The 57,441-nt window shown below is 49.1% G+C and carries 59 protein-coding genes and 1 pseudogene (1 of these 60 only partly in view); 22 read left to right on the top strand and 38 right to left on the bottom strand.

Annotated elements, in window-relative coordinates; genetic code table 11:
- The 12 genes in view from rseP to secG are tightly spaced (at most 42 nt apart) and all read right to left on the bottom strand, a layout consistent with a single transcriptional unit that may run on beyond the window.
- A protein-coding gene (rseP, locus tag AOG36_RS05495; protein WP_015107127.1) for an RIP metalloprotease RseP crosses the window boundary here: on the bottom strand, positions 1-80 show its 5' portion. 946 nt of this gene lie to the left of the window's left edge; the window shows 80 of its 1,026 coding nt (coding positions 1-80); its start codon is at positions 78-80; the stop codon falls past the left edge of the window.
- Positions 67-636 carry a CDP-diacylglycerol--glycerol-3-phosphate 3-phosphatidyltransferase gene (gene pgsA, locus AOG36_RS05490; protein WP_015107128.1) on the bottom strand — a complete coding sequence of 190 codons (570 nt, stop codon included), beginning with the start codon at positions 634-636 and terminating at the stop codon, positions 67-69. The genes rseP and pgsA overlap by 14 nt, the downstream gene beginning before the upstream one ends.
- Positions 633-1,244, bottom strand: a complete 612-nt coding sequence (locus AOG36_RS05485; protein WP_015107129.1) for a hypothetical protein — start codon at positions 1,242-1,244, stop codon at positions 633-635. Before AOG36_RS05485 ends, pgsA begins: the two co-directional genes overlap by 4 nt.
- Positions 1,245-1,250: 6 nt before the next feature.
- On the bottom strand, positions 1,251-2,021 hold the full coding sequence (locus tag AOG36_RS05480) for an enoyl-ACP reductase (protein WP_053825723.1): 771 nt from the start codon (positions 2,019-2,021) through the stop codon (positions 1,251-1,253).
- A gap of 2 nt (positions 2,022-2,023) precedes the next feature.
- On the bottom strand, positions 2,024-2,902 hold the full coding sequence (gene dapA / locus AOG36_RS05475; RefSeq protein WP_053825655.1) for a 4-hydroxy-tetrahydrodipicolinate synthase: 879 nt from the start codon (positions 2,900-2,902) through the stop codon (positions 2,024-2,026).
- A gap of 3 nt (positions 2,903-2,905) precedes the next feature.
- Positions 2,906-4,240, bottom strand: coding sequence for a M16 family metallopeptidase (locus AOG36_RS05470; protein ID WP_015107132.1), 1,335 nt, complete (start codon positions 4,238-4,240; stop codon positions 2,906-2,908).
- Positions 4,237-5,262: a dihydroorotate dehydrogenase (quinone) gene (pyrD, locus tag AOG36_RS05465; protein WP_015107133.1), complete on the bottom strand. Its 1,026-nt coding sequence runs from the start codon at positions 5,260-5,262 to the stop codon at positions 4,237-4,239. Before pyrD ends, AOG36_RS05470 begins: the two co-directional genes overlap by 4 nt.
- On the bottom strand, positions 5,252-7,261 hold the full coding sequence (gene ppk1, locus AOG36_RS05460) for a polyphosphate kinase 1 (RefSeq protein WP_015107134.1): 2,010 nt from the start codon (positions 7,259-7,261) through the stop codon (positions 5,252-5,254). Before ppk1 ends, pyrD begins: the two co-directional genes overlap by 11 nt.
- A 42-nt stretch (positions 7,262-7,303) precedes the next feature.
- Positions 7,304-7,717: an RDD family protein gene (locus tag AOG36_RS05455; protein WP_015107135.1), complete on the bottom strand. Its 414-nt coding sequence runs from the start codon at positions 7,715-7,717 to the stop codon at positions 7,304-7,306.
- A 5-nt stretch (positions 7,718-7,722) separates the two neighbouring features.
- Complete coding sequence (pyrE, locus tag AOG36_RS05450) at positions 7,723-8,322, bottom strand: orotate phosphoribosyltransferase (RefSeq protein ID WP_053825654.1); 600 nt, start codon at positions 8,320-8,322, stop codon at positions 7,723-7,725.
- 1 nt (position 8,323) lies between these two features.
- Positions 8,324-8,881, bottom strand: a complete 558-nt coding sequence (gene frr / locus AOG36_RS05445) for a ribosome recycling factor (protein WP_015107137.1) — start codon at positions 8,879-8,881, stop codon at positions 8,324-8,326.
- The gene (secG, locus tag AOG36_RS05440; RefSeq protein ID WP_082333479.1) at positions 8,871-9,347 is read right to left on the bottom strand and encodes a preprotein translocase subunit SecG; all 477 of its coding nucleotides are present in this window, start codon (positions 9,345-9,347) and stop codon (positions 8,871-8,873) included. Before secG ends, frr begins: the two co-directional genes overlap by 11 nt.
- 84 nt (positions 9,348-9,431) lie before the next feature.
- Here secG and AOG36_RS05435 point away from each other — a divergent pair, with 84 nt between their 5' ends.
- From AOG36_RS05435 to AOG36_RS05350, 18 genes are all read left to right on the top strand, one after another.
- On the top strand, positions 9,432-10,130 hold the full coding sequence (locus AOG36_RS05435; protein ID WP_015107139.1) for a methyltransferase domain-containing protein: 699 nt from the start codon (positions 9,432-9,434) through the stop codon (positions 10,128-10,130).
- A complete protein-coding gene (trpS, locus tag AOG36_RS05430) occupies positions 10,127-11,107 on the top strand; it encodes a tryptophan--tRNA ligase (protein ID WP_053825653.1) in 981 nt (326 codons plus the stop codon). The genes AOG36_RS05435 and trpS overlap by 4 nt, the downstream gene beginning before the upstream one ends.
- Positions 11,104-12,888 carry an extracellular solute-binding protein gene (locus tag AOG36_RS05425; protein ID WP_202903437.1) on the top strand — a complete coding sequence of 595 codons (1,785 nt, stop codon included), beginning with the start codon at positions 11,104-11,106 and terminating at the stop codon, positions 12,886-12,888. The genes trpS and AOG36_RS05425 overlap by 4 nt, the downstream gene beginning before the upstream one ends.
- A complete protein-coding gene (locus AOG36_RS05420; protein WP_015107142.1) occupies positions 12,888-13,952 on the top strand; it encodes a microcin C ABC transporter permease YejB in 1,065 nt (354 codons plus the stop codon). Before AOG36_RS05425 ends, AOG36_RS05420 begins: the two co-directional genes overlap by 1 nt.
- The gene (gene purM / locus AOG36_RS05415; protein ID WP_015107143.1) at positions 13,952-14,917 is read left to right on the top strand and encodes a phosphoribosylformylglycinamidine cyclo-ligase; all 966 of its coding nucleotides are present in this window, start codon (positions 13,952-13,954) and stop codon (positions 14,915-14,917) included. Before AOG36_RS05420 ends, purM begins: the two co-directional genes overlap by 1 nt.
- Positions 14,918-14,919: 2 nt before the next feature.
- Positions 14,920-15,492 (top strand): SH3 domain-containing protein, encoded by a 573-nt coding sequence (locus tag AOG36_RS05410; RefSeq protein WP_015107144.1) that lies wholly within the window; start codon positions 14,920-14,922, stop codon positions 15,490-15,492.
- Entirely contained in the window at positions 15,492-16,283 is a 792-nt protein-coding gene (locus AOG36_RS05405; protein WP_015107145.1) for a shikimate dehydrogenase, read from the top strand. The genes AOG36_RS05410 and AOG36_RS05405 overlap by 1 nt, the downstream gene beginning before the upstream one ends.
- Positions 16,280-17,353 carry a DNA methyltransferase family protein gene (locus AOG36_RS05400; RefSeq protein ID WP_015107146.1) on the top strand — a complete coding sequence of 358 codons (1,074 nt, stop codon included), beginning with the start codon at positions 16,280-16,282 and terminating at the stop codon, positions 17,351-17,353. Before AOG36_RS05405 ends, AOG36_RS05400 begins: the two co-directional genes overlap by 4 nt.
- 18 nt (positions 17,354-17,371) lie before the next feature.
- The gene (locus AOG36_RS05395) at positions 17,372-17,962 is read left to right on the top strand and encodes a R.Pab1 family restriction endonuclease (RefSeq protein ID WP_015107147.1); all 591 of its coding nucleotides are present in this window, start codon (positions 17,372-17,374) and stop codon (positions 17,960-17,962) included.
- A 20-nt stretch (positions 17,963-17,982) separates the two neighbouring features.
- Positions 17,983-18,927, top strand: coding sequence for a DNA polymerase III subunit delta (holA, locus tag AOG36_RS05390; protein WP_015107148.1), 945 nt, complete (start codon positions 17,983-17,985; stop codon positions 18,925-18,927).
- A gap of 62 nt (positions 18,928-18,989) precedes the next feature.
- Entirely contained in the window at positions 18,990-19,412 is a 423-nt protein-coding gene (gene rpsF / locus AOG36_RS05385) for a 30S ribosomal protein S6 (RefSeq protein ID WP_015107149.1), read from the top strand.
- Complete coding sequence (ssb, locus tag AOG36_RS05380; protein ID WP_015107150.1) at positions 19,405-19,887, top strand: single-stranded DNA-binding protein; 483 nt, start codon at positions 19,405-19,407, stop codon at positions 19,885-19,887. Before rpsF ends, ssb begins: the two co-directional genes overlap by 8 nt.
- A 19-nt stretch (positions 19,888-19,906) precedes the next feature.
- Positions 19,907-20,164: a 30S ribosomal protein S18 gene (rpsR, locus tag AOG36_RS05375; RefSeq protein WP_015107151.1), complete on the top strand. Its 258-nt coding sequence runs from the start codon at positions 19,907-19,909 to the stop codon at positions 20,162-20,164.
- Positions 20,165-20,187: 23 nt separating this feature from the next.
- Entirely contained in the window at positions 20,188-20,772 is a 585-nt protein-coding gene (locus AOG36_RS05370; protein ID WP_015107152.1) for a hypothetical protein, read from the top strand.
- A 56-nt stretch (positions 20,773-20,828) separates the two neighbouring features.
- Complete coding sequence (locus AOG36_RS05365) at positions 20,829-21,344, top strand: LPP20 family lipoprotein (RefSeq protein ID WP_015107153.1); 516 nt, start codon at positions 20,829-20,831, stop codon at positions 21,342-21,344.
- A gap of 6 nt (positions 21,345-21,350) precedes the next feature.
- Positions 21,351-22,022: a hypothetical protein gene (locus AOG36_RS05360; protein WP_015107154.1), complete on the top strand. Its 672-nt coding sequence runs from the start codon at positions 21,351-21,353 to the stop codon at positions 22,020-22,022.
- A 28-nt stretch (positions 22,023-22,050) separates the two neighbouring features.
- Entirely contained in the window at positions 22,051-22,683 is a 633-nt protein-coding gene (lpoB, locus tag AOG36_RS05355; protein WP_015107155.1) for a penicillin-binding protein activator LpoB, read from the top strand.
- Entirely contained in the window at positions 22,677-23,237 is a 561-nt protein-coding gene (locus AOG36_RS05350) for an LpoB-related protein (protein WP_053825650.1), read from the top strand. The genes lpoB and AOG36_RS05350 overlap by 7 nt, the downstream gene beginning before the upstream one ends.
- A gap of 79 nt (positions 23,238-23,316) precedes the next feature.
- Here the strand turns inward: AOG36_RS05350 and AOG36_RS05345 are convergent, their stop codons facing one another.
- Both AOG36_RS05345 and AOG36_RS09250 read right to left on the bottom strand, forming a co-directional pair.
- Positions 23,317-24,045 carry a uracil-DNA glycosylase gene (locus AOG36_RS05345; RefSeq protein ID WP_015107157.1) on the bottom strand — a complete coding sequence of 243 codons (729 nt, stop codon included), beginning with the start codon at positions 24,043-24,045 and terminating at the stop codon, positions 23,317-23,319.
- Positions 24,045-25,640 (bottom strand): methyl-accepting chemotaxis protein, encoded by a 1,596-nt coding sequence (locus tag AOG36_RS09250; RefSeq protein WP_015107158.1) that lies wholly within the window; start codon positions 25,638-25,640, stop codon positions 24,045-24,047. Before AOG36_RS09250 ends, AOG36_RS05345 begins: the two co-directional genes overlap by 1 nt.
- Before the next feature lie 73 nt (positions 25,641-25,713).
- Between AOG36_RS09250 and waaF the strand changes: the two genes are divergently transcribed.
- Positions 25,714-26,688, top strand: coding sequence for a lipopolysaccharide heptosyltransferase II (gene waaF, locus AOG36_RS05335; protein ID WP_015107159.1), 975 nt, complete (start codon positions 25,714-25,716; stop codon positions 26,686-26,688).
- Here the strand turns inward: waaF and mfd are convergent.
- From mfd to AOG36_RS05270, 13 genes are read right to left on the bottom strand one after another with little or no spacing between them, the layout of a single operon-like run.
- A complete protein-coding gene (mfd, locus tag AOG36_RS05330) occupies positions 26,660-29,635 on the bottom strand; it encodes a transcription-repair coupling factor (RefSeq protein WP_015107160.1) in 2,976 nt (991 codons plus the stop codon). The genes waaF and mfd overlap by 29 nt on opposite strands.
- Positions 29,632-30,027, bottom strand: coding sequence for a bactofilin family protein (locus tag AOG36_RS05325; RefSeq protein WP_053825649.1), 396 nt, complete (start codon positions 30,025-30,027; stop codon positions 29,632-29,634). Before AOG36_RS05325 ends, mfd begins: the two co-directional genes overlap by 4 nt.
- On the bottom strand, positions 29,940-30,881 hold the full coding sequence (locus AOG36_RS05320) for a M23 family metallopeptidase (protein ID WP_015107162.1): 942 nt from the start codon (positions 30,879-30,881) through the stop codon (positions 29,940-29,942). The genes AOG36_RS05325 and AOG36_RS05320 overlap by 88 nt, the downstream gene beginning before the upstream one ends.
- Positions 30,868-31,767, bottom strand: coding sequence for a M23 family metallopeptidase (locus AOG36_RS05315; protein ID WP_015107163.1), 900 nt, complete (start codon positions 31,765-31,767; stop codon positions 30,868-30,870). The genes AOG36_RS05320 and AOG36_RS05315 overlap by 14 nt, the downstream gene beginning before the upstream one ends.
- Positions 31,757-32,896 (bottom strand): Mur ligase family protein, encoded by a 1,140-nt coding sequence (locus AOG36_RS05310; protein ID WP_015107164.1) that lies wholly within the window; start codon positions 32,894-32,896, stop codon positions 31,757-31,759. The genes AOG36_RS05315 and AOG36_RS05310 overlap by 11 nt, the downstream gene beginning before the upstream one ends.
- The gene (lptE, locus tag AOG36_RS05305; RefSeq protein WP_015107165.1) at positions 32,893-33,393 is read right to left on the bottom strand and encodes an LPS assembly lipoprotein LptE; all 501 of its coding nucleotides are present in this window, start codon (positions 33,391-33,393) and stop codon (positions 32,893-32,895) included. Before lptE ends, AOG36_RS05310 begins: the two co-directional genes overlap by 4 nt.
- 3 nt (positions 33,394-33,396) lie before the next feature.
- Positions 33,397-35,835 (bottom strand): leucine--tRNA ligase, encoded by a 2,439-nt coding sequence (gene leuS / locus AOG36_RS05300; protein ID WP_053825648.1) that lies wholly within the window; start codon positions 35,833-35,835, stop codon positions 33,397-33,399.
- Complete coding sequence (locus tag AOG36_RS05295) at positions 35,835-36,176, bottom strand: DUF6394 family protein (RefSeq protein WP_015107166.1); 342 nt, start codon at positions 36,174-36,176, stop codon at positions 35,835-35,837. The genes leuS and AOG36_RS05295 overlap by 1 nt, the downstream gene beginning before the upstream one ends.
- Before the next feature lie 15 nt (positions 36,177-36,191).
- Entirely contained in the window at positions 36,192-37,154 is a 963-nt protein-coding gene (gene secF, locus AOG36_RS05290; RefSeq protein ID WP_015107167.1) for a protein translocase subunit SecF, read from the bottom strand.
- The gene (gene secD / locus AOG36_RS05285; protein WP_015107168.1) at positions 37,141-38,757 is read right to left on the bottom strand and encodes a protein translocase subunit SecD; all 1,617 of its coding nucleotides are present in this window, start codon (positions 38,755-38,757) and stop codon (positions 37,141-37,143) included. The genes secF and secD overlap by 14 nt, the downstream gene beginning before the upstream one ends.
- Before the next feature lie 3 nt (positions 38,758-38,760).
- Positions 38,761-39,054 carry a preprotein translocase subunit YajC gene (gene yajC / locus AOG36_RS05280; RefSeq protein WP_015107169.1) on the bottom strand — a complete coding sequence of 98 codons (294 nt, stop codon included), beginning with the start codon at positions 39,052-39,054 and terminating at the stop codon, positions 38,761-38,763.
- Between the two features lie 43 nt (positions 39,055-39,097).
- The gene (gene nhaA / locus AOG36_RS05275; protein ID WP_015107170.1) at positions 39,098-40,396 is read right to left on the bottom strand and encodes a sodium/proton antiporter NhaA; all 1,299 of its coding nucleotides are present in this window, start codon (positions 40,394-40,396) and stop codon (positions 39,098-39,100) included.
- A gap of 11 nt (positions 40,397-40,407) precedes the next feature.
- Positions 40,408-43,167: a RecB-like helicase gene (locus AOG36_RS05270; protein WP_162200203.1), complete on the bottom strand. Its 2,760-nt coding sequence runs from the start codon at positions 43,165-43,167 to the stop codon at positions 40,408-40,410.
- Positions 43,168-43,278: 111 nt separating this feature from the next.
- Here AOG36_RS05270 and ppsA point away from each other — a divergent pair, with 111 nt between their 5' ends.
- Positions 43,279-45,690 (top strand): pyruvate, water dikinase, encoded by a 2,412-nt coding sequence (gene ppsA, locus AOG36_RS05265; RefSeq protein WP_053825645.1) that lies wholly within the window; start codon positions 43,279-43,281, stop codon positions 45,688-45,690.
- Positions 45,691-45,923: 233 nt separating this feature from the next.
- Complete coding sequence (locus tag AOG36_RS05260; RefSeq protein WP_015107173.1) at positions 45,924-46,184, top strand: Type 1 glutamine amidotransferase-like domain-containing protein; 261 nt, start codon at positions 45,924-45,926, stop codon at positions 46,182-46,184.
- A 161-nt stretch (positions 46,185-46,345) separates the two neighbouring features.
- Here AOG36_RS05260 and AOG36_RS08580 read toward each other — a convergent pair whose 3' ends face one another.
- The 11 genes and pseudogenes from AOG36_RS08580 to AOG36_RS05210 form a co-directional block, all read right to left on the bottom strand.
- Positions 46,346-46,534, bottom strand: a complete 189-nt coding sequence (locus tag AOG36_RS08580) for a type 2 periplasmic-binding domain-containing protein (protein WP_015107174.1) — start codon at positions 46,532-46,534, stop codon at positions 46,346-46,348.
- A 179-nt stretch (positions 46,535-46,713) separates the two neighbouring features.
- Positions 46,714-46,980: pseudogene (locus tag AOG36_RS05255) on the bottom strand (transporter substrate-binding domain-containing protein); the annotation flags it as partial.
- A gap of 121 nt (positions 46,981-47,101) precedes the next feature.
- The gene (gene alr, locus AOG36_RS05250; RefSeq protein WP_053825643.1) at positions 47,102-48,241 is read right to left on the bottom strand and encodes an alanine racemase; all 1,140 of its coding nucleotides are present in this window, start codon (positions 48,239-48,241) and stop codon (positions 47,102-47,104) included.
- The gene (locus AOG36_RS05245) at positions 48,213-49,580 is read right to left on the bottom strand and encodes an alanine/glycine:cation symporter family protein (protein ID WP_053825642.1); all 1,368 of its coding nucleotides are present in this window, start codon (positions 49,578-49,580) and stop codon (positions 48,213-48,215) included. Before AOG36_RS05245 ends, alr begins: the two co-directional genes overlap by 29 nt.
- 23 nt (positions 49,581-49,603) lie before the next feature.
- Positions 49,604-50,848, bottom strand: a complete 1,245-nt coding sequence (locus tag AOG36_RS05240; RefSeq protein WP_015107180.1) for an NAD(P)/FAD-dependent oxidoreductase — start codon at positions 50,846-50,848, stop codon at positions 49,604-49,606.
- A 12-nt stretch (positions 50,849-50,860) separates the two neighbouring features.
- The gene (locus AOG36_RS05235; protein WP_015107181.1) at positions 50,861-51,235 is read right to left on the bottom strand and encodes a RidA family protein; all 375 of its coding nucleotides are present in this window, start codon (positions 51,233-51,235) and stop codon (positions 50,861-50,863) included.
- Between the two features lie 79 nt (positions 51,236-51,314).
- Positions 51,315-52,250, bottom strand: coding sequence for an SPOR domain-containing protein (locus tag AOG36_RS05230; protein WP_015107182.1), 936 nt, complete (start codon positions 52,248-52,250; stop codon positions 51,315-51,317).
- Between the two features lie 13 nt (positions 52,251-52,263).
- Positions 52,264-52,806 carry a DUF1882 domain-containing protein gene (locus tag AOG36_RS05225; protein ID WP_015107183.1) on the bottom strand — a complete coding sequence of 181 codons (543 nt, stop codon included), beginning with the start codon at positions 52,804-52,806 and terminating at the stop codon, positions 52,264-52,266.
- An 8-nt stretch (positions 52,807-52,814) separates the two neighbouring features.
- On the bottom strand, positions 52,815-54,056 hold the full coding sequence (locus tag AOG36_RS05220) for a serine hydroxymethyltransferase (protein ID WP_053825641.1): 1,242 nt from the start codon (positions 54,054-54,056) through the stop codon (positions 52,815-52,817).
- Positions 54,049-55,545: a lysine--tRNA ligase gene (gene lysS, locus AOG36_RS05215; protein WP_053825640.1), complete on the bottom strand. Its 1,497-nt coding sequence runs from the start codon at positions 55,543-55,545 to the stop codon at positions 54,049-54,051. The genes AOG36_RS05220 and lysS overlap by 8 nt, the downstream gene beginning before the upstream one ends.
- A 13-nt stretch (positions 55,546-55,558) precedes the next feature.
- A complete protein-coding gene (locus AOG36_RS05210; protein WP_015107185.1) occupies positions 55,559-56,143 on the bottom strand; it encodes a CvpA family protein in 585 nt (194 codons plus the stop codon).
- Positions 56,144-56,246: 103 nt separating this feature from the next.
- On the opposite strand from AOG36_RS05210, the gene lnt reads away from it, so the two are divergent.
- Positions 56,247-57,441, top strand: a 1,195-nt coding sequence (gene lnt / locus AOG36_RS05205) for an apolipoprotein N-acyltransferase (protein WP_053825639.1), incomplete at its 3' end; no start/stop codon positions are given.

The following is a 57,441-nucleotide window of genomic DNA, read 5'->3' as shown; positions in this document are numbered from 1 at the left end:
GCCCGCGCCGCAAGAAAATGCCCAAACTCGTGAAAAAGCACCACAAAGCCCAACGCCAACAGGGCTTCAAATGTTCCCATTTTGCACCATTTTATAATACTTCAGGGTGTAATCTAAGCCCGAATACAAAGTCGCAAACACTGCCAATGCCATTAAATAATCCCCAAAAGCCACTCCGCCTAAATGCAGGTTTAAGAGCAACACGATGATGGCGCACATTTGCAAAAAGGTTTTATACTTGCCCCATTGGCTCACGGCGATGTGTTGCCCGTGGCTAGACACCGACACCCTAAGCCCGGCGATAAAAAACTCCCGCCCCAAGATCACAAACACCATCCACGCGTTGATGCGCCCCAAAGCCAAGAGCCCCAAAAACGCCGCAAGGATGAGGATTTTATCGGCGAGCGGGTCAAAGATTTCGCCAAAGAGGGTTTTAAGCTGATAGTTGCGGGCGATGTAGCCGTCTAAGAAGTCGGTGCAACCTGCAAAGGCGAACACGCATGCGCTGGTATAGTTTAGTCCTGTGGGCGAGATTTTAAACCACTGGCTGGCGTGCAAAATCAAAAAGAGTAGGCATACAGAGAGCAGAATGCGTAAAACCGTTAAGGTGTTGGGGATTTGTTTTATCCATTTCATGGGGTGTTGATGTGCTTGAGTCTAAAGAAACCCGTAAAAATCATGCCCCACCCCACAAGCATGCCCACCAAGAACAGAAAACTAAAGAGGATCAAAGCCCCCCGCCCGATCCCCAAAATGAAGAGCAGGAGAGTTAAACAAAAACCTAAGAGCAAAATGCCCTGTCTAAAGTAGTTGTCCTCAGTAACACGGCTGAGCTCATAAAAGAGCTTATAAGAGTAGTAAGCGTAGAGAAAGAAGGTGATGATTTTGAAGTTAAAGATTTGGGTGATGCTCGCCTTTGGCATGGCAAGCAAGAGAAACAAAGAGAGCAGGGCATCCACAATGTAGGGGAAGGCGACACAGCGGAAAATCAATAAATTGCGCCCCACTTTGGCGAGCTTGTAATAGCCAAAAATTTGGCACACAAACATGCCAAGCCATAAGAGAAAATAAAACCCTACAGCGCTAGGGCTTAGGGTTTTAAAATCGGGGGCACCGCCCTTTTGCAACAAGGTCATCGCCCCAAAGGCGGTCAGTCCCAAGAGCAAGACTAAAAGGACATTGGCGGACAAAATGGCTTTGCGTGCCACCTGCAATTCAGCATTTTTGTGCAAATAAATAGTCATTAGACTTCATTTAAAGGTGGTGCCCCCATCCACCACGATGGTTTGCCCGGTGAGCCACGCGCTTTGCTCAGGGTCGCATAAGAAATACACCGCCCCGGCTAGGTCGGTGGGATTGCCCATGCGTTTTAAAGGGGATTGTTCTTCCACTTTAGCTTTGATCTCGGCGTAGTCGGGAAAGGCTTTAAGCGCATCTGTGTCGATGGGCCCGCCACTCACGGCATTCACCCGAATGCCAAATTCGCCCAAATCCACCGCGGCGTATTTCACCATGGTTTCCACGGCATTTTTGGAGTTGCCATGCCCGGCGTAGTTTGGCATATAGACTAAATTGCCTGTAGAGCTTAAGGACACGATCGCCCCCCCGCCCACAAGCTTCATGCGTTTGGCCGCTTCTTGGGCCCCCACCACGAAGGCTAAAACCGTGGCGGTGTAGATGTTATTAAGCCCCTTGGGTTTTAAGCGCATAAAGGGGGCAAAGCCGCCCACCACAGAGCGCCCGTAGATGATCGCGTTAGATACGAAGCAATCCACCCGCTCAAAGTCGGCATCGATTTGTTTAAATAGCTCAATGTATTGTTCGGGTTCTAAGATGTCTAGGCGGTAGTACTTGGCTTTCACATGGCAATTGGCCTCTAAGTCGGCGACGATTTTGGCGGCTTCTTCCTCGTTCTTGTTGTAGGTGAAAGCCACATTGACCCCATTTTGGGCGAATCGGTACAAAATGGCCTTGCCAATGCCCCGTGTCGCTCCGCTGATGACTAAAGTCTTGCCCTGCATACTCATTTCAATACCTCATATTTCTCTAAGATCGTTTCTAAAAAGCGCATGTGCTCACGGCTCGGGGACACTAGGGGCAGGCGATAGATCAAATGCTCTAGCAAGCCTGCCATATGCATGCATGCTTTGATGGGGATGGGGTTGCTCTCGCAAAAGAGAGCCTTGTTGATTTCATACAGCCCGTTGTGGATTTGTTGCGCGGCAACAAAGTCGCCCTTTAAATTGGCCTGCACCATGCGCGCGATCTTGTCTGGGAGCAAGTTGCCCGTAACCGAGATCACGCCCAGCCCTCCACTTGCCATGATGATGTGGTTGAGTTTGTCCTCTCCGCTGTAAATCTGCATATCGGGGGCGAAGTGGGCGAAATCCACCAGCCGCCCCGCTTGTCCGGAGGCTTCTTTAATGCCGACAATGTTAGGCACTTCGTTAAAGAGTTTCACGGCTGTTTCTGTGGCAATTTGCGTGCCCGTGCGGCTGGGGACATCGTATAGGATTAAAGGAATTTCTACAGAGTTGGCGATCGCCTTGTAGTGCTCGAATAGGCCTTGTTGGGTTGGGCGGTTGTAATAGGGGCTCACGCAAAGAAGTGCATTTGCACCCGCTTTTTGGGCGAACTTGGCGAGCATGATCGACTCGCTTGTCGCGTTGCTGCCCACACCCGCCAAGACTTTCGCACCCTTAGGCCTACACACCTCTAGGGCGATTTCAATGCAGCGCATGTGCTCTTCATGGCTTAAAGTCGCCGACTCACCAGTCGTGCCTGCGGGCACACAAGCGTCCATGCCGTGCCGAATCTGCCTTTCAATTAAAGCAGCGTAGGCATTTTCATCCACGCTCAAATCGAGCTTAAAGGGGGTGATTAATGCGCTTAGAGCGTGCATGGCTTAGGGCTTTAGTGTTACAACGCTGTAGGCTTCGTCCCTAAAATACTCATTTGCCACCCGCACTATGTCTTTCACCTCCAGGGCTTCAAACTCCTCCTCATAGCGGGCAATATCCTCAATCCTGTCTTGGGTCAAATACTCAGCAAACATTTCAGCAACATCTGAGGAATCCTCTAACCCTGCAATGAAGTCCACGCGGTTGTTGATCTTTACCTTATCTAGTTGCTGTTGGGTCACTCCGCCATGCTTAATGTTGTCTAAAATCGCTAGGATTTCCTTTTTGATTTGGGCGGCCTCTACATTCTGGTTTGCCCCCGCAATGAATAAAAACACGCTCTCGTCCTTGAGTTCCATGTTTTGGGCGAAGACTTGGGAGGCTAAGCGTTTTTGATCCACTAAGGTTTTACGCAACAAACTGCTATCGCCTTCGGCCAACAGCTTAGCAAGGGCATTTAAGGCGACTTGGTCCTTATGGGCGAAAGGGGGGACTTTCCACCCAATAGCCAGCCACTCTAAGGACAAATCTTTTTTGTGGATCACGGTTTCTCTCAGCCCGTTTTGGATCGGCTCTTGCATATACACTTCGGGGATGGGGTTGTTGTTTTTATTGGGGATATTGGCAAAATGCTTTTTGGCCTGTTCAAAGACCTTCTTAGGGTCAATGTCGCCCACGACTAATAAAATGGCATTACTGGGTTGGTAGTAGGTGTCGTGGAACTCCCTAATGTCATCGATCGTCCAGTGCTGTATGTCTTGCATAAAGCCAATGGGAGTCCAATGGTAAGGGTGATACACAAAGGCGGTGTTGAAAAAGCGGAAATATAAATAACCTAGTGGGGAGTTGTCCGTGCGCCATAGTCTTTCTTCTGCCACCACTTGGCGCTCGGGCAGAAACTCGTCCTCTTTGAGTTGCAAAGAGCCCAACATTTCGGCAAACAAGTCTAAAGATTTGTCTAAATTTGCATTGCTTGCCTTGATAAAATAGCGGGTGCTGTCAAAGCTTGTAGAGGCGTTGCTGACCCCTCCAAAGCTTTTTACAACGGTGTCAAATTCGCCATCTTTTAAGTGTTTGGTGCTTTTAAAACTCATGTGCTCGAGCATGTGGGCGATCCCGCTCTTACCCATACGCTCGTTTCTTGAGCCGACCTTATAGAGCAAATCCACCTCAATCACCCCGCTTTTATTCGCTAAAGGTACAGCAACCACCTGCAATCCATTCTCTAAAGTAGTGCTTTCATAGTGGGGCAAATATGTGCGCACATCCAGCTTGTTCATTGCTTGCATAAAACCACCTAGTGTTAAAATTAAAACAAGAAAACGACCCGCGCGTTTCATCTTTTTCGTCCAATCCCAACAGCCTCATGGATTGAGCTCAACCCATCTTGTTGGAGCAATTTTACTATATCTTGGTTTATTTGTCTACAGATTGAAGGGCCTTGGTAAATAAAAGCGGTGAATATTTGCACGAAATGCGCTCCCATTTTGATCCGCTCATAGGCTTCTTGTCCATTGCTAATCCCCCCCACTGCCACCAAAATGACCTTACCAAAAAACGCCTCTGCCACCTCTGCAAACACCGCTTTCGCCTTATCATGCAACACCCGCCCGCTAAGCCCGCCCCTTGTGCGCGCCCCGGGCAATAAAGAATAATCGATCGTGGTGTTGGTGGCAATAAGCCCCCTTGCCCCCGCCTTAATCGCCCGCTCACACACCGCCAAGAGCGCATCTGTGGGCATGTCAGGGGCGACCTTCAAAAACAAGGGCTTGTGGGTGCGCTCAAGTGCCATAGAAAACAATTCGCTCACAAAGTCCTCATTTTGCAAGTCCCTTAAATTCGGGGTGTTGGGCGAGGAGAGATTAAAGACATAATAATCCCCCACGCCAAGGCTTGCCTCTAACGCCTTTTCATAATCGCTTAGAGCCTCAGCTAGGGGCGTGTCCTTGTTTTTGCCCAAATTCACCCCGATAAGACAGGGCAGGGGGGGTAAATTCTCTAGCCTTTGGACGGCTTTTTTAATCCCTGCATTGTTAAAGCCCATGCTGTTTTGTAGGCTTTGCTTGTCAATGTAGCGGAAAACTCTAGGCTTGGGATTGCCCGGCTGCGCTTTGGATGTGAGCGTGCCCACCTCTATTGCGCCAAAGCCCAAATGGCTAAGCCCTACGACCATCGTGGCGTTTTTATCAAAGCCCGCAGCCAGCCCGATCGGATTAGGCAGGCTTAAGCCCAAAATCTCTTGGGCTAGGGCGGGGTTTGGCAGCCTAAAGCCGTGGGGCAACTTGCCCCAAATTTTTAAACCACATTCCACGAGGGCGTGCGCCCTCTCAGCTTCTAAGGCAAATAACCACTTAGGTGTCATCAGCCGCGCTCACAATCTTTTCATACAGCAGTTGGGCATTTAGAGGGGGCTTTGTGGAGCTTAGGCGCACATACTCGCCGCTAGCCTGCAGGGCGTAGGTTTGGGCGTTGTCTTTGAGTTGCAAATGCAAGATATGCAACATTTTGCGCTGGATCGCCTTAGAAGTGGCAGGGATTAAGAGCTCCACGCGCTTTTGTAAATTGCGTGGCATCATGTCCGCACTGGAAAAATACAGCTTGTGCGTGTCGTGGGCAAAGTAATAAATGCGGGCGTGCTCTAAATATTTACCCACAATGGAGAAAACCCGAATGTTTTCACTCACCCCTTTAACCTGTGGGCGCAAACAACAAATCCCCCTAACTAATAAATCAATCCTTACCCCCGCCTGCGAGGCTTTGTATAAGCAATCGATGATGTCCTTATCCACAAGCGCGTTCGCCTTAAAAATGATCCGCCCCTTGCGCTTCAAGCCCATTTCATGGGTGATTAAAGAGAGGATTTTGTTTTTAATTTGTTTGGGGGCCATGTAAAGCGTGCTTAAATGCGTCTTAGCACTCACGCCCGTGCCTAGCGAGTGGAAGAGCTTTAGGGTGTCGTGCGCGATTTTAGGGTTGGCACTAAGCAGGCTCAAATCCGTATAGACTTTCGCCGAAAGCGTGTTGTAATTGCCCGTGCTGACATGGACATATTCTTTTAAGGCATCACCCACTTGGCGCACCACTAATGCCACCTTGGCATGCACCTTTAAATTAGACACCCCATAGATCACATGCGCACCGGCATTTTCTAGAGCCCTTGCCCAATGCAGGTTATTTTCCTCATCAAAGCGGGCTTTAAGCTCCACGAGCACGCTCACCTGCTTGTAGGGTGCAGCCTCTGTGAGGGCTTTAACGATGGGCGACTCTTTACCCACTCTGTATAAAGTCATGCGGATAGACACGACATCCTTATCTTCAGCGGCGTTTTGGATAAAATGCACGATGGGATCAAAGCTCTCATAGGGGTGGAACAATAAAATGTCTTGTTGATCGAGCAGCTCAAAGAACGCCCGGCTGTCTAAAAAGTCAATGCCGCTTAAGGGGGGCAGAATCTTAGGCACGAACACGGGGGCTTTTAAATGGGTGTAGCCTTTGAACCCCACCAACTCCCACAAGCGCCCCAAGTCCAGCAAAATGCGACTAGGGTATAAAGTAACGCCGGGCATTTGGGTGCTTAAAATTTGGCGCAAATGCACGCTCCCCCCACCCACCTCCAAGCGCACCGCCTCCCCCCGATCTCTCGTCCTTAGTCCCTCGCTGATGCGATCCACCAAGTCATGCCCCTCATCTTCAATGATCTCCATGTCGGCATCGCAAGTGATTCGAAACACCATGCTCTCTAAAATCGTGTAGCCCTCAAAGAGCAAGGGGGCACATTTTTGCACGATCTCCTCCACCGCCACAAACACGCCCGTGTCGATCTGCACAAAGCGTTTAAGCAAAGAGGGGATTTTCACCGCTCCATAGACGATCTCTCCGTCCTTGCGCTCCAACTCAAAGACAAGCCCAAAGCTCAAGTTACGCACAAAGGGGAAGGGGCGGTTGAGGTCGAGTAAGGTCGGCACAACGATGGGGTATAGGTGTTTGTGGAAATAGGCTTGCAATTTAGAGTGGTATTTGACCGGTAGGCTTGCCACACTTTTAAGGCTTAGGCCATGCTTATTTAAAGACTCTTTTAAACCCAAAAACTGCTTTTGCACGATTTTTTGTTCAGCAGCGGCGTAGGCGTGTATGCGCTCAAGCTGTTCTCTTGGGCTTAAATCATCTAAGCTTGTGGTGGTCATGTTGTTGTCGGCTAGGTGCTTTAGCCCAGCCACGCGGATCATATAAAACTCGTCTAAATTCGTCCCATAAATGGCTAGGAATTTCAAACGCTCCAACAAGGGTAGGCGGGTGTCGCAGGCTTGGTCTAAAACCCGCGTGTTGAAGCGCAGCCACGAAAGTTCTCGGTTAAAATACACTTTTTATCTCCACACCTAAAGGGCGCATTGTAGCCAAAAGAATTAAACCTTCTGCATGGCGGTGTTGCACAACGCATCGTGCAAGAGCCGCATATTGGGGCGCATTAAGGGCAAGAGCAGACCTATGAGCGTGCTCGCCACCGCAAGCCACACAAAAAAGCGCAGCAATGCACGCAAAAAGCCCACCTTATTTTGTGTTTTTGTGCAGACTAATTTAAGCCCAACATAGCGCAGCCCCGGGGTCTGTCCGCTCACACACAAGAACAAGCTAGAGAGCACGCCAAAGCCCGCTACGCACGCAAACACCGCCATTTGATTTTCTCTAAACGCTTGAGCCGAGCCTAAAATAACATAGGTAACAAAATACAAAAGAGGGGTGTAGAGCATGAACATGTCCGTAACAAAGGCTTTCAGTCTGTCTAGCCCATGTAAGGCTTTGAAGTTTTGCGCACACACGCCTTTTAATTGCCCCGGCTGCCCGGCTTGATGGCTTGGCTAAGTGCGCACAGCGGGCAGTTATCAGGGGGGTACATGTCAAAGTGAAAATCTGCTAAAGCAAAGAAGGGCAGGGCTGGCAACTTGCACGCCTCCTTATGCGCGGGGTTTAAACCCCTTTTACAAATGCCCCGATTGGCTAGGCTGGCAAAGGCCACCACCTGCGCGCCTAAATTTTCCACACACGCGGCCGCCTCCACAGCTGAACCGCCCGTGGTGATAATGTCTTCACAGATCAAAATTCTCTCGCCCTTTTGCACGCTAAAGCCCCGCCTTAAAGCCATCGCCCCTTGCACCCTTTCGGTGAAGATAAAGCGCACGCCAAGAGCCCTTGCCAACTCATAACCAGCTAAAATCCCCCCCAAGGCGGGCGAGCAAATGGTGGCAATTTCTAAGTGAGCTTTTTGGATTTCTTTAGCGAGCACTTCGGCTAACTTGGCGGCAATTTGGGGGTCTTCAAGGACTTTAGCTGATTGTAAATAAAAACTAGAGTGGTTACCACTAGAGAGCAGAAAATGTCCCTCTAAGAGCGCGCCGCAATCGGTGTAGATTTTGCGAATATCCATGTTAAACCTTCAGGACTTCTTCTTCTTTGGCCTTGGTGTGCTCGTCTATTTTTGTGATAAAGTCATCGGTGTATTTTTGCACCTCAGCTAGTGCCCGTTTGTTTTCATCCTCGCTGATCGCCTTGTCTTTCTCTAGCTTTTTAATTTGGTTGTTCGCGTCTTGGCGGACATTGCGGATCGCCACCTTCGCCTTTTCGCCCATTGCCCGCGCGTCTTTAGCGATCTCTTTGCGCTGCTCCATGGTCATAGGCGGGAAGAAGAGTTTGACATTTTCGCCGTCATTGCTGGGATTAACCCCAATATTGGCCTCTTGCAGTGCCCGCTCAATTTCTTTTAAAAGCCCCCTCTCCCACGGGGTAATGGTAATCGTAGAAGCATCTGTGGCGATCACGGAGGCGACTTGGTTTAAGGGTGTGGGGGTGTTGTAATACTCCACACGGACATGATCGACCAAACTAATAGAGACCCGCCCACTCCTCAAGGTCGTGAAGTCCTTGCTTAATGCCTGCAAACTCTTTTGCATTTGCTCCTTGGTGTGCTTGTAAATGTCATTTAACATGGCTGTCCTTTTTGTCTTGTTTGGTTTCTTGGGTTTCTTTCTTGCTTTCTGTATGTGTCTTGTGCTCGGGCAAGGGAATGGCATTGTGCTTTTCGTGCTTGTAGGGTACGGCTAGGGGGTGCTTCTCGGTTTTAGGCAAGAGTAGGGGGTTACTTAAAGGGTTGTTTTGCGTGGGGTTTTTAGGCACAAGGGGCACGAGCGGGGTGGCCTTGGGTGCGCTGTCGATCAGGCTAATGTTGTACTCTTTATTGTAGAGGTAGCCTAGGGCGATGGTGTTTGCTAAGAACAAGAAGCCCAGCACCATAGTCGCCTTAGCCATGAAACTTGCCGGGCCCTTTGCCCCAAAGAGCGACTCGTTGCTCCCGCTATACGCGCCTAGCCCAATACTTGAGCTTTTTTGCAACAACACCACAATGACAATCAACACAGCCAGCACAATCTGCAAGACCAAGAACAGACTACTCAACACACGCTCCAAAGTGCAAGGATTAAATGGCGATTTTAGCAAAATTTTATTAAAATTAGGGCTTTTAGCAAAGGGGGCTAGAGCGTGCGCCACTCTTTTGACAAGAGAGCCAAGACTTACGCAGAGTTTTCAAGCGTGCAAGAGGACATTGTCCAACGCCTGCTTGCCCCGCTAGCGCGCGGGTGCTATGAACGGGTTCTAGACTTGGGCTGTGGGAGCGGGCATGTGCTTAAGGCCTTGCCGGCTTTGGGGCTCAAGGTAGGCGTATTTGTGGGGCTAGATATTTCTAAACAAATGCTCTGCTTGCACCCCACCTCTAGCCCCAATGCGCGGAGTGTGCGCCTAGAGTGGGGCGACTTTGAGAAATTAGAGTTTGCCCCAAGCGATTTAGCCATCGGCGCGTCTTCCTTGCAGTGGGCGCAGGATTTAGCCAAGGTGTGTGGCCGTTTGGCGCAAAGTTGCCAGCAGGTGGCTTTAGCCATCCATACCGCTGCCAGTTTGCGCGAGTTGCATGCCTTTTTAAACACCCGCTCGCCTTTAAGGGGGGCTAAAGAGGTGTGTAGCATTTTAGAGCAAAGTTTTAAGGGGTTTAGGCAAAACATGTGGGTTGAAACATTTAAACAAGAGTTTAACGATAGAGAGAGTTTTTTACAACAACTCAAAGGGAGCGGACTACTTGGGGGCGGGGCTTTGCCCTTTAGCAAGGCAAAAGCGTTAAAACACCACGCCCCCTACAGCACCCTAAGCTATGAAGCCATTTTCTTTATCGGGGAGCTTGTATGAAGGCTAGAGTTTTTTCAGGCATCCAGCCCACCGGGGGGGTGCACTTGGGCAACTATCTAGGGGCGATCAAGCAATGGGTGCAGGCGCAAGACAACTATGAGAATATTTTTTGTATTGTCAATTCTCATGCGATCACGATTCCCAAAGACCCTAAAGAGTTGCACCGGCAGAGCCTAGAAATGGCAACGCTGTTATTAGCCTGTGGGATCGACCCGCAAAAATCCAGCCTCTTTATCCAAAGCCAAATAGACGAGCACGGGGCGTTGGCGTGGCTGTTAAACTGTGTGGCGAGCATGGGCGAGCTTAATCGCATGACCCAGTTTAAAGACAAGAGCGCGAAACAAGGGCAGGTGAGTGCGGGGCTGTTTGCCTACCCTGTGTTAATGGCAGCCGACATTTTGCTTTACCAAACCAACGCCGTGCCCGTGGGCGAAGACCAAAAGCAACATTTAGAACTGGCACGCAATTTAGCCCAAAGGTTCAACCGCGACTTTGGCAAGTGCTTTGTGGTGCCTGAGCCTTTAATTGCCACCAGTGGGGCTAGGGTGATGGGGCTAGATGATCCCAGCATAAAAATGAGTAAATCGCATAAAGCCCCCTTACACGCGCTCTTCTTGCTGGATACGCCCGAGTTAATCGCCAAGAAAATCAAAAAAGCCACCACCGACTCGCTAGGCGTTGTTGCCTTTGACCCCGCCCGCCCCGGGCTCTTTAATTTACTTGGCATTTATGAGAATTTAAGCGGGCAAAGCCCGGAGCAAATCGAAAATGAATTTCAAGACAAGGGTTACGGGCATTTTAAAACGGCTTTAATCGAGCTTTTAGTTACCACGCTAAAACCCATACAAGAGAATTACCAACGCCTGCACGCCAACCCGGATTATGTTACACAGGTGTTAAATGAGGGGTGTGCGCGCGTGCGTCCCCTAGCGCAGGCGACCTATGCCAAAGCTAAAGAGCTGATGGGCTTGGTGTGAAACTTTTAGCGTGGGTGCTGTGCGGGGTGTGGCTAAATGCCGCGCCCTTTATCGCGTTGGGCGAAAAAGCCAAATACCAGCACAACTTCACACATTTTAACTATGCCAACCCCAATGCCCCTAAAGGGGGACTGCTCAAAAACTACGCGCTAGGCACTTTTGATAGCCTCAATCCCTTTTTACTTAAAGGTACGAAAGCCAGCGGGTTAGAGCTAGTGTATGACACGCTTTTAGCCCAAAGTTTGGATGAGCCTTACGCCGAATACGCTTTAATTGCCAACGATATAGAAGTGGCTAAGGACAATTCTTATGTGATTTTTGGGATCGATAAACGGGCGCGCTTTAGCGATGGCGTGCCGATTTTAGCCAGCGATGTAAAATTCAGCTTTGACATTCTCATGCAAAAGGGTAGCCCCGTTTTCAAGCAATATTACAGCGACATTAAGGACGCTGTGGTGCTAGACAAATGGCATGTCAAATTCACCTTTAAAAACACCCATAACCGCGAATTGCCTTTAATCTTAGGGCAATTACAAGTTTTGCCTAAGCACTTCTTTGACACCCACGACTTTAACAACCCCCTTTTAGTGCCCGTTTCTAGTGGCCCTTATACCATTCAATCCTTTGCCATAGGCAAACAAATCACCTATGAGCGCAACAAAAACTATTGGGCACAGGATTTACCCGTGCAAAAGGGCTCGTACAACTTTGATTTGGTGCGTTTTGACTACTACAAGGACGATTCGGTTGCCCTGCAAGCTTTTTTAAGTGGGGCTTACGACTGGCGTTTTGAGAGCACGGCGAAGGTGTGGGCGCGGGGGTATGTGGGTAAGGGTATCAAGAGTGGGCGTATCCATAAGGTGCTTTTAAAGCACGCCCTACCCGCTGGCATGCAGGGCTTTTTTATGAACACCAGAAGAGAGCTTTTTAAAGACATACGGGTAAGAGAAGCCCTCTTTTACGCTTTTGACTTTGAATGGGCAAATCAAAATCTCTTCTTCTCACAATACAAACGCACCAAGAGTTATTTTAGTAATTCGGTGTTTGCCTCTAGGGGTTTGCCTAGCGGGCAGGAATTGCAAGATTTAGAGAAGTTTAAGCCTGAATTAGAAAAATACAACCCGCGCATTTTCACCACACCCTACCTCGTGCCCCGCACAGATGGGGCGGTTAAACTCGGGCAAAATCGGCGCGAAAATCTCAAACACGCCCAAGCCCTTTTAAAGCAAGCCGGCTATGTCGTTGAAGATAACCAGCTTCTTAACGCCAAAACCCATAAGCCTTTTGTTTTTACGATGTTGCTTAACAACGAAGCCTTTGAGCGCTTAGCCCTAGCTTATGCCAAGAATTTAAAGGTGTTGGGGATCACTATGCAAATCCAAAGGGTGGATTTGAGTCAATACATGGGGCGGGTGAAGAAGTTTGAGTATGACATGGTGGTGGGCAGCATTGGGCAATCCTTATTTCCGGGCAATGAGCAGCGCTACTTTTGGGGCAGCAAGAGCGCGACACAGCCGGGCAGCCAAAACTATGCGGGCATTGCCAACCCCGCCATTGACGGCTTGATCGACTTGGTGATTAAGGCTAAAGATCGCCCTGGCCAAATTGCCGCCGTGCGTGCCCTAGATCGCGTACTCTTATGGGGCTTTTATGTGATCCCCCACTTCCATGCCCCCTTTTGGCGTGTCGCTTATTGGGACAAGATCGCCATGCTCAAAAACCCCCCCTATGGCTTTTCGCCCTATTTGTGGTGGGATAAAAACCTAGAAAGAAAGCCCTAATGCTCTTTTACACCCTAAAACGGCTCTTGCTTTTAATCCCCACCCTCTTTGGAATCATCACTTTAAATTTTTTCATTATCCAAAGCGCGCCGGGCGGGCCTGTGGAACAAATGATGGCAAAGCTCACCAACGCGACCAACCAAGAAAGCAAAACCCTGAGCCTCAAAGAAGCGCAATTGAGTGAAAGCCGTTACAAGGGGGCGCAGGGTATGGATAGCGCGCTTTACAAAGAGCTGACTAAACTCTATGGCTTTGACAAACCCCTTTGGCAACGCTATGTCCTCATGCTCAAAAAATACCTATGCTTTGACTTCGGGCAGAGTTTTTACCGCCAAATCAGCGTGGTGGATTTGATTAAAGAAAAACTGCCCGTATCGATCTCTCTAGGCTTTTTTAGCACGCTTTTAATCTACCTCATCTCTATCCCGCTTGGCATTCTCAAGGCGCGGCACAACAATTCGGGCTTTGACATTACTAGCAGTGTGGCGGTGGTGGTGGCAAATGCCATCCCCTCCTTTATCTTTGCGCTTTTATTGATCGTTCTCTTTGCTTCAGGCACTTACTGGCATATTTTCCCCCTAAAGGGGTTGGTGAGCGACAATTTTGAAGCCCTAAGCACCTTTGGCAAGATCAAGGACTATCTATGGCACATTGCCCTGCCCGTGCTGTGCATGAGCATCGGGGGCTTTGCCAGCTTGACCCTGCTTGTGAAAAATTCTTTTCTAGATGAAATGGGTAAATTGTATTTAATCACCGCGCGGGCAAAGGGAGCTGGGGAGAACCGCATTTTTTACGGGCATGTCTTTAGAAACGCCATGCTCTTAGTCATTGCGGGTTTTCCCAGCGCGTTTTTGGGGGTGTTTTTCAGTGGGAGTTTGTTGATTGAGATCATTTTTAGTCTAGACGGGCTAGGACTGCTTAGCTTTGACAGCTTGATTAATAGAGATTACCCCGTGGTCTTTGGCTCGCTGTATATCTTCACCTTGCTAGGGCTGCTCGTCAATCTCATCAGCGACTTGACCTATGCCCTTGTCGATCCGCGCATTGACTTTGAAAGGCGTTGATGGTTAGGACTTACCAGCAAAGCGGGGTGGATTTAGACAGGGCACAAGCCCTAATCCAAGCCATTGCCCCTTTAGCCAGCCAAACCTACAACGAGGGCGTGTTGCAGGGCGTGGGCGGGTTTTTTGGCGCATATGCCATGCCTGTGGACTATCAAGAACCGGTGCTGATCTCTTGTACCGATGGCGTGGGGACAAAGTTAAAACTGGCTAAAGAGGCGCACCAGCTGCATAACCTAGGGCTAGACTTGGTGGCGATGAATGTCAATGATTTACTTTGCGCCTTTGCTAAACCTCTGTTTTTCTTGGATTACTTTGCCACAAGCAAGCTAGAGAGCGCGCAAACTTTAGCCTTGATTAAGGGCATGGCAAAGGGGTGCAAAGAGTCGGGCTGTGCGCTCATTGGCGGGGAGAGCGCGCAAATGCCAGGGGTGTATCAAGCGGGGGAGTTTGATTTGGCGGGCTTTTGCGTAGGCGTGGCGGAGAAAAGCGACTTAAACAAGAAAGAGCGCATGCAAGCGGGGGATATTTTAGTGGGCTTTAAAAGCAGTGGCCTGCATAGCAATGGCTTTTCTTTAGTAAGAGAAATTTTAAAAAGCAAGCCCAAGAGCGCGCCCAGCTTAGACACCCTGCTAACCCCCACAAGGCTTTACACCTCCCTACTTGCTCTTAAAGACAAAATCCACGCCCTAGCCCATATCACCGGGGGCGGGCTTAGGGGCAATTTAACGCGCATTTTGCCCGCCCATCTTAGCGCATATATTGAGCTTAAAGCCCTGCCCCGCCTGCCCGTTTTTGACTGGCTCTTAGAGCATTTGGACTTTGTGGAGTGCTTAAGGGTGTTTAACATGGGCGTGGGGATGGTGGCGGTGGCTGCTCGCGAGAACTTAGGGGCTTTAGAAAGGGCGGGGGGGTTTTATGTGGGCGCGCTTGAAAGCGGGGCGCAAGAAATCACATTTGTGGAGTGAATATGGCATTGAAATTTTTTAAACTCTATGGATACGGCTTTGTGGTGGTGTTGTTGTGTTTGGGTGTGTATGTGGGGGCGTTTATTGTTGAGGTGAAACACAAAAGTACCGAGCAGGCACAAATAGAGCCCCAAAAAGCACAAGAGCAAGAGAAAAACACAGAGCAAGCTAAAGAAGCCCAAAAAGCTCTAGCCCCTATAAAGGGCGTAGAGAGCAAAGAAGAGGTAGTTCCCAAAAGCGAAACACGAGCCCTAGAGAACAAAGAGGCAAGCAAAGAAGTTAAAGAAACCAAAGCCACAGAAAACAAAGAGGTGCAAGAAACCCCCGTCAAAGAGGCGCAAAAGCCCGCAGAGCAGAGCACTAAGGAGCAATCCACATCAGGCCAAGAGCCCCCCTACACGCTCTATCAAGTTGGGGTGAGTGCCATCAATGTCCGCAGCAAGCCCAGCACCCACGCCCCCGTGGTGGCAAAAATCCTAAGAGGACAAGAGGTGCGCGTGTTGAAAGTTAAAGAGGGCTGGGGGCGAGTGGAAAAAGGCTGGGTGTATTTGCCCCTGCTTAAAAAGGAGCCTTAATGCGCCCTTATGCCGTCTTTGGCAACCCCATCGCCCATTCCAAATCCCCCTTGTTGCATAACGCCGTTTTTAGGCGTTATGAAAAAGAATTGGGCTTTAAGGGGGAGTATCGTGCCCTTTTACTAGAAAAACCCGGCATGTTGAAGCAACGCTTTTTAGAGCTGGGTTTATATGGGGCGAACATCACCACGCCTTTTAAGGAAGAGGCATTTGCTTTAAGCGATAAGGTGGAGGGGCTGGCACAAGAGATTAAAGCCGTGAATACTTGGGTGCTAAGAGAGGGGCAAATTGTGGGTTACAACACCGACATAGAGGGCTTTTTAGCCCCCCTAGAGGGGCTTGACATTTCTAGGGCTTTGATCTTAGGGGCTGGGGGGAGCGCGCGGGCTGTGCTGTGCGCCTTAAAATCAAGGGGCATCGAGGTCGTGGTGTGCAATAGAAGTGGCGAAAAACTCGCCTATTTTCAAGCCCAAAATGTCCCCAGCTTTTTAAGCCAAGATTGCCCCCTAGACGCTTACGATTTAATCATCAACACCACCACCGCAGGGCTACAAGAGCCAAATTTGCCATGCGACAAAAACAAGCTCACAGCCCTGTTTCAACAAGCCAACTATGCCTACGATCTCATTTACCACAACACCCCCTTTTTAAGCCTAGCTAGAGAGTGCCGCTTAAAGACCTTTGATGGCAAGGCCATGCTCATCGCCCAAGCGGTGCTCAGTTTCGCCCAGTTTGCCCCCCATTTAAACAGCTCCTTAGTGCAAGCAACCATGCAAGAAGTGCTAAATTGAGCCACCTAAGCCCCCTTGAAAAGATCAATCTCGGCAGTTTCTACACCCCCCCTTTCTTGGTGCAAAGGGCGTTTTCTTTACTGAGTGCCCATTTAGAGCCTAAAGAATATTGCCTCCTAGATAGCGCTTGTGGGGCGGGGGCGTTTCTTTCTCAAGGGGGGTTTAAAAAGGTGGTGGGCGTGGATAGGGATTTAATGGCTTTGAAGCAAGCTAAAACCCATGCCCCCACCGCCCATTTAATCCATGCAAACGCCTTAAAGGGGTGTAGCCGTGCAAGTTTGAGACTAATAGAGAGCGATAAACTCGCCATTGTGGGTAACCCCCCCTACAACGACACCACTTCACAGGTGCGCCAACGCCTAAAAAACGCCCCCATAGACACAGACCCCCTTCTAAAGGCAAGGGATTTGGGTTTGAGCTTTTTGCGCTCTTATGACTTACTCAGGGCGGACTTTGTCTGTGTCTTGCACCCCTTGTCCTATCTCATCAAAAGGGCAAACTTCCAAGCCTTAAAAAACTTCAGGCAAAATTACCGCCTACTAGATGCCCTCGTTCTTAGCTCTAAAATCTTCTGCCCCAAATCAATCGCTCCCTTCCCCATTATCTTGGCACTTTATCAAAGGGACAAACAGGGCATGGATTTTGAGTTTATCGCTAACTTCACTTTCAACACCCTAGAGGGCAAGCGTTTTAAACTTAAAAGTTTAGAGCCCATCACCCCCCACATAGACAAATACCCCAATGCTAAAAAGGTCAAAGAAGCTCAAGCATTTTTTTACCCCCTAAGAGACATCAACGCTCTATCGCGCTCAAAAACCTTTATGGCCACACAAAAGGCGCACAGCGTACTGGTGAGTCCGCAAAAATACAGCCTGTATTGCTACATTGACATTTTTAAAACCCAAATCCCCCACATCCCTTACTACCTAAGAAATTGCGACATTTTCTTTAACCTTGAGGGCTTTAAAGCCCTAGAGAGCGAGTTTGTCCAAGCAAGCCAAAGCAAGCACATCAGCCCCAAAATCAAGGCTTATTTTAAAGACTTGCTAGGGGAGCATTATGAGGATTGACAAGGACAAAACAGAACTTTGCGTAAAACAGATAAAGAAAAGTTAAGTCTAAGCACCTTGCCCACAACAGAATTTATAGGAGCAAATGGCAAAGCAAAAGCCCTTTATGAGTTGAGCGAGTTTCTTTATTATTTTGTGCAATGGGGACTGATTAGCCCAATAGAGATTAAGGCTTTAAAAGATTCCTTGCAAAACATGCCTAACAATGTGTTTTTGAGCGCACAACCTGACTTGCAAATTGTGCGTAACCGCTCCAAATCTAAGAAAATTTTAGACTTAACCTTTCAACATCTAATGGTGCAATATCCACTCTTGGTATATTCTTTTGATTCTTTAGGTATCTTGGTGGAGATTGTGATCAGAGAAAAGCAAAGGGCAATGGGGGTACAACCCATGCTCTATGTCTGCATCCCCATTACACATTTAAACACACCAACCCCACTTTTGGGGAGAAGGGCGGGATTAAAAGAGTGTGGCAGCTTTATTTTAAGGGCAAAACACAAAGATTTTTTATTAGAACTCTTTAAAATTTTTGCCATCCTAAGCCCCAACCACCACCACGACATTCTGCAAATTTTGGAAGTGATAATATGTACCAAAAAGACCTAGAAAACTATTTAAGGACCCGGGTGCCTAGGGCGGTATTGCTCTATGGGGAGTGGGAGTTTTATATGGAGCATTACGGGCGTAAAATCGCCAATCTCTACCCACAAGCCCAGATCAACCGGGCGTATTTTAGCGAATTTGATTTACAAGAAACTCTAGAGTGGCTCGGGCAATCCAGCTTATTCGCACAGGGCAATGTCGCGTGGCTTAAACTGGATAAGAAGCTCAGTGCCAAAGACATCCAAAAACTCTTAGACGCTTTGGCTAAAAACCCCCAAAACGCCCTCATCATTGAGTTTTACCGCGCCAAGAGCCAAAGCGAATACGCCCAAGATTTTAGGCAATTTAGCGCAAATTTCAAGCATTCAGGGCTCCAAGACGCGGTGCTAGAAGTGCGCTTTTTCACCCCCCCTTATGCCACGCTTTTAGAGTTAGCACAAGAGAAAATCCACGCATTGCAACTAAAAATCAGCCAAGAGGCACTGCATCTGCTCTTAGAGGGGCATCAGTTTGATTTACGCTTGGTGTATAGGGATTTAGAAAAATTAGCCCTGCTCGGGTCAGACATCGGTCCAAAAGAGGTGCAGGACTTGGTACAGGGCATGGGGGTGGTGGAGGTGAGCGGGTTTATCAACGCCTTGTTTGCCAAAAGGGGGGTGTTGGAGCTGTGGGGGCGGCTGCAAAATGAGGGGGCAGATGAGGGCGAGTGGCTTAGGGCGTTGTGGCGTTACTTTTACCAGCTCTTTGGATTTTTTGCCTACAGCCAAAAGGGGCAGCCCCAAGCTAAAGAGGTTTTGGGCTACACCCCACCTCCTGCCATCATCAAGGAGCTCAAAGAGCGTTGTTTGCAGGTTGCCGACTATGCCACACTCTTTAGTTTGTTACAAAGCTGGCACAGCGCACATTTGCGGGGGCAAAGAGAGAAGAGTTGGCATTTTTTAATCAAAATACAAGATTGTATCCGCTAGAATACCAAGCCTAACCTTGCTCTTTTCGTACGGCAAAAGGGCGCAAACCAAAAGGAGAATTTTTGAAGCATTACGAAACAATGTTTATCCTCAAACCCACCTTGGTGGAAGAGGAACTAAAAAGCAAAATCGCTTTTTACCAAGAAGTGATCACCAATCAGGGGGGCGTGATTGCCAACACTTTGGACATGGGTGCGCGCCACTTGGCCTATGAGATTCAAAAGCACAAAAGGGGCTACTATTTTGTCATTTACTTTCAGGCCGAGCCTGCAGCGGTCTTAGAGTTGGAGAGGCTGTATCGGATTAACGAAGATGTGTTGCGCTTCATCATTTTGAAATACGAGAACAAAAAAGAGCAAAAAGCATGGCACACTTTGATAGATCGAGCCAGCAAGAAAATCTTACACGCTGCGCCCGAAAAGCCCCACAAAGAAGCCCCCGCTAAAGAAACCCCCACAGAGGGGCAAGAAGGTCAGGGTGTATAATAAAATCACCCTAGTCGGGCATTTTACACGAGATATAGAAGTGCGCCACTTGCCTAGTGGGTCTGTGGTGGGGAGTGGGGGGATTGCCACAAACCACACTTATAAAAAGCAAGATGGGAGCAAAGAACAAGAAACTTGTTTTGTGGACATCACCCTTTTTGGGCGCACGGCAGAGATCGCCCAACAATACCTACACAAGGGCTCTAAGGTCCTCATTGAGGGGCGTTTGAAATATGAGAGTTGGACGGACAATGCGGGCAATAAACGCAGCAAGCATGTGGTGGTGGTGGAGAATTTGGTGATGCTCGATAGCAAGTCCCAAAACGGCACTCCACAAGACTATTCTCAAGGCTATAACCAAGGGGGTTATGCGCCCCAAAACAATGTTCCCCAAGGCTACCAACACCAAAACCAAGCCAATAAGCGGGAAGAGAAAATCCCCGAGATCAATGTTGACGATGACATGCCTTTTTAAACTACATTAAAGGAAGCAAATGGAGAGAAAGAAATACTCAAAACGCTACTGCAAATATACAGAAGCCAAGATCGAGTTCATTGACTACAAGGATTTAGAGCTGTTGAAACACTCTTTATCCGAGCGCTACAAAATCATGCCCCGCCGTTTGACGGGCAACAGCAAAAAGTGGCAAGAGAGGGTGGAAGTGGCGATCAAAAGGGCACGTCACATGGCGTTGATCCCTTATGTCGTGGATCGCAAAAAAGTGGTGGACAACCCATTTAGATTGTCTTAATTTCAAACAAGGAGAAAACAATGATGTCCAAGAAGTTAGTGTTGTTAGGTTTGGCTGGGGTTTTGGCTCTAGCGGGGTGTGATAAACCCAAAGAGGAAGGCAGCAAAAAAGAGGAGAGCCATAAAGAAGCCCCCAAATCTGAGGCAACTAAACCCGCAGTGAAAAAAGAAGAGGGCAAACCCACCAGTTTGGCCAACGAAGCTCAAGAGAATGCTAAGGCGCAGGCGATCACCGATGAGGAAATCGCCCAGGTGGCTAAAAATGCCCTAGAGGAAATGCTTAAAGATCCCAATGTGCAAAAAATCAAAGGCTATAGCACCCTAGTACTTGAGGCCAAAAACAGCACCAAGGAACAAATCAGTGCCGAAAAACTCGCTCAAGCTGAGGAAGCGGTGTTAAAAGAGCAGAAAAAATTTATCGTGGTAGAGCCCCATGCGAAAGTGGCTAAACACCCCCACTTGACCCTAAACACTGAAGTCAAACCCGCTAAAGAGGGCAAGCAGAGCGTGTTGGTGTTGCACCTTGTGAGCAATAAAAGCGGGCAGGATGTGTGGAAGACTGAGTTGCCCATTACACACGCAGAACCCCACGCAAGAGCGGGGTATTAGTTTTAGGTTGCCATTTTGTGCTAGAATAGAGACTATTTTTGAAACGAGGAGTTGGCATGCGTGCTAAGCAATGGTTGTTACTAGGGAGTGTTGTGGGGGCTTTGATCATCGTGGGGTGCGGTGAGCCCAAATCAGGGGTCAGCAAAGAGAACAAAGAGTACCACAAAGAAACCAAAGGGGCGCCTAAATGGGTGGCTGGCGACATCAACCACATTAAAATCGATAAAGTGGAGTATGATGGCATTTATCTAGGGCGTGGGGAAGAAGACATCGTGGATGGCGATGTGGATTATGCCACAGACCTAGCGACCACTAAAGCCCGCTCCGCCCTAGCCAGCAACCTTAAAACCGAGCTCACCAAAGAAGTGCAAGAAGACAAGGCTAGAAGTGGCGGCTCCCTTAGCAAAAACAGCGAAAGAAAAATCGGCGAAACGGTTGATCGTGTGCTCACCGCTTCTAAAGCAGTCGCTCGCTGGGTGGGCAAAGACCGCGTTTGGGTCTTGGTCGCTCTTGATAAAGAAATCTTCTACAAAGTCCGCCAAGAATTGGGCTTAAAAGCTTACAGCAAATAGCTTGCGATGAAGTGGGCAACACTGGGCGGGGGGCTTCTCTTATCTCTTTTTGGGGTGGGCTGTGCAAGCAACCCTACTTGGGTGCAAAACTGCCCAGCTAAAGCCTACACTAAGGGCGATGCCCTCTTGGCTTGTGCCAGTGCGTCCATTGTGGGCGGTGATGTCGACTACGCCACAAGCTTAGCGGGCACAAGAGCCAAGGATAAGATGTTGGCTTGGATCTTAGCCAACAACCCTAAGGGAAGCGGGCAGGTAGAATTGGTAGGGGCGTATATGGAATCCAAGTGGATTAGCCCTTCTCAGGTTTTTGTCTTGTTTAGTGTGGATGCCAATAAGGCTAGAGAGGTCAAAATGCCCTCCAAAGCCCCAGTCAAAGTACCCACATCTTTAAGACTCAACCAACCCCCTAAACCCAATGCCCAAGCAGAGCCAAAGACCAAAGAGCTCACACAAAAACCCACAGAGTCAAAAGCACGAGAATCTAAGGCAAGCGCACCTAAAGAACCAATAAAATCAATAGAAACTAAAGAGATTAAAGCAAACGCGTCTATGCTAGAAGATAGAGTGCCTCAACTAGAGGCAAATTTGCCCAAGGAACAAGCAACACCCAAGGCGCAAGAAAAGGCCAGTACACCCAAGGCACCAACAAATCCAAAACAAGAATCCTTAAAACAATAACCAGAACAGAAAGGGGAAAATTGAAACAATGGGACTAAGTAGAAAAATCGTGGCTTCTTGCATAGCGGGGGCTTTGGCTTTAGCGATCACTGGGTGTGGCAACGATGTATCCTACGCCTCCCAAAAAGACCTAAACGATAAAAAATACGCTACGGTGGGGCTTGACTATCAAGATGTAGAGGATGCGGCCAAAACCGCCGTGGCCTCTATGCTACAAAGCCATGATGTCCAAGGCTTGCAAGGCAAACAGGTCATTGCCGTTTCAGATGTCATTAACGACACCATGCAACACTTCGACACCGAGCAACTCACGCAAATGGTGATTCAGACTTTAAAAGATAAAGTACAGGGCAAATTCTATGTAACAAGGGCCATTGCGGGCAGTGGGGGCGGTGAAGATAAAATGATTGATAGAGCCCGCAAATTGCGCAACAATGACGAATATAACCAAGAAACCACGAAAGAAAAGGGTACGCTAAGGGCTCCTGATTTGAGCTTAAGCGGCAAAGTGATCCAGCGCAACGCCCGCGTGAGCTCGAGCAAACAACGCATCGATTACATCTTTATTCTGCGCCTTGCGAGCATCAAAAGCGGGTTGGATGTGTGGAGCCAAGAGTTCCCCATCACAAAATTAGGAAGCAATAAAGCCGTTTCATGGTAGAGCCCACCTCTTTGTGTCGAAGACTTTTAGGGGTTTTTGTTGCTGGAGTCTTTAGCTTGACGGCTGTGGGTTGTACCCACCTAACACCCGCCATGCGTGCCCAACAAAAGGCCTTAACAACAGACATCACCCACACCGCTAAAAAAGCTTTGAGTGCGATGCTTAGCAGCCCTAAAATCCGGCAATTACAAGGGGCGGTCTTTGGGGTTGTGGATGTGGTGGACGAAACCAACAAACGCCTAAACACTGAGCAACTCACCCAAATGGTGCTCAAAACTTTGCAAGAGGTGGGGAAAGACCACTTCTTTGCCAAAAGGGCCGAGGTGGAGGGCGATAGTGGGGATAGCACCATCAAGCAAGCCGAACAGATGCGTGGCCCAACCACACCAAAACCCGCCAGCCTTTTTTTGAACACCTCCATTATCCAGCGTGCCAGCAATGAGTACACAGAAAATATTTTGGCCCTAAGCGTGGTGAAGGTCTCCAATGGTCTGCAGGTGTGGAGCCAAGAGTTTGTCGTCAGCCATTCCCCACAGACACACCAACCCAAGTGAGCTCTCTTGCACCAGGCCTTAAGTCTCATAAAGAAGCAAACTTTAATCTTATGTCTCCCAAACTCCCAACTAATCTAACTTAAAGTGTCCAATCCATAGGGATGTGTTGGGCTAGAAGGAACTCTTGTGCCTCTTTAAACACTCCACTACCCAAAAATGTGGGTGGGTGGGCTTGGGCAAGTGGGCTTGGATGTGGGGCGCACAACACCAAATGCTTAGGGTTTGGGTGTAAAACTTTTTTCTTTTCTTGCGCTACCCTGCCCAAGAAAATAAAGAGCAGGGGGCGATCCAATTGTGAGAGCGCGCTTAAAATGTGGTCTGTGAAATCTTCCCAGCCTAAATTGGCATGCCCCCTAGATTGCCCCCTTGGCACGCTCAAAATGGAGTTTAAAAGCAACACCCCCTGGTGTGCCCATGTGCTTAAGTCGCCATGCCTACTTAGGGGCGTGTTTAAACTAGTGTGCAACTCTTGATAAATATTGCGTAAACTTGGGGGCAGGGGAGCGGCTCTTGGCACACTAAAACTAAGGCCACAAGCAAAAGGTTTTTCTATGCCCTCGTGTTTAAAGGTGCCCGGGTAGGGGTCTTGGCCTAATAAAATCGTGTGGAGTCTCTCAAAAGGTGTGGCTTCAAAAGCCCGAAAAATTTGGCGCAGGTGGGGGAAGATTTGTGTGTTTTGCGCTTGAGCTTGTTGCAGGCTCTGGGTGTATTTGGCATTGAGTGCGTCAAAGGCTAAGGTTTGGCTTAAGGGCTCTAAGAGCCTAAACCAAGCACTATGTTGCAGACGGGCTAAGACATAGTGTAGCATTAGACCTCAAACTTAGAGAACTCTTGGTTTAAACGCTCATTGTTGGTGAGCATTTCTTGGATGTTGTTTTCTAGGTTAAGCCGTTGGGTCTTGATTTTGGTAAACATGTCCACGAGTTTCTGCGTGGCAGTTGCCATTTCCTTGATCTTGAACCCAATTTGCTCGTTGCTGGTGATGGCTTGGCTAGCAGTCTGGTTAGAAATGGAGAGATTGTCCTGCACGGCTTGGATATGGGGCAATAAACCGGAGGTTTGTTCAGACAAATCCTCAGATTCAACTGCCATTTGCTGGATTTTCGAGCCCATATGCTCGATGCTTTGTGTCACCATGTTCACCATGCTCGCAATCTCGGCTAGGGATTTTTGGGTTTTCTCGGCAAGTTTGCGCACCTCTGTTGCCACCACGGCAAAGCCACGCCCATGTTCGCCCGCTCTGGCAGCCTCAATGGCAGCGTTTAGGGCGAGCAGATTCGTTTGTTCGGCGATGTCTTCAATCATGCCAAGTACCCTTTTGATGTCGGCGGCACTTTGGGTGAGGTCCTTGGCTTCTAGGGCGATCGCGCTTTGGTTTTGGGCAGAGGTTAGAGAGAGTTGGACATGCTGGTTGATGTTCTGGCTAAAGGTGAGCATGGACGCATCGGCTTGCTTGATTTTATCGGTGGCTAGCTGCAAGAGTTGCAGGGCTTGACTTGCGCTCTCGTCCACATTTTGACTCAAATCCCGCATGGTTTGGATGATGGTGTTCTCGTGGGTTTCTGTGGATTTAAGGGTTTGTGTGGTGTCTCGGATGGCATGGTTTGTAGAGATGTTGGATATCAAAATACTGCGGGAGTTTTTGACAATACCTTGCAACTTCTCAATGAAGAGATTAAAGAAATGTGCCGTACTGCCCACCTCATCGAGTTGATTGCTCTCTAGACGCTTGGTTAAATCTGCCTTTTTAGATTGTGTGAGCAAACCCGCCATTTTCTTTAAATGTCCCAAGGGTCTAAATAAATCGCTCTCAAAACGCCACAACACCAAGACTCCTAAAATGGCACACACCATCAAGATATAGCCCAAGGTTTTCAAGGTGTGCATGAGGATTTGGTTATAAATGTTACTCAAGTCAAACTGCACATTTAAAATGGCGAGCACATCCCCCAGTTTGGAATTGGTGTGGCAGTTTAGGCAAAGCTTTTCGGCGATGAAGGGTTGGCGCAACAAAATTAGATGTTTGTTGTCTTTCTGGATAAAGTGGATGATGGGGGCTTTGCTCTTGTGCTCGAACATGCGACGCATTTCTAGGTTGTCTGTAAAACCCATATTCAAGCCAAACAGGGCAATGACCTCTTTAGAAGGTACGAAGTTGACATGCGCGCCTTGAATCCCTTGGCTGTCTTTGACGACCTTTCTTAGCTGGTTGGGATCGCCTGTGAGTGCTGCTTCTTTAACCATGTTCATCAAGGCTTGGTTAATGACTTGGATCAAAGCCACGCTTTGGGTGGTGGTGAGTTTTTCATAGCCTGTACGCAGACAATAATAAACTAACCCTACAACCAGCAATGCGGCGATTAAAATATGTGCCGTCATTTTGGCTTTAATGCTCTTTAACATCTATATGCCCTTTTATCATTATATTAGCTATTATTATAACGAAATAACAAAGATCGGTTTTTAAGGTGTATAAATGAAAATTTTAGTCCGCTTACCTAACTGGCTCGGCGATAGCGTGATGGCAACCCCCTTTTTACAAATCTTGCAAGCCCATTTTCAAAAGATCAATGCAGAGTTTATTTTAGTCGGGCCACCCAAGGTCTGCGCTCTCTTTGAGCGCATGCCTAATTGCACGCTGGTGGTGGACAACACCAAAAAGGCCTTTTGGCGCGCCCTTGCTACCTATAGGCTGGCTAAACGCATCGGCCCTTGCGACATCGCGATCACGCTCAACAATCACTTTTACGCCGCACTGCTGCTGTATTGGACCAACACTCCTAAACGCATCGGCTATAAGCGCAGGGGGCGCACTTTTTTGCTCACCCATCCTATAGAGCCCATCAATGCCCATCAAGTGGAGAGTTATTGCCATCTACTAAGTCCCCTGGTGCCTAAAACCCCCATGCCCCCCCTGCTCTTGCACGCAAATCCAATCAAGCTGGCCGGAGCTAAAAAGGTGGGGGTGAGCCCGGGGGCGGCCTTTGGGAGTGCCAAGCGCTGGAAGGGTGCTTACTTTACAGAGTTGATCGCAAAATTGCTAGAAAGGGGCTATGGGGTGTATGTACTGGGGGCCAAGGATGATTTGGCCGTGGTGCAAGAAGTGCTTTATACCCTGCGAGACAACCCCCTATTAAACAATCTTTGTGGCAAAACAAGCATTCCTGAACTCATAGACACGATCGCCGCTTTAGACCTTTTTATCTGCAATGACAGCGGGCCGATGCACATCGCGGCCGCTTTAAATGTCCCCATCATCGCTCTTTTTGGCCCTACAGACCCTAGAGAAACCGGGCCTTGGCAATATAAAAAGGCAACCCTGCTCTCTAAGGCCATGCCCTGCTCGCCTTGCAAACAACGCACCTGCCCGCTCAAACATGACAACCACGCCTGCATGACACGGCTTTTGCCCGCAAGCGTACTTAAGGCTGTGGATGCAGTTTTGGCTTAGCGTGTGCCTGTAGGTGACTTAAAAGGGCGTGCAGAATGTCTTCATCATCCATGCTGGGGGCCTTTAATAAGACATTTTGATCGCTCGGCATAAACAAGGTGATGTTCTGCCCGTATTGTGAAATTTTGCTGATATTTAAGCGATTAGCCAAAATTTTAATGCGGATAATTTGTAAGAATTGCGCGCTCATCACATCCAACGCGCCAAAGCGGTCTTTTATCTCAGCTTGAATCTCTTGTACACTGGCTAAGTCCTTGCAAAAGCCTAAACGCCGATACAGCTCCAAACGCAAACTATCGCTAGCGATGAGCTTGGGGCTTAAAAACCCACTCACACTAAGCTTCAAATCCACACCCATATCCTGTGTGCGCCCGCAAATCGCCTCTTCGAGCATTTTCGTATAAAGTCCATAGCCAATGCTCTTAATGTGTCCGCTTTGGTGTGCCCCTAAGAAATTGCCCCCGCCCCTAATCTCTAAATCGTGCATAGCGATGCTCGCCCCACTGCCTAGATACGAGTTTTTCTCCAAAGCCAGCAGTCTTTTCTTTGCCTCTAGGCTCAAGCCCCCCGCCTCTTGCACAAGAAAATAACAAAAACCCTCCACGCGCCCGCGCCCCACGCGCCCGCGCAACTGGTGTAAATCCGCCAACCCGAAGTTGTCGGCATTGTCAATGATGATTGTATTGGCATTGGGTAAGTGCAACCCCGACTCCACGATCGAAGTGCATAAAAGCACCTCATATTCTCCCTTAGCAAAATCTAGCAAAGCTTGCTCAGCTTGCAGGGCGGGGATTTTAGAGTGCAAGATTTGCACCCTTAGGTAGGGTAGTAGTTTCAAGAGAGCAGCTTGTACCTTTGGCATGCTCTCGATGTGATTGTGGATGTAAAAGACCTGCCCCTTGCGGCGCAACTCCCTTAAGATCGCCTCTTTTAAAAGTGCGTCCGTTTTTTCTTTCACAAAGGTACGGCTGGGCTGACGGATGCTAGGCGGGGTGTTTAGGGTGCTGACCCCTCTAAGCTTAGATAAGGCCATGCTCAAAGTACGGGGGATGGGCGTGGCCGACATGCTTAAACAATGTACGCTTTCGCTTAAAGTCTTGATCGCCTCTTTTTGCTTGACCCCGAATTTATGCTCCTCATCCACCACAACCAGCCCTAGCTCTTTAAACTCTGCCTCTAAGAGCGCGTGCGTGCCCACCACCACGCTCACCAAGCCCTTTTTTAAGCCCTCTAACACGGCTCTTTTATCCTTACTGAAGCGATCGAGCTTGGCCACTTTTAGCCCAAAGGGCTCTAAACGCTCTTTTAAAGTGGCAAAGTGCTGGGCACTTAGCAGGGTTGTGGGCACAAAGAGCGCGCTTTGCTTGCCGCTTAAAAACATGGCATAAATGGCGTGCATGGCGACTTCTGTCTTGCCAAAGCCCACATCTCCATTTAAAAGCCGATCCATCACATGCCCACTGGCAAAGTCGTGCAAAATGGCGGCAATGCTCTGCTCTTGATCTATGGTGAGCGCAAAGCCACAAGCTTTTTTAAACGCCTGCATTTTGGACATGTCGATGGGGGCTTGGCCGCTTTTAAGCATGTTGCGTTTAGCCGCTAAGGCGATGATTTGAGCGGACATGTCTAAGATTTTAGAGCGCACTTTATCCTTCACCTTAGCAAAGCTGCCCTTGCCTAGCTTGTCTAATAAGGGCATGTCTTGGTTGGCGATGTAACGCTCGATGAGGTGCAAATTCTCCACGGGCAAGAGCAGGCGGTCAGCGTTTTGGTACTCTAGGGCGATGAAGTCGCGCACACTGCCCAGCACGCTTTGCTGCACCAGCCCCTTAAACAGCCCGATACCATAGTTTTCATGCACCACGAAATCCCCCGGGGTGAGTTCATTGAGCATGAGATGAGAGTGGTTGGTGCTCCTTGGTGGCTCGTAGCTGTGCATGGATAAAAAAATCTGTGTGGGGGTGCTAAAGTGCAGTACACAGGTGGAGATCGCACTTTCAAAAGGGGCGTTGATATGGGGCAAAAAGTCCGCATTTTTGGCGATGAGCGTGGCTTTTTTCGCGGCGTTTAACTCCAAAAAGTCTTGTAAATTGGCAGGCTTGCTGATGTCTTGGCAATGCGGCGGTGTGGGCAAGAGGGGTAGGTTTAAGGCACGCTCTAGGGCTAGGCTGGGTTCTAGGCCGTACCACTCTTTGGCCTGCTCTTTGGCCTCTTGGCTTAAAATGGCGGCATAATGCGTTAAAAAATCCACCCCCAAATCCTCCAGCACCCAAAAGCCCAAAGAGGCCAAATCGGGCCAAAACACGGGGGCGGCTAGCTTGTCTAGGCGTTGTTGCAGCAGGGCGTGCGTGGGCGCGTCTAGGCTAAAAAGGGCGGGGGTGATCTCAATTTGCTCGAGCAAAGAGGGGTCGCTTAGCTGTGTGTGGGGGTCAAAGGTGCGGATGTCCTCGCAGTCTTGGCCTAAAAAGCTTAGGCGGTGTGGCTTATTTTGCCCGGGGATGAAAATATCCACAATATCGCCCCTGAAGCTTACCTCCCCGGGCAGTTCGATCAAATCCACGAAGTCGTAGCCAAAGAGCCTTAGTTTTTCTTGTAACTCTTGCAGGTTATAGCTCTCCAAACAAGCCACACGAAAACTTTGCAAGAGTTTGGCGCATGGCAAGGGGTTTAAAAGCGCGCTTAAGGGGGCTAAAAGCTTGGTGTTGGGATCGTTTTTTAAAGAGGTGTAAAAGTATCCTAGAGTGCTTAAGAGCTCTTTGAGCTCCGCGCTAAAGGCACGCATGTCATCAAGATAGTGGGCACGCAACTCGGGCAACATAAACACGGGGGTGTGTGGGCTAAAGAAGCGCCACACCTGCAGGGCTTCTAGGGCCTCTTTCGCGTCTTTGGTGGCTAAAACTGTGGGCTTAAAAGTGCCTAGAGCAACATAAAGGCTGGCTTGGATCATGAAGGCTTAGCGGCCTTGTTCTCTTCTAAGGTTTGGAGCACTTCTTTTCTAGGGTGGCTCTCTCCTGTTAAAATCCCCTTGCGCTCGATGATGAGCTCGGAGCTTACGATCTTGCCATCCACATAGCCTAGGGGCATGATCTCAATCACATCTGCCTCAGCATTGCCGTTAAACTTGCCGCTCACCACCAAGCGGCTGGCAAAAATGTCGCCCATCATCACGCCGTTTTTGCCGATCACCACCACACTTTTGGAGTGGATGGTCCCCTCAAACTCGCCATCGATGTGCAAATGGCAGTCGATGTTTAATTCGCCTTTGAACTTGGTGCCTTGGGCGATGATGGTGGCTGATCCATTAGTAGGTTGTTTATGATCGTTAGCAAAGATTGCCATGCAATGTTCCTTTCCTTTGTGAAGATAAAATCGAAGTCTTTCATGTTCCACTTAATGAAATACATGGGGTTGATGGGTTTGGTCAAAAAGCGCACTTCATAGTGTAAATGCGGGCCCGTGCTCATCCCGGAGCTGCCACTGTAGGCGACGAGTTGGCCTTTTTTGACAAACTCCCCATTTTTCACCACGATTTTTTTTAAGTGGGCGTAGTAGGTCTTAAAGCCAAAGGGGTGGTAGAGCTTGAGCAAGCGTCCATACCCCCCATTCCATCCCCGCCCCGCAAAGCCCACCACCCCATTAGCCGTGGCGTAAACGGGCGTGCCAACAGGGGTGCTCAAATCCACGCCCGTATGATTGGCCATGCGGTGCAAGATGGGATGGTAGCGCTTGGAAAAGGTGCTAGACACCCTTTTAAAGCTCTCTAAAGGGTTGTCATTGGGGATGAAGCGCATGATAAAGGTTTTTTGTGCCCCCGTGATGCTGGCGACATCTAGACGCTGGCTTAGGGGGGCGTTGTCGTCCTCTTGGCTGTTGTCTATGCCTACAAAGTCCTCCAAATCGTTGATGCGATCGCCAGCGAGCATGATCTCCTCGAGGTAGCCCTGTAATTGCTGGTTTAATTGGGTGTGGGCCTGTGCACTCTTTTGGTATTCGCGGGTGAGTTTTTTGGTTTGGGCTTTGGTGGTGTGGATTTCATGCTCAAGCGTGTAGAGCGCAATGCCTAAAAAGAGCAACACCCCCACCACCAACAAAAGCAAGTAATAGGCAATCTGCTTATAAACAATGGGGATGTTTAAAGTCCTGCTCCCATCGTTGTAGGTGAAGATTAAAATCAGCCGTTTATTGAGCCACACTAAATTCTCCTAACCCTTGGGCTTGGGCTTTTTTAAAGCCCTGCACTTGCACCATGTCCTCAATGCTGTAAAAGAGGTTTTGCCAATCCACCTGCTCATCTTGAAAGACCACGCTAAAATTTTCTAAACCCCAATCCATGAACAAGGGCATGTCCACGATCCGCCCCAAAAAGCGGATTTCATAGTGCAGGCTCGTGCTGCTATAGCCCAAGAGTTCGCCCTTTTGCACGAAGGCGTGGGGTTTGATGGCAATGCTGCTTAAACGGGCGTAAATGGAGGTGAAGCCAAAGGCGTTTTCTAGGCGGATCAACTTGCCATAGTCTTGGAAGTTGTGCTGCAAGAGCAAATCCACCACCCCGCTGGCGGTGGCGTAAACGGGGGTATTGGCGGCCAAACTGAAGTTATAAGCATTGTAGGGTCCGAGCGATTTTTTATGCAGGGTGTTGGCCTTTGCCATGCTTTGGTAGCTTTTAATGGGTTTGCCATTGGGGATCAAGGCTAGGGCAAGGGTTTTATTCGCCCCGGAAAGAGCGTTTAAATCCACTTCGTAGGACTTGTCCTCCTTGGTTTTTTCCACCTTTAAAATGCTCTCCAAATCCTTGATTTTACGCGTTACAAGGGCGATTTCTTGGGTTTTTTGGCTGATCTCTTGTTGCATCGCGCTGTTTTTATTGTAAATGCTTTGGTAATTGGCTTGGATGATGTTTTTATCCAAAGTGAGCCCACTGATGCGGTGCACCAAATAGATCAGCACCAAGCCCCCCACGATGAGCACGGCAAGCACTATGACCCCTGCCACCAAGACATGCCTTTTGGCATTTTTAGACACGCGCCATTGCTTCGAGCCGCCCTCATCGATGATGGTGAGCATGAATTTATCCGCCAAAGCCTACCCCTTGCAAGAAAGTACGCACCACGCTAAACGAGCCCGCCACTAAATAAGACTTGCTTGGCTCTAGATTTCCTTGAAACGGGCTAAAGGGCAGGTGGAGCTGCTTTAAAATGCCTTGTAATTTCTCTTGGGGCATGATCTGGGGGTCTGGCACGGGCAACACCCACACATGCCGCAAACAGGGCTTTAAACTCTCTAAGACTCCCAACGCATCTTTTCTAGTGTAGCTGTTGTAGATTAAATCCACCTGTTGCCCCTTAAGAGCGCGGGCTAAAGCCCTTGCCCCCCCTACATTATGCGCCACATCGAGTAAAACATTGGGCTTTAAGGCTTCAAAACGCCCCCGTAAATTGAGCCGTTGTGGGGCTTTTGGCGACAGGTTTAAGGCGTGCAGGGTGCTTAGCGCACTCTGCAAGTTTTGCACCAAAAAGGGCGCATAGCCCCACTTTTGCCCCTCTCTTTGGGCTTCTTGGCCTAGCCCCTCAATAAAGGTGAGATTTTTGCTAGCCAATAACTCTTTAGCCAAGTCTTGCACTTCTGGCTCTTGTTTGGCAAAGATGATGGGCGCGTGTGGCTCAAGGCTTAAGCCCGCTTTTAACTTCGTGGCGGCAATTTCTAATAAGTTGCTGCCTAGTCTGTCGGTGTGATCTAGGCTAATGGGTGTGAAGACTAGGGCAATGCGCTTGTTTAAACTCGTGGTGCTGTCAAACTCCCCGCCCAGCCCCGCCTCCACCACCATATAATCGCAATCTTTAGCCAGCACCACCGCTAAGAGCGTGGCGTATTCAAAGTAGCTTAAATGGGGGTCTAGGGGTAGGCTTTGTAAATATTGATGGGCTTGTTCTAGCCGCTCTTGAGCGATATTTTGTCCGCTGCTATAAAAACGCTCAGCAAAGTCTAACAAATGCGGGGAGCTAAAATGCAGGACTTTAAAACCGCTTGCCTCTAAACTTTGAGCTAGAAAGCGCCCCGTGCTGCCCTTGCCATTGGTGCCGATGATCTGGATTTTAGGTGTGTTGTCAGCAAAGTGGCGACAAAATTGCTCATACGCCTTTACAAAGCGTGCGGGCTCAAAGGGGGTAAGCTCAAAAGGCTTGGTGGCAAGAAATGTGTTTAAGTTCATTTATTCACCTTACCCTCATAGGCGATTTGGGATATAAATTGCGTGAGGGTTTGCTGCAAGGCTTGGCCTATGGCGTATAGGCGGTTATTGTAAGTGACAAGCGGGTCTTGCAAGGACACGGCGTAGTTAAAATAGCCATTGTCTTCAAAGGTCTTGGTCGTGCCCTTTTTATTGTCGTAGGTGTAAGTGACATACACGGTTACGCGGTAAAAGGTGGTGAAACCCTCTTTATTTTGGCTAATGGAGGTGTCGATGACTCGTTTCATTTCAATGGTGATGATGGAGTCAGCCTGTTTTTCTGAGGTGAGGGTATTTTGGAAGCGCTGCACGATGAAGCGGTTTAACAAGTCCTTAAACTCCACCGAGTTTTTCGGATTGGGTAAATTCACCACCAAGCGCACGAAAACCCCCCTACCCAGCACCTTATCCGCAAAGTTGGCGATGGGTTGATACCCACAGCCCCCAAGCAGTAAAACTAAAACCCACGCCCGCCACATTTCTTAAGCAAGCACGAAATTCACCAGCTTGGCTGGCACAACCACTTCTTTAAGCACCTGTTGCCCCTCAAGCCACTTAGCCACCTCTTGGCGGGCGGCTTGTAGCAGTGCCTCTTTAGGGGTGTCTTTAGACACGCTCACCAGCCCGCGCTTTTTACCATTGATGGTGATGGCGATATTGACGCTCTCTTGCTCTAGGGCTTTGCTGTCCACTTCTAGGGGTCTAAAGTTGTTGCACTTAAAGAGCCGGTCGGCGATTTCAAAGCACACATGGGGGATGATGGGCTCTAGGGCGTGGGTTAAAATATAATACCCTTCTGTCCAAACTTGGGTATGCGTACTTTTCTCTAGAGAGTTTAAAGCCTCCATGCACGCGGCGATTAGGGTATTGAAGGGGTAATTGGGGATGGTTTCATTAAAAATATCGTGGCATTTTTGCAGGGCCAAATGTACCTTTTGGCGGGCTTGTTTGTCCTTTGCATTTAGGCTACTTAGCTCTATTATTGGCGTGTTGTTGCAGGGCTTAGCCAAAAAGGATTTTTCATAAAAGCGGCGTAAAAAGCGCGCTGCCCCTTCTAGGGCTTGGTCGTTCCAATCGAGCTCTTTATGCGGGGGGGCAACAAAGTGGATGTAGAGCCTGGCGATGTCCGCCCCGTGCTTGTTTAAAATCTCTCTAGGCGTGACCACATTGCCCTTAGACTTACTCATTTTCGCCCCGTCTTTAAGCACCATGCCCTGCGTGGTGAGTGCCAAAAAGGGCTCGTCTAGCTTGACATAGCCCAAGTCTCTTAAAGCGCGTGTGAAAAATCTAGCGTAGAGTAGGTGCAAAATGGCGTGTTCGATCCCCCCGATGTACGAATCCACGCCCATCCAGTAGGCGAGCTCCTTGGGCTCAAAGGCTTGTTTGTCCCAAAGCTCTTTGGGCGTGGTGTAGCGCAAGAAATACCAACTGGACTGGAAAAAGGTGTCCATCGTGTCGGTCTCTCTTTGCGCTTTGCTGCCACATTTAGGGCAGGTGCAGTCTTTAAAAGTGGGGTGCTTGTCTAAGGGGTTGCCCTCGCCATCAATCACCACATTTTCAGGTAACAAAATAGGCAAGTTCTCTAATTTCTCACACACCAGTCCACAGTACGCGCAATGCACCATGGGGATGAGTGCCCCCCAGTAGCGCTGCCTTGAAATGCCCCAATCTTGCAAGCGGTAGTTGATGACCCTTTGCCCCAAGCCCTGCTTTTCAAAGAGCGCGCTTAATTGCTCTTTGGCCTCTGTAGTGCTTAGGCCATTGTAATCATGGCTGTTTTGTAAAATCCCCACCTCATTGCAGGGTGCTTCCTGTCCCACAATTAAGGGGACAATGGGGATGTTTAAGAGCGTGGCAAATTCATAGTCCCTAGGGTCGCAACCGGGCACGCCCATTAAAGCCCCGCTGCCATAGTTCTCCAGCACGAAGTTAGCCACGAACACGGGAATTAACTCTTTTGTGAGCGGGTGGATGGCTTTTAAGGGCAGAGCCACGCCGCGTTTTTCTAGGGCACGGGTGCGCATGTTGGTGTTTTGGATGGCAAGGATTTCTTGAGAGACTTTGGGGTCTAAAACGCCCTTGTCTAGCAGGGTTTGCACGATAGGGTGGCCCGGGGCTAGGGCAATGAAGGTAATGCCGTAAATAGTGTCTATGCGGGTGGTGAAAACCTCCAAATCCTGAGAGTGCCCCAAGAGCTCTTGGCTATGCTGATCTAGGTGGAAGCTAAAAGCTAAGCCGCTAGATTTGCCTATCCAATTTTCTTGCATGCGCAAAACTTGATTAGGCCAATGCCCCTCTAAGATCTTTAGCCCCGCTAAGAGCTCCTCCACATAAGCGGTGATTTTGAGGTAGTACTGGGGCATTTCCTTTTGCTCTACTAGACAATCACAACGCCAACAACGCCCATCGATCACCTGTTCATTGGCTAAAATGGTTTTGTCATGGGGGCACCAGTTTAACCACGCCTTTTTTTGATATACCAACCCCTTTTCATACATCTCGACGAAGAATTGTTGCTCGATCTTGGTGTAATCAGGCGCACAGGTGGCAAACTCGCGCTCTTGGCAAAAGGAGAAGCCCAAAGCCTTGAATTCTTGGCGCATTTTAGCCATGTTTTCATAGGTCCACTTTTTAGGATGCACGCCGTGCTTGATGGCGGCGTTTTCTGCGGGCATGCCAAAGGCATCAAAGCCCATGGGGTGGAGCACATTGTAGCCCATTTGGCGGGCATAGCGCGCTAAAGCGTCTCCGATGGCGTAGTTTCTCACATGCCCCATGTGCACCTCTCCGCTAGGGTAGGGTAGCATGCTTAAAATGTATTTCTTGGGTTTGCTAAAGTCATCACTAGGTTCAAAGGCGTGTGTATCCGCCCAAACTCTTTGCCATTTTGCTTCAATTTCTTTAGGGTTATAGGTTTGCATCAGTATTCCACATCTGTATTTTTAATGCTGTCGATCACCAGCAAAACCAAACAAAAGACATTGCTGATCAATGCCCCAATCATCAAGGTGTAGGCAAAGATCAAGTTGTTTAAAATTTGCAAAAACACAAAGGCGGGCATGAGGTGCAAGAGAGCGGCCAAAGAACCGCCCATAAGCTCGGAGGCAAATTGTTTTTGCACCCCAATCTTCAGTGTTGTCACGATGAGGTTTAAGGCCAAAGCTACAAAGAGGATCACCACATTGGGCTCATACAAAAACCCCGCAATGGAGGTGGTACTCACCAAACTAAAAAGAGTAAAGACAACCCGACCCCAATCCATAGCTCTCCTTTGTGGCTACACCCGCCCGTGCTCGTATTGGCGGCGCAAGCGTTCTTTTTCTTGTTTCTTTTTTGCTTTTTTTAACTCGTTTTCGTGGTAGTGCTCCAAGTCAAAGCCGAGTAAAATCGCCACCCTAGGAGCGATGAAAATCGAGCTGTAGGTCCCCACGATCGTGCCAATGAGCATGGGTAAGGAAAAGCCCACCAAGATTTTAGACCCAAAGACATACAGCACTAAGAGCACAAAGAACACGGTTAAAGAGGTGAGTAAAGTCCGTGTGAGCGTACTTGAAATTGCCTCGTTGATGACAAAATTTAAATCATTCGTACGCTTGGTGAGCATGCCCTCACGGATGCGGTCAAAGATGATGATTGTGTCGTTGATCGAGTAGCCGATCAAGGTCAAAATAGCGACGATGACCTCTAAGTTCAAATCAATGTTAAACACGATCACACTTGTCGCGGTGATGAGACTATCGTGCAACAAGGCCACCACGCTGGCCAGCGCAAAACGCCACTCATAACGCATCCCCACATACAGCATCATCGCAAGGATGGCAAGCACTAAAGAGAGCACACCCTTTTTCTTCAACTCATCGCCCACCTTGGGCCCCACGCTGTCTAACTTACGGATTTCAAACTGCCCTAAGGGTTTTAAAATGTGGGTGATCTCGGTGCTTAAGTCCTTGTGCACCTTACCCACAGGGATTTTGATCACCACCTCCTTTTTTGAACCAAAGGCATTCACCTGCACGCCACTAAAATGCGCCTCATTGAAGGCGTGGCGGATTTTGGTGATCGGGGTGTCTTTGACAAAGCGCACCTGGGCCACGCTTCCGCCCGCAAAATCCACGCCCAAATTAAAGCCCTTAAAAAAGATCAGCCCTAAACACGCGAGCACCAAGAGTGTGGAGGCCACAAGCAACCATTTGGAGTACTCCATAAAATTGACGATCTTAACCTGCTTAAATAGCTCCACTACACCCCCTTTTAGAAACTTGGTTGGGGATGCCAAACCACAACGATAGATTTTTGTTGCGTGAGATTTGGGGCAAAATGGCTTGGTAAAAGCCCTGCGTGCCGATAATGGCGGTTAAGATCGAGGCTAAAATACCGATGCCCGTGGTGAGTGCAAAGCCCTTGATCGAGCCCGTGCCATAGGCATAGAGCAAGAACGAAGCGATAAGAGAGGTCAAGTTCGAGTCAAAGATTGCCCTTGAGGCGTTGGCATAGCCCGAGTGCAGAGCCTGGGCAATGCTCTCATTGCGCCTTAAGCCTTCTCTAATGCGCTCATTGATGATGATGTTTGCATCCACCGCCATCCCAACGGTGAGCACGATGCCTGCCATGCCGGGCAAAGTCAAGGTTGCCCCAAAGATCGCCATCACCGCAATGATCAAGAATAAATTCACGATGAGGGCCACGCTGGCGATCACGCCGGCTAAGGCGTAGTAGGTGATCATAAAGACTATCACCAAAATAAAGCCCCCAATGAGTGCTACGATCGAGGTTTTGATACTATCTGCCCCAAGACTGGGCCCAATGATGCGTTTTTCTAAGACCACAAGGGGCGCACTCAAAACTCCGCTCCTTAGCGCAATGGCTAGGTCGCTGGCCTGGGCAACCGTGAAATCGCCGCTGATCTGCCCGCTGCCCCCGCCGATGCGCTCACGGATATAGGGGGCGGAGTAGACTTTATGGTCTAGCACCACTGCCATGCGTTTGCCCACATTTTCGCCCGAAAAGTCGCCAAAAATCTTCGCCCCTTGCGAATTTAAAGAAAAGCTCACCACGGGCTGGTTGTTCTTGTCGTAGACCACCTGCGCGTCTGTGAGCATCTCACCGTCCAAAATGGGGATCGCCTTTAAGAGCAAATGCCCATAGGCTTGCCCGCCCCTGCCCGCATATGGCAAGACCACATCACCCAGCTTTTTAATCTCTTCATCGGTGAGGCTGTCTAAATATTCGTTTTTCTCTTCATCCACCGCCATCATTTGCAAATGGGCGGATTTGGTGATGAGATTCTTGGCGCGTTGCTCTTCCTCAATGCTGTTGATCCCGGGTAGTTGTACCAACACCGCGTCTTTACCCTGTTGCAGCACGGTGGGCTCGGCTAGCCCGAATTGGTCCAAGCGGTTTTTAATGGTGCTGATGACTTGCACCACGGTTTGCTGCTTGTAGGCTTGTGTTTTTCTAAAGGAGAGGCGCAGGGTATAGTTGCTGTCCGTGGTGAAAATCTCCACCCCATCTTTACGCAAATCCTCTAAAATCTTATCCACGCTCTTTTCATCGTCCTTGTCTAAGAGTGTGAAAGACACGCCCTGCAGGGAAGAGTGCAAATCTTGTACCAAGATGTTTTGTTGCTTGAAGGCGTAATCGAGTGAAGAGGCGATGGATGCGTATTTGGTCTTTAGGGCTTCCTCCACACCCACACCTAGGAGCAAACTAAGCCCGCCCCTTAAGTCTAGCCCCAAAGTGATCTTAGGGCCCTTGGTTTGTAAAAAGCTGGGTAAGGCAAAGCCCACACCAAAGATCAGAGCACAAATGAAGGCTAAAAGCCGCGTGTTAAAAACCCGTTGCACGGGTTAGTTTCCTTCTGTTGTGTTTTGATCTTCAAGCTTGTAGGCAACATGGTTTTTAGAAAGCTTGGCTTCGGTGTTGTCGTTGATTCTAACTTTAAAAAAGTTATGCTCGGGTTTGATGACCTCACAGATGAGTCCGCCTTGCGTTACGATCTTATCGCCCTTTTGCAAGCCTTCCACCATTTCCTTATGCTTCTTGGCTTGCACCCTTTGGGGCCGGATGATGAGAAAATAGAAAATCAAAAACAGCACCAAAAGGGGCAACAGGGAGGTTAAGATGTCCTTGGTTTGATTCATACACTTCCTTATGTGGATAAACGCACCATTATAACGACTTTTCCTAATTTTTGGCTTTTTGCAACGCCCCCAAAGCCAATAAATAGAGAGTGCCCACAACGCCCGAAGTGATCGAACCTAGCAAAATGGCGATTTTAGAAACCTCCATGGCATCTGCGTTGTTGAAGGCGATGTTGGAGATGAACATGGACATCGTAAAGCCGATGCCCGCCAACATGCCCGCCCCTAAAATCTGCCCCCAACCCACCCCTTCAGGGCGTTTAGCAATGTGCAGTTTTTCGCTCAGAAAGGTGATGCCTAAAATCCCGATGGGCTTTCCCACCACTAGCCCCAAAACCACGCCCCATAAGATCTCATCTACATGGAAGTTTAAATCCTTGCCAATTTGCACTCCGGCATTAGCGAAGGCAAACAAGGGCATGATGAAGTAAGCCCCATAGGGGTGCAGGATGTGCTCTAGTCTTTCTAGGGGGCTTTGCAACGATCTTGTCGCATCTTGCAGGCTGTAGAGCGCGTCTCGTTGGTCTTGCTCTAGGGGTTTGGTGGCGGGGTTTTTAAAGCAGTCTTTAAAATGCCCTAAGGCTGTTGAAAAGGATTGCAAGAGTTTAGAGGGCTGGGAGATCTTAATGGGGATGGTGAAGGCTAGGGCCACGGCAGCGATGGTGGCGTGGATCCCGCTATTGTGCGTGGTGAACCACAGCCCCACGCCCAGCACAATGTAGGGCCATAGGCTTTTCACACCCAAGCGGTTTAACACCAAGAGGACGAGTAAAATCAACGCCGAGCCACCCAGCCAAATCAATTTTAAATGCGTGGTATAAAAAATAGCGATCACCACGATCGCACCCAAATCATCGGCGACCGCTAGGGTTACTAGAAAGACCTTTAGCGCGGGGGGGACGCGCTTGCCTAAGAGTAAAATCACCCCTAAGGCAAAGGCAATGTCGGTCGCCATGGGGATTCCAAAGCCATGCGCACTGTTTGTATCGGCATTTAGGCTATAGTAAATGATCCCCGGGGCCATCATCCCCCCTAGAGCGGCGATCACAGGGAAGGCGGCCTTTTGAAACCCGCACAACTCCCCATACATCACTTCCCGCTTGATCTCTAAACCCACCACCAAAAAGAAAAACGCCATCAACACATCGTTGATCCAATGGTGGATGGAGAAACCAAAAAAATTTGCACCAAAGGTGATCCCCAGCTTGGTGTGCCACAGCCCAAAGTAGTAGTGAGACACGAAGGAATTGGCGTAAATCATTGCCCACACAGCACTCACAAATAAGAAAATCCCTCCAAAAGATTCACTTTTGACAAAATCCACAAAAATGTTTCTCTTCATATCAGACATGGCTAGCCTTGTCGTTGCAGTTGTATCTGGGTTTTTAGAGCGTAAACCAAAAATGCCCGGGTGTTTTTCTGTGGATAGAGGGTTCTTACCTTTTGCAAATAACCCGCCACTTGTGCTTGGTGTGCCTGTAAGTCCCCCTCCCCACTTTTATAATCCAGGATGGTGCAGTTGTCTTGATCCAAGACAACCATATCCATGCGCAATAATTCCTTGCCAAATTTAAAGCCCACCTCGGCCGCAACCTGCCCCTTAAGCAAGGCTTTAAAATCGCCATCTTGTTCCAAGAGTTCTAAGCGTTTTAACAGGGCTTTGGTGGGCATCTCAAAGCCATGGTGGTGGTGCAGATACTCTCGCACGCTTTTTAAATCCACTCCATAGCCATAAAACAACTCTAAAGCCTTGTGCAGGGCCAATCCAAAGAGCCGTGCAGGGCGGTTGCCCTCCGGCTCCTTTTTAGGTTCTTGGTTTTGGGTTTTGTCCTCTTGAGTGCCAAAAGCCTTTTGGCTATTTAAAAGTGCAAGGCCTGTGGGTTTAAGGGTGGCTATGGGTTCTAGCATGCTTTTAGGCAGTTGCCCCTCTTGGCACTCTAAAAGCCCAAGGGGTGCAAAGGCACTTTCCTTGTCCTTTTGTAAGATGGTTAAACTCTCTTTGGCCCGCGTGCACGCCACATACAAAACATTGATATCCTCTTCTTTGCGGGTTTGCTTATAGGCCTGCAGAGCTTGTTCGTAGGCACTGTCTACACATTCCCTATTGCTCTGTCGGTAAAAAATGCGCTGCCCACACTCCAAAAACTGCGGCACATCGTTGGCAAGCCCTTGGCTCAAGCGGTCCATTAAAACGACATGGTGAAACTCCATGCCCTTGGATTTGTGGATGGTCATGATCTTTAGCCCCACTGCCTCGCTTTGGGCGATTTGGATATTCTTTTGCTCCAAATCCTCTAAAAACTCTTGGGGATCATTAAACTCCAATGCATGTTCTAAAAAGTGGCACGCACTCGGGCTAAAGAGTTCTAAGGCCTGCATGAGATTTAGAATATGCACGCTTAAATTAGAGTCTAGGGGGGGCAATTTAGGCAGATTGTTTAAGCTAAAGCCACATAATTTCGCCACATGGGCCAAATGGTAGCTTTGTTGCTCAGCCGGGCAAAGGGCATAAAGCAGGGCGTGGTGCAGGGCCTTGACCTCTTTTTGCGCCAATAAGCTTAAATCGGTCGCGCTCACCAGTTCCACACCCTGTAAATGGGGGGTTAAAAACTCTTTTAAATCGTTAACATCGTTGTTTTTAAAGCATAAAATGGCGATCTCTTGCGCCGCCACCCCGCTGTTTAACAGCTTTTTTATGGCTTGCAAAGTCGCGTTTAACACAGACTCTTCCTTTGCCTCGTTTTCTAAACCCACTGTTGGCACACTCTGCACCTGCACATAGCCCTTTGTGGCTAAGTTTTGGCGTTGGTCGGGGAGTTTTTGAGGAGTATAGCCGGCAATTTTGGGTGCAAAAGTGCGGTTCACAAAGTCTAACACCACGCCCGTGCTACGGTAGTTGTGCTCTAAGGATTGGCTGCACATGTTTTTATCGCTACAAACCTCTTCAAAAAAGCTGCTCTTGCTCCCTCTAAAGCCGTAAATGCTCTGCTTAGAGTCGCCCACAAAAAACACGCTGCGCTCCGCCCATTTCTGCCCCATCCCGGCCTTGATTTCATCTACTAAGGGTTTTAAAATGCCGTATTGCAGGGGGTTGGTGTCTTGAAACTCGTCTATTAAAATGTGCATGATTTGGCTATCTAAACGGAAGTAAAAAAAGTCTCTTCCCACCAAATCCTCGCTCAAAAGTTGGTTGACCTTGAGTGTGATTGTGGCAAAGCTTAGGCGGTTGGGGCTTAGCGCATGTTGTTTTTTGTAAAAGCCGATAAAATATGCCAACTCGTGCAAGAGGGTGGCTTCTTTGGCATGGAAGTACTCTAAAATCTTGGCTTTTAGGGTGGGGGTGGTGCTTAAAGCTTCTTGTGCGCCCTTGGTACTTAAAGCTTTAAGCACTGCCTTAAGGTCCTTCTTGGGTTTGATGCGGGGGATCTTTAGCGCATTGAACTCATGAAAAATCTCTTGCTCTAGGGATTTTAGGTCTGTATTTGTTTTTTTGGGAGAGGTGAAATTTATCCCGCTCTCGCTAAGATCTAAGAGGCTTTTAAGGGCGTAGGGGACGCTAAAGCTCTCGCCCTGTGCAAGCGACAAGACACAAAGGCGTTTGAGCCTGTCTAAATCGCTAAGTTCTAAGCTGCTTAAAAAAGTGCTGAGCTGTTCGTCTAAGGAAGTGTCGCCCACGCCAAAGGCCGCACACACGCCCACGAAGTAGCTAAATCTTCTCAGCACCTTTTGGAAAAAGGCATCGATGGTCATGATCGATGGATTCTCTTGCAAGAAGTGGGTGTAGACGGCGGGGGCGTTTAGGCTAGCTAGGCGCGCTAGTCGAAGGTGGTAATCCCTCTCTAGGACCTCTAAAATTTCTTGGGTCTTGGGCTCTGGAGTGTAGCTGGGGTCTTGTTGGTAAGCAAGGCTGGCCACGCTTAAAAGGGCTAGGGTTTTGTGGATGCGATCATGCATCTCGGCGGCGGCCTTTTTGGTGAAGGTCAGGGTTAAAATGTTTGCCGGCTGTGCCCCCTCAAAGAGCAAGGCGACATAGCGCAAGGTCAGGGCAAAGGTCTTGCCACTACCCGCCGATGCCCGAAGGGCTAGCCGAGCGTGCGTGCGTGCTGTTTGCATTTCCATAACGGGGCATTGTAGCAAAAAAAGTGGCTTTTTAAAAGCCTTGCGCCCGAGCATGCTATAGCATGCTATAATAGAGCTTTTTGAGATCAAAGCAAGGGGATAAGTGTGCGCTACATTCGGTTTTATAAAGAATTGAACAATAAGGATGTGCCTTTAGTGGGGGGCAAGAATGCCAGCATTGGGGAGATGTTTCAGGAGTTGGTACCCAATGGGATTAAAGTGCCTAATGGCTTTGCGATCACCAGCGAGGCGTATTGGTATCTCTTGGAGCAGGGGGGCATTAAAGAGCAAATCATCAACTTGCTAAAGGGGGTAGACGCGACCGAATTGGATGTGCTCAAAATGCGCTCCAAACAAATCCGTGAACTCATTTTTGGCACACCCTTTCCCGCCAATTTACGCGATGAAATTTTGCAAGCCTACCAAATGCTAAGCGATGAATACCACATGCGTGAAGCCGATGTGGCGGTGCGCTCCTCTGCCACCGCTGAGGACCTGCCAGATGCCTCCTTTGCCGGGCAACAAGACACTTATTTGAATGTTAAGGGCAAAACCGAGCTTGTCCACTACATTAAAGCTTGTTTGGCTTCCCTCTTTACAGATAGGGCGATCAGCTATAGGGCTTCTAGGAATTTTGACCATTTAAAGGTCGCCTTGAGTGTGGGGGTGCAAAAAATGGTGCGCGCTGATAAGGGCAGCGCGGGTGTGATGTTCTCCATTGACACCGAAACGGGCTTTAAAGATGCGGTGTTCATCACCTCCAGTTGGGGACTGGGCGAAAGTGTGGTTGGAGGGCTAGTAAACCCCGATGAGTTTTATGTCTTCAAGCCCACGCTCAAAGCAGGCAAACAGCCTATCATCAAACGCCAGCTAGGCGATAAAACCCAAAAGATCGTGTACGCCAGCCGGGGCAGCCAAAGCCCCACCAAAAGCATCCCCACCACTCCAAAAGAGCAAAATAGCTTTTCTTTAACCGACACCGATTTACTCAACCTTGCACGCCATGCCATGCTCATTGAAGAGCACTACAGCCAAGAGGCGGGGCAATACCGCCCGATGGACATCGAGTGGGCAAAAGACGGAGATAGCGGGGAGATTTTCATTGTGCAGGCGCGGCCTGAGACCGTGCAAAGCCAAAGTTTGAAGCAAAGCGCACGGGTGTATGAAAAATACTATTTTAAAAGCAAAGAGGGGCGGGAGGTTTTGCTGACCGGGCGCGCGATTGGGAGCAAAATTGGTGTTGGCAAAGTGCGCGTGATCAACAGCTTGGATCATATGAACATTTTTAAAGATGGCGAAATCCTTGTAACCGACAACACCGACCCAGATTGGGAGCCCATCATGAAAAAGGCGAGTGCAGTTGTTACGAATCGAGGGGGGCGCACCTGCCATGCCGCCATTGTGGCGCGCGAAATTGGCGTGCCCACGATTGTGGGGGCTTTAGGGGCAACTGAGCTTCTTTACACGGGCATGGAGATCACAATCTCTTGTGCTGAGGGTGAGATTGGCTACATTTACTCCGGCGCGCATCCCTTTGAAGTGGAGCGCATCGCCCTAGACAATCTACAAGAGCCTAAGACTAAAATCTACCTTAATATTGGTAACCCTGAAAAGGCGTTTAAGTTCTCCCAACTGCCCAACCATGGTGTGGGGCTGGCGCGCATGGAGCTCATCATGCTTAACCAAATTAAAGTCCACCCGCTGGCTCTAGTGGACATGCAGCACAACAAACCTATAGAAAACCAAGACCGCGTAGAAGCACTGATTGCGGGCTATGAAAGCCCTAAAGATTTTTTTGTGAAGAAAATCGCCGAGGGGATGGGCATGATCTGTGCTGCCTTTCACCCCAAGCCCGTGATTGTGCGCACCAGCGATTTTAAATCTAACGAATACGCAAGGATGCTCGGCGGAAGTGTGTATGAACCCCATGAGGAAAACCCGATGCTCGGCTACCGGGGGGCGAGCCGCTACTACTCAGATCTGTATAAAGAAGCTTTTGGCTGGGAGTGTGAGGCGTTGTCTATGGTCAGAGAGCAAATGGGCTTAAGCAACATGAAAATCATGATTCCCTTTTTACGCACCATTGAAGAGGCCAAAAAAGTCCTAGAAATTTTACGCAAGAATGGGCTAGAATCTGGCAAAAACGGACTAGGGCTGTATGTCATGTGTGAGTTGCCCATCAATGTGATCTTGGCGGACGACTTTTTAAGTTTGTTTGATGGTTTTTCCATTGGCTCGAATGACTTGACCCAGCTCACTTTGGGTGTGGATCGCGACGGGCAGCTAGTCAGCCATGTTTTTGATGAGCGCAACCCGGCCATGCTAGAGATGTTTAGACGGGCGATTGCAGCGTGCAAAAAACATGGCAAGTATTGCGGGATTTGTGGACAAGCCCCTAGCGATTACATTGAGATCGCCGAATTTCTCGTAAGGGAGGGCATCAGCTCGCTTTCACTCAACCCCGACTCGGTCATCGCCACTTGGAATCAAATCGCAAAATTGGAGGCACAGCTATAAGCCTACTCTTGCTTTCACACGCTTTATCAGGGCAGGTTTTAATCCACGCCCTGCCTTGCAAGGCTTAAATCCATCAGCTTAAAGGGCAAAAACTCGCCTTGATCGCCCATGTGAGTGTGCTCAAAAGCGCGGATGTGTGTGTGCAAAATTTACAAGCCCTGTTGCCTAGTGTGCGGATTGTGGGCGCGCTACAGATTTAAAAATCCTAGAAACTTGCGCGGGCTTCGTGATAAATGGGGGGGAATGGCTTTAAGCTCTTGGCGGGCTTGTACCAACACAATTTGTTAGGCGTGATTAAGAAACGGGTGCAAGTAGGCGTGTCTTATTTGAGTTGGTCTGCAGGCTCTCTTGTAGCCACGCCTAGCATCCACACCACCGGCATGCCACTTACCCCCCCAAGCCTAGAGGCACTGAACCTAGTCGATTACCAAATCAACCTCCACTTCCCCACAGGCCTCAAAACTACGAGAGCAAGAGCCGTGAAGAGAGGTTAAGGGAGTTTTAACTCTACACCCAATGCGTTTGTGCCAGATGGTGGGGCGTTTTGAGTGCAAGCCACGCCTTACAAACTCCCTTGCATGTGGCGTTGCACATAGACTCCAAGCTCCTTTTACACCTTTAAGCACAACCAAGCCCCAAAGTCCATCAAAAACCCTCAAGGTGCTGCATTTTTATCAAAGAAGCGTAAGCTCAATTTCTTAAGCGTCCCCTCTAGGCGCAGGTTCTCTAAGGCGTGGTTGATATAAATCAAGGCCGAGTTGTTGTAGTTACTGAGCACAAACCCCATGCGCCACTCGTCTTCAGATTCCCACAAAATCCTTAATATCTCGCTGTATTTTTTCATGTATTCGGCAGTGCTTAAAAGAGGTGCTGAAGGTGATGTCCGCGCGCCTGTCTCTTATGAGCAACAAAGCTTTTTCGGTGTTCTAAAGCGGGGATGATGTGGGCGTAGTGGGCGAGGGGCAAGGCTAATGTAATCCACCCGGCTTTGGGCGGCGCGTAGCCCACGAATTCCTGCCAAGTCTAGATATTACTTTCATCGGTGCGCCCCACGATCACCGTATGGAAATAGGTGTAGGGGTTAGATTCATCAAAATCGATGCGCCTGTGGTGGCTGGAGAGCTCTAATTGATTGCTAATCAAATCCACATGCTCCGTGCGCAATTTACTCAACATTATGCTGGAGGGCATTTCGTAAAACACGATCTTCACACCCATTTCTTTGGCCACAGCGCGTGCCACTTCCACATCATAACCCGTGAGCCACCCCTGCGCATTGCGGTAAGAAAAGGGCGGGTAGTTGCCCTATGTGGCGACCACGATGGTTCCTTGTCGTGATGCGCTCGTAGAGATTGGAAGCAGACAAAAGACCAAGAAAGAAGCTAAGAAACGCCCTTAACATGCAACCTCCTTAGGGCCGGTAAATCCTTGGCAGGCGGCGGGTCAGCATCGTGATCGCCTCGTAATTGATGATGCCCAACATTTTGGCAATATCACCCGCCCCCATCGCTCCGCTTTTTGGATCGCCTAGCAAGATGGCTTCATCGCCCTCTTGGGCTTGTACATCACCCACATTGATAAAACATTGGTCCATGCACACCCCTCCAATCACAGGGACTTTTTGTCCATGCAAGAGCCCCCACGCCTTGTTGCCCAAAATCTTAGAAATCCCATCCCCATAGCCTAGGGGCAACACCCCCACACGGGTGTCTTGCAAGCAATAATACCCCTCACCATAGCCCACCAAGCGGCCCTTCTCAATGGTCTTTAAGCTCACAATCTGCGCTTTCAAGGTGATGACATTGCGTAGCTCTAAGCTCTTTTTCTTTAAAGCGTCCTCTGTGTAGATGGAGGGGTGCAGACCATAGAGGGCAAGCCCTGCGCGGGCTAAATCCAATCCGTAATTGTCCATCGACAGAGCCGCGGCACTGTTTGCCATGTGGCGGTATTTAAACTCCAACCCCAAGTTTTTTAGCTGTGCCAAGAAGTCTAAAAAGCGCGCCACTTGCTCGAGGGCATAGTTTTTAAACATGGCATCGGCATTGCTGTGGTGGGTGAAAATCCCCTCCACTTCTAAGCCCTTCAGCTTAGCGATTTTAATGACCTCGTGGGCGTTTTCCTTGGTGGGCAAAAAGCCCAAACGGCTCATGCCTGTATCGACTTTAATGTGCACTTTTAGTTTTTGCTTGAGTTTCAGCGCCACCTCTGAAAAATGCGTGGCTTGTTTGTGGCTAAAGAGCGTTTGGGTAATATGATTTTCTATGAGCGTTTTTGCCATGTGATCTGGGGTGTAGCCCAAGATCAAAATGGGGATGTCCTTAAACTCCGTGCGCAACTCCAAAGCCTCGTCTAGAGTCGCCACGCCCAAATAAATCGCGCCCTGCTTGACAAACACACGGCTTGCCCCGATCGCCCCCGCGCCGTAGGCATTGGCCTTGACTACCGCCATTAAAGGCATTTGGCACACCTCTTTAATGAGTGAGAAATTATGTGCTAGGGCGGTGGTGTCGACCTCTACGAAACTAGCGCGTGAGGGGTGATTTTCTTGCATGTGGGACTTCTTCCTCTTGTGGATTAAAGTAAGCTTTGGTTTCTGCCACAACAACTTTATAGAGCAATAAAAGAGCGATGAGATTGGGGATGGCCATCAAGGCATTGGCGATGTCGGAGAAGTTCCACACAAAGTCCAGCTTGGTGACAGAACCAACAAAAATTCCCACCAAATACAAAATACGGTAGTAGAAAATGTAATCCCCGCCAAAGGTGAATTCAATGCTGCGCTCCCCATAGTAAGCCCAACCCACCGCTGTGGAGTAGGCAAAAAAGATCGTGGAGGCAAACACAATCCACCCCCCATTGGGATAAAAGTAGCGCACGCTCTCATAGGTGAGCAAACTTGCATCATGGAAGGTTTCGTGCACGGGGGCCATGAGTACCAACAAGGCGGTGGAGGTGCACACCACGAGAGTGATGATCAAGGGCTGTAACATGGTGATCAAGGCTTGTTTAACCGGGTGCGCGCTCTTAGAGGCGGCCGCGACAATGGCTGCAGAACCCATGCCTGCCTCATTGGAAAAAAGTCCCTTAGACACCCCAATTTGCACAATCGTGAGCAAAGCCACGCCCCCAGCAGTTCCGCCAATCGCCTCCCTTGGGCTAAAGGCACTGTTCACGATGAGCTTAAGGGCGTTGCATGCCTGGCTAAAGTGTGCCGCCACGATGTAAATCGTGGTGAGCACATACAAGAGCACCATGAAGGGGGCGAAGTAGTCGCTAAACTTGCTGATGGACTTGATCCCGCCCATTAAAATGAGCCCCGTGATGCTTGAGATGATAAGCCCTGAAAGCCATGCAGGCATAGAGGCGTGGTGTAAGAGGATCGAGGAGACCGCGTTGGCTTGGGTCATGCTGCCAATACCAAAGGAGGCGATGAGGGTGAAAATGGCAAAGAAGTAGGCGAGCTTTGGCATGTGCAGCCCGTTTTTGATGTAATACATGGGGCCGCCCTTGTAGCCAAACTGCCCGATTTCTCTATATTTTAAGGACAGCACCCCTTCAGCGTACTTGGTTGCCATGCCCACAATGCCCGTCACCCACATCCAAAAAATGCTGCCAGGTCCCCCCGAGACGATCGCCACCGCAACCCCGATGATGCTGCCAATGCCGACAGTCGCACCGATGGAGAGCATTAAACTAGAAAACTGGGAGATATCGCCCTTGGAGTGCTCATCTCTAGTGCAGAGCACCTTAAAGGCGTAGAAAGTCTTAGAGAATTGTAAGCCCTTGAGTGCCAGGGTGTAGAACAAACCCGTACCCACCAGCAAAATGAGCAGGGGCAAACCCCACACCCACTCCTTGATGAGATCTAAAAGAGAGTTTAAATAACCCATGGCTTTCCTTTAAATTACGCATGTTAATCCCTGAAAAAGGCGGAAAAAAGCATGATGTCTGTGCTCTTCTCGTTTGCGCCCTCGGTGATTAAATTGGCAATGATGCGGCCAATGGCAGGGCCAAAGGTTACACCAAGCCAACCTAGTCCCGTGGCATGGATGAGGTTTTTGTACTTTTGGTCGTAACCCAAGTAGGGGATGTCATTAGGGGTTAGGGGCCTAAAGCCACTCCACTCTACAGGATTTCTCATTACAAAGGGTTTTGTGAAGGTGGTGAAGTTTTTCTTCATATTGGCGATTTGCGAGGGCGTGATGCTAGGGTCTAAGGTGTTTAATTCTAGCTTAGAGGTGATACGCACGGTGTTTCTTCTAGGGGTCATCGCCAAGAAAATATCTGCAAAGAGTGAAGAGGTTTTAGGTTTCAACTCCTCTTCCATTTCAAAGGTGATGCTATAACCCTTTGCGCCCATCATCAAAAAGTCGTTGCCGGTTTTTTTGATGAGTTGAGGGTTAGCACCGGTGGATAAAACGATCGTGTCGGCTTGGAAGCGGTTAGCGGTGGTGATGATGCCATTGATGTTATTCCCGCTAAACTCAAAATCCAGCACTTCCTCATGGTAGTAGAACTCCACGCCAGCGTTTTTAAGGTAGGTTTGTAAGTGCTCCATCACCTCTCTAGCATCCACATGGGCGTTTTCAGTCAAGAGCACACTGCCAGCAATGGTTTCCTCTTTAGCGACTGGCATATACTCTAGGGTTTTTTTGGCATCAAAGATTTCATAGGTTTTGGGGTCGTAGTGGTTTTGGCACAACTGCACCTTTTTTTGGAAGTTTTCTTGCAAGGTGTAGACCATGAGCAGTCCATCCTCTTTATACCAAAAGTCCATGCCATCCTCTAGCATTTCGTGGTACACATCGATGCTTAACCACCCGTAGCGCTCAAAAAGTGCCATCGTGCGGGCGGTGGATTTGGCGTTTGCGCTCCTGACAAACTTATAAAGCCATTTGTAAAGCTGGCCATTCAAGCCCCAGTGGATATCTAGGGGGGCTTGGCCTTTAAGCATGAGTTTCAGCGTGTCGCCCACGACCCCCGGGCAAGAGAGCGGAGCTTTTTTAAAGGCAGACACCAGCCCGGCATTGCCAAAGGAAGTCCCATTGCTTCCATCTCCCTTGTCGATCACTGTAACTTTACGGCCCAACTTATGTAAGGAATAAGCACAACTTAAACCGACAATTCCCCCACCGATGACAATGGCATCTTTTTGCATGGCAGACTCCTGTTATTTTTGGGCGATGGCTTCGATTTCCACCAAGCCATCTTTAGGGAGTTTAGCGACTTGGAAGGTGGCGCGGGCGGGGTAGGGTTCCTTAAAATAGCTCCCGTAAATCTCATTTACCACCGCAAAATCATCTAAACTTTTTAATAAAATTGTGGTTTTTACAATGTGGCTCATGTTGAGATTAGTGGCTTCTAAGATCGCTTTGATGTTTTCCATGGACTGCTCAGCTTGTGCCTTGATGTCGGGACCAGCGAACTCACCGGTGGCGGGGTTGATGCCCAGTTGCCCGGACACAAACACCAAGTGTTCAGTAGCAATCGCTTGAGAATACGGACCAATGGCTTTAGGGGCCTTTTTAGAATACACAGCGTTCATGGCAATCCTTTTTTAAATTTTAAAGATAAAAAGAAAGCGCATTGTACTCCATGCCAGCTGTGTTTTAGCTGATAGAGCACTATTTGATCTGTACATGCACGGGTTTAGCCACATCTTTACTCACTTTTTCCAGCTCTTTATCTGCCTTTTCTTGGCTCTCAAAGGGACCGATCAAGTAGCGTTTTTGCCCGTGGAAGTCTTGGACTTTGTGCGGGTAGGGTTTGATCGCCTCTAGGAATTTCTCATTAGGGGTTTTACTAAACACACCCACTTGCAAATAAAAACCCTTGGGTAAACTGGCTTTGGCGGGGTGTTTAGCGGGGTGTTTGGCCGGTGTGTGGGCAGTGGGGTGGATAGTCTTGCGCTCGTTGTGCGCTATGCGCTCTGGCTTGTGTTCTAGCTTGTGCACGGGGTGAGCGGGTTTGTGCTCAGCATGCGCGTTATGCACGGGGTGAGCGGGTTTGTGCTCCACTTGATGTGTCTGTGTGTGGGCTTGTGCGCTCTTTTCATGCGCCCCATGGTGGGCTTCTTCATGCGTGAGGTGTTCTGCACCGTGCTCTGATCTGGGCGTTTGGTGGAGTGGGGTATTTAGGGGGGAGGCGTGGGCGGGCTTGTCTAGAGGGCTTGCAGGCAGGGCACTTAATTTATTGTCTGTGCTGTCTGCACTGCTTGTGTTGGCTGTGGGTTGGTTCTGCTTGCTTTGGATGTCTTTGACGATTTGGTCAAAGCGGTCTTCCTCGGGTTTTTTCACAGAAGGCTCTAAGGTCAGGCTCTCAAAATCGTGCGCATTGCCAACCTTTTGCATGTTTTTCTCAGGGGGCACAGATGCACTCTTAGCCGGCTCTCTTGTGCTCTTGTAAAACACCACGACCACCACCACCAAAACAATGAGCACGATCGCCACCATGAGCAAGATTTTTTTAAATCCAGAGCTCTTCTGTTCCTCTTCTAGCACTGCATCCACATGCCTTCTAAGGCTGGGGTCCAATTCGCCAAACTCGTTCTTATTGTCCATTCTAATCCTTTCTTTACATGTGCCGTGCCCAGCTCGCGCCGCGTTCTTTGGCATAAACTTCATAGGGCAAAACTAGGATGTTAAAATCTGCGGGTAAATCGCTATTGGGGAAGGTGCGCCACTCATTGGGCAATTTTTGTGCCAACTTCATAGACAGAGTGCGGGCCAAGAGATAGGCCTCGCTAAGTTCGGTATGCCCCTTATGTATGTAAAGGTGTAAATGCCCTGGGGTCTTGCTCTCGTAAGCGGTGAAGTTCATAAAACCCTCTTCTCTTAACAAGAGCTGCGCCTTGTGGTAAAAACGCTCGGGATTACGCCCATTGTAGTCAAAAACGATGTTTTCGACCTTGTTGTTGGGTAAGAGCAGGGCGTGAGCGGCGGTGAATTCTTTTTTCCAATGCTTTTGGATCACGATGGAAGTAAGCGGAGCTTGCACCTTTTCAAATTTGTCGTAGAAACAGCGGCCCATGTGGCTGATGCGGCACCCCAAACCAGGTTTTAGGGTGTAGTAGAAGCTGGTCTGCATCTTGATTAACTTTAAATCCATTTCAACCATATCGATCCTTAAAAAATGGGGCGTGTGTAAATGTGATACCCTTTGGTAAACGCTTCGATTTCTCGATAAATCCCGCTCTGATTGCCCTTGATGTTGTGCAATACTTGGGCGATTTTGGCGACAATGAAGGCGAAGTCCTTTGCATCTAGTCCTCGGCTGGTAAGGGCAGCCGCACCTAGCCTAATCCCGCTGGTGATGAAGGGACTTCTTTTTTCACCCGGTACTGTGTTTTTATTCACGATGATGCCTGCTCGCCCTAATGCCTCTTCTGCCTCCTTGCCACTAAAGTCTTCAAAGCGCATCACTAATAAGTGGTTGTCGCTCCCCCCGCTCACCAAGTGAAAGTCCTGCTCCAACAAGCCTTGCACCAACACCTGTGTGTGCACCTTCACCGCCTTAGCATAATTGCGCCACTCAGGCTTAAGGTTCTCTAAAAACCCCGCTGCTTTGCCGGCGATGACATGCATTAAAGGCCCGCCCTGGGTGCCCGGAAATAAGGCTTTATTGACCTTAGTAGCAATCTCTTCATCATTGGTTAAAATAAGCCCGCCCCTAGGGCCTCTTAGAGTTTTATGTGTGGTGCTGCTGATGATGTGGCAGTGCGGGAATGGGTGGGGGTGCTCACCGGCGACGATGAGTCCAGCAATGTGGGCAACATCGCCCATCAAAAGCGCCCCCACCGAGTCGGCGATCTCTCTAAAGCGTGCAAAGTCGATTTCTCTAGGGTAGGCTGAATACCCGCAAATGATGAGTTTGGGGCGTACAATCTGCGCAATTTTTTGCACTTCATCATAATCGATCCACCCCTCGTCATTCACTCCATAGTGAAAGCCTTGAAAATGCTGCCCGGTCATGCTCACTAGAGAGGCATGGGTTAAATGCCCCCCGCTGCTAAGCTCCATACTTAAAATCTTGTCATAGGGTTTTAAGAGGGCGTGGTAGATCGCCATGTTGGCCTGAGAGCCTGAGTGGGGCTGCACATTGGCAAAGGCGCAGTTAAATAATTTCTTTGCCCGCTCAACGGCCAAATCCTCGATTTTATCCACCACCTCACAGCCCCCATAGTAGCGCTTGTTAGGATAGCCTTCAGCGTATTTATTCGTCAAAACACTACCCATCGCCTCCATCACGCTCTCAAAGGTGTAGTTTTCACTCGCGATCATCTCCAAGTGGGCGTTTTGGCGCACCCATTCGTCTTTAATCAAACCAAACAGCTCGGGGTCGTTTTGCTCTAGGAAATAATTAGGCATGGTTGTCCTTATTTTCGGGCTTCATTGCCGGGAATAAAATCACATCCTTAATCGTTTTCGCATTGGTGAGCAACATCACCAGTCGATCAATGCCGATCCCCTCGCCGGCGGTGGGGGGCATGCCATACCCTAACGCCCACACATAATCAGTGTCCATGAACTGCGCCTCTTCATCCCCGCTTTCTTTGGCCCGCACTTGCTCTTCAAAGCGCCCGTATTGGTCAATGGGGTCGTTGAGCTCGCTAAAGCCATTGGCGATTTCTTTGCCCGCAATGAAGAGCTCGAAGCGATCGGCGATTTGGGGGTTAGAGTCATTGCGCCGTGCTAGGGGGCTGATCTCAATGGGGTATTGAGTGATGAAGGTTGGGTTGATGAGTTTATGCTCCACGCACAAATCAAAGGCTTCAGCTAAAAGCTTGCCATGGCTCATTATGCCATCCAAATGCACGCCCTCTTCTTCTAGATAGGCTTGTAATTTTTTAGGATCGTTGATGGTGTTTGTGTCTAGCCCACCCACTTGCTCTAAAGACTCTTTAAAGCCTAGCACACGCACGGTGCTGAAATCAATTTGATGTTCTTGGTAGGCAATGATCGGGGGCAAGTTTAAGGCGTGTAAGAGTGTACTAAAGAGCTCCTTGGTGAGCGTGATTAAATCTTCATAGGTCTTATACGCCCAATAAAATTCGAGCATGGTAAATTCGGGGTTATGGGAGTGGTCCATGCCCTCATTTCTAAAGTTGCGGTTGATTTCAAAGACCGCCTCAAAGCCCCCCACTACAAGGCGTTTTAAATACAATTCAGGGGCAATTCTTAAATACCGCTCCACCTCTAGGGCGTTGTGGTAGGTGATGAAGGGGCGGGCGTTTGCCCCGCCGGCAATGGGGTGCATCATCGGGGTTTCCACCTCCAAAAAGCCCTTCTCTTCAAAGAAACGGCGGATGGTGGCGACAATGTGGCTACGGGTTTTAAACACCTCTTTAACTTCAGGGTTGGCGATCAAATCCACATAGCGTTGGCGGTAGCGTAGCTCGATGTCGCTTAAGCCGTGGAATTTTTCGGGCAGGGGCACAATGGCCTTGGTTAAAATTTTATAAGAGGTGGCATGAAGGCTGAGCTCCTTAGTCTTGGTTACAAAGGGGTAGCCGATGACATTGACAATGTCGCCCACCTCGACGCATTTTTTAAAGTCCTCAAAGCCCTCCTTGCCTAGGTCGTTTTGGGACAAATACACCTGCATCAAGGCACTTTGATCCTCGATCTTGATAAAACACGCCTTGCCCATGAGACGGATGAAACGCACCCGCCCCACTAGGGCATGGAGGCTACTTGGGTCTTTGGGCTCGTCTTTGCTGTATAAATCGCTGAATTTCTCTAAAAAGGCAGCGTTATTTAAAGTGCGCTGAACTTGGTTGTCGTAGGGGTTCTTATGCGCTTGACGCAAGATGTCGGCTTTTTGTAGCCGTTGCTGGATGTAGGGGGTGTCAAACATAGGATTCACTTTATTAACGGGTTGGTGCAAGGTTTTTTTGCGTTTCTTCTAAGAGCTGTGCGCCCTCTTTTTTGGCTTTTTGGGCTTTTTGTTGGATCATTTCTCCGAACTCTTGGACCTCTTTAATCTGCAGAATATGCGAAGCCACGCTGTACATATAGGGATAGACCTGGCTACGGGCGTGCAGGTAGCTGTCAATTGTTTTCATGAAGGCTAGGCGAGAGATGGCATAAAGCAAGCAAGACAAGATCAAAAACATCTTGGTACATGCAAAGATGAAGCCCAAGATTCTATCCAACACGCCCAAATTACTCAGCGTGATCGCTTTGCTCACCATAATCCCCACCACCAAAAACGCGATCCACACCCCCGCGAGTACCCCCACAAAGCCCACTAAATCGTTCACAGAAGGGTCTTTAAAGGCGTAAATATGGCCGGCAAACATTGCCCCCACAGCATGTGCCCATCTGGAAGCCAAGAATACCCCAGCCACGATGCCAAGCAAGCCCGCGACCTCATCAATAAAGCCGTTGTAAAACCCCCGAATCCCAATCAAAACTACGAACACTAATAAAGTAATGTCAATATAAGAGCCCATCAACACCTATTTTTGAAAAGATCGATCAACACCCTAAGTACAACTTTAAGATTAGGTATTTTACAATGACAAACTTAAAATATAGTCGCTATAAGGTTTTTATTTGTCTGTCTTGAGCCTGAAACACCCCATTTTTTTGCCCCTAAAAACCCCAATTTTATGGGCTGTATTGTTCTTATCTCCCCTGTACATAGGGGTACTTTTAAGCAATGCGCCAAAAACCCTAGCCCTGCTAGAGAGCATTTTAGCCCCCTTAAGTCTGTGGGCGTGTTTGCGCTTAAATGCTAAGCAACGCTTTTTGTTTGGACTGTTCGTGGGGTTTGGTATGTTTTATTGGACAGCCCTTAGTTTCCGCTACAACGCCTACCCCCTATTCATTCCGCTCATCATCGTCTTGGTGGCTCTTTGCTACGGAGTGTTGTTTTATCTCCTGCTCTTGAGACAATCCGTGCTCTACCGGGTGCCTATGCTGTGGCTTTCTAGCTACATCCACCCCTTTGGCTTTGATTGGTTTGTGCCCGATGCCTTCTTTGCCTACTCTCTTTTTAGAGTGGATAAACTGAGCTTTTTTGTCATTTTATGCGCGCTTGCGCTCTTGGTCCAAAAGCGTTTAAACCCCCTGTATGCCAACATTGTGGCGGGGCTGCTCTTGGTGTGCACCTTACAAATGCCTAAGAGCGCGCCCCCACTAAAAGGCGTTGAGCCCATCAGCACCCAAATCAACCAAGAGAATAAATGGAGTAGCACCGATCTCAAAGCAACTATGGATGCCAATTTCACTTTAATCAACCAAGCCATCGCCAAGCACCAAAAGGCGGTGGTCTTGCCCGAAACCGCCTTTCCCATTGCGCTGAATAAAAGCCCCCTGATCCCCATCCTTGCACAGCTGAGCCAAAACACCACGATCATCGCCGGCGCGCTCTATGAAGAGGGCAACACGATCTACAACTCCACCTATATTTTTGACAAGGGGGAGTACCACTATGCGCATAAGGTGATCTTGGCTCCCTTTGGCGAAAGCATGCCCCTTCCCGACTTCATCGCCAACGCCCTAGATCGCTTTTTCTTTGGGCCTGAGGTGTTTAAACTCGGGCATGCTAAAGATTTTAGCGATTTTCACACCAGTGCCCTGCACCTGCGCCCCCTTGTGTGCTACGAAGGCACTTCAGCCAAGGCCTACATCAATAGCCCCCCGTATTTGGTGGTCATCAGCAACAATGCATGGTTTGTGCCCAGCATCGAACCCTTTTTCCAGCGCATGCTTTTGAAGTACTACGCCCGCCGTTTTCATAAGACCA

Origin of the sequence: Helicobacter heilmannii, assembly GCF_001283065.1 — a bacterium.
In the GTDB taxonomy this organism is placed as follows: domain Bacteria; phylum Campylobacterota; class Campylobacteria; order Campylobacterales; family Helicobacteraceae; genus Helicobacter; species Helicobacter heilmannii.
The sequence above is the reverse complement of the archived record's forward strand: the minus strand, read 5'-3'. Positions and strand labels throughout refer to the sequence as shown.

Coding starts and splice junctions, on each gene's coding strand:
- pyrD (WP_015107133.1), bottom strand. CDS start 5,262: ATGACACCTAAGTGGTTATTTGCCTTAGAAGCTGAGAGGGCGCACGCC.
- pgsA (WP_015107128.1), bottom strand. CDS start 636: ATGAAATGGATAAAACAAATCCCCAACACCTTAACGGTTTTACGCATT.
- rpsR (WP_015107151.1), top strand. CDS start 19,907: ATGGAGAGAAAGAAATACTCAAAACGCTACTGCAAATATACAGAAGCC.
- waaF (WP_015107159.1), top strand. CDS start 25,714: ATGAAAATTTTAGTCCGCTTACCTAACTGGCTCGGCGATAGCGTGATG.
- pyrE (WP_053825654.1), bottom strand. CDS start 8,322: ATGGATATTCGCAAAATCTACACCGATTGCGGCGCGCTCTTAGAGGGA.
- AOG36_RS05325 (WP_053825649.1), bottom strand. CDS start 30,027: ATGGCAATCTTTGCTAACGATCATAAACAACCTACTAATGGATCAGCC.
- AOG36_RS05360 (WP_015107154.1), top strand. CDS start 21,351: ATGAAGTGGGCAACACTGGGCGGGGGGCTTCTCTTATCTCTTTTTGGG.
- AOG36_RS05480 (WP_053825723.1), bottom strand. CDS start 2,021: ATGCAGGGCAAGACTTTAGTCATCAGCGGAGCGACACGGGGCATTGGC.
- AOG36_RS05235 (WP_015107181.1), bottom strand. CDS start 51,235: ATGAACGCTGTGTATTCTAAAAAGGCCCCTAAAGCCATTGGTCCGTAT.
- AOG36_RS05345 (WP_015107157.1), bottom strand. CDS start 24,045: ATGCTACACTATGTCTTAGCCCGTCTGCAACATAGTGCTTGGTTTAGG.
- AOG36_RS05230 (WP_015107182.1), bottom strand. CDS start 52,250: ATGGACAATAAGAACGAGTTTGGCGAATTGGACCCCAGCCTTAGAAGG.
- AOG36_RS05240 (WP_015107180.1), bottom strand. CDS start 50,848: ATGCAAAAAGATGCCATTGTCATCGGTGGGGGAATTGTCGGTTTAAGT.
- AOG36_RS05370 (WP_015107152.1), top strand. CDS start 20,188: ATGTCCAAGAAGTTAGTGTTGTTAGGTTTGGCTGGGGTTTTGGCTCTA.
- leuS (WP_053825648.1), bottom strand. CDS start 35,835: ATGCAAACCTATAACCCTAAAGAAATTGAAGCAAAATGGCAAAGAGTT.
- lysS (WP_053825640.1), bottom strand. CDS start 55,545: ATGTTTGACACCCCCTACATCCAGCAACGGCTACAAAAAGCCGACATC.
- nhaA (WP_015107170.1), bottom strand. CDS start 40,396: ATGAAGAGAAACATTTTTGTGGATTTTGTCAAAAGTGAATCTTTTGGA.
- yajC (WP_015107169.1), bottom strand. CDS start 39,054: ATGAATCAAACCAAGGACATCTTAACCTCCCTGTTGCCCCTTTTGGTG.
- AOG36_RS05470 (WP_015107132.1), bottom strand. CDS start 4,240: ATGAAACGCGCGGGTCGTTTTCTTGTTTTAATTTTAACACTAGGTGGT.
- dapA (WP_053825655.1), bottom strand. CDS start 2,902: ATGCACGCTCTAAGCGCATTAATCACCCCCTTTAAGCTCGATTTGAGC.
- AOG36_RS05220 (WP_053825641.1), bottom strand. CDS start 54,056: ATGCCTAATTATTTCCTAGAGCAAAACGACCCCGAGCTGTTTGGTTTG.
- AOG36_RS05485 (WP_015107129.1), bottom strand. CDS start 1,244: ATGACTATTTATTTGCACAAAAATGCTGAATTGCAGGTGGCACGCAAA.
- mfd (WP_015107160.1), bottom strand. CDS start 29,635: ATGATCCAAGCCAGCCTTTATGTTGCTCTAGGCACTTTTAAGCCCACA.
- AOG36_RS05310 (WP_015107164.1), bottom strand. CDS start 32,896: ATGAACTTAAACACATTTCTTGCCACCAAGCCTTTTGAGCTTACCCCC.
- AOG36_RS05405 (WP_015107145.1), top strand. CDS start 15,492: ATGCGCCCTTATGCCGTCTTTGGCAACCCCATCGCCCATTCCAAATCC.
- AOG36_RS05410 (WP_015107144.1), top strand. CDS start 14,920: ATGGCATTGAAATTTTTTAAACTCTATGGATACGGCTTTGTGGTGGTG.
- AOG36_RS05260 (WP_015107173.1), top strand. CDS start 45,924: ATGGGGGGGAATGGCTTTAAGCTCTTGGCGGGCTTGTACCAACACAAT.
- AOG36_RS08580 (WP_015107174.1), bottom strand. CDS start 46,534: ATGAAAAAATACAGCGAGATATTAAGGATTTTGTGGGAATCTGAAGAC.
- AOG36_RS05350 (WP_053825650.1), top strand. CDS start 22,677: ATGGTAGAGCCCACCTCTTTGTGTCGAAGACTTTTAGGGGTTTTTGTT.
- lpoB (WP_015107155.1), top strand. CDS start 22,051: ATGGGACTAAGTAGAAAAATCGTGGCTTCTTGCATAGCGGGGGCTTTG.
- AOG36_RS05245 (WP_053825642.1), bottom strand. CDS start 49,580: ATGGGTTATTTAAACTCTCTTTTAGATCTCATCAAGGAGTGGGTGTGG.
- AOG36_RS09250 (WP_015107158.1), bottom strand. CDS start 25,640: ATGTTAAAGAGCATTAAAGCCAAAATGACGGCACATATTTTAATCGCC.
- AOG36_RS05225 (WP_015107183.1), bottom strand. CDS start 52,806: ATGGTTGAAATGGATTTAAAGTTAATCAAGATGCAGACCAGCTTCTAC.
- AOG36_RS05210 (WP_015107185.1), bottom strand. CDS start 56,143: ATGGGCTCTTATATTGACATTACTTTATTAGTGTTCGTAGTTTTGATT.
- frr (WP_015107137.1), bottom strand. CDS start 8,881: ATGTTAAATGACATTTACAAGCACACCAAGGAGCAAATGCAAAAGAGT.
- purM (WP_015107143.1), top strand. CDS start 13,952: ATGGTTAGGACTTACCAGCAAAGCGGGGTGGATTTAGACAGGGCACAA.
- AOG36_RS05295 (WP_015107166.1), bottom strand. CDS start 36,176: ATGGATTGGGGTCGGGTTGTCTTTACTCTTTTTAGTTTGGTGAGTACC.
- AOG36_RS05270 (WP_162200203.1), bottom strand. CDS start 43,167: ATGCAAACAGCACGCACGCACGCTCGGCTAGCCCTTCGGGCATCGGCG.
- AOG36_RS05420 (WP_015107142.1), top strand. CDS start 12,888: ATGCTCTTTTACACCCTAAAACGGCTCTTGCTTTTAATCCCCACCCTC.
- lptE (WP_015107165.1), bottom strand. CDS start 33,393: ATGTGGCGGGCGTGGGTTTTAGTTTTACTGCTTGGGGGCTGTGGGTAT.
- alr (WP_053825643.1), bottom strand. CDS start 48,241: ATGCAAGAAAATCACCCCTCACGCGCTAGTTTCGTAGAGGTCGACACC.
- trpS (WP_053825653.1), top strand. CDS start 10,127: ATGAAGGCTAGAGTTTTTTCAGGCATCCAGCCCACCGGGGGGGTGCAC.
- AOG36_RS05365 (WP_015107153.1), top strand. CDS start 20,829: ATGCGTGCTAAGCAATGGTTGTTACTAGGGAGTGTTGTGGGGGCTTTG.